48 protein-coding genes and 1 pseudogene (1 of these 49 running past the window's edge) are annotated in these 57,671 nt (G+C 44.1%); 25 read left to right on the top strand and 24 right to left on the bottom strand.

The genetic code is table 11. The features are described from left to right. Positions 1–93: 93 nt before the first annotated feature. The 5 genes from GTW09_RS13620 to GTW09_RS17625 form a co-directional block, all read right to left on the bottom strand. On the bottom strand, positions 94–1,044 hold the full coding sequence (locus tag GTW09_RS13620) for an ROK family transcriptional regulator (protein ID WP_239059398.1): 951 nt from the start codon (positions 1,042–1,044) through the stop codon (positions 94–96). Positions 1,045–1,154: 110 nt separating this feature from the next. Next, on the bottom strand, positions 1,155–2,384 hold the full coding sequence (locus GTW09_RS13625) for a glycerate kinase type-2 family protein (RefSeq protein WP_163112337.1): 1,230 nt from the start codon (positions 2,382–2,384) through the stop codon (positions 1,155–1,157). A 32-nt stretch (positions 2,385–2,416) separates the two neighbouring features. Beyond that, positions 2,417–3,988 (bottom strand): sodium:solute symporter family protein, encoded by a 1,572-nt coding sequence (locus GTW09_RS13630; RefSeq protein ID WP_163112338.1) that lies wholly within the window; start codon positions 3,986–3,988, stop codon positions 2,417–2,419. Between the two features lie 82 nt (positions 3,989–4,070). After that, the gene (locus tag GTW09_RS13635) at positions 4,071–5,897 is read right to left on the bottom strand and encodes a TonB-dependent receptor domain-containing protein (RefSeq protein WP_239059399.1); all 1,827 of its coding nucleotides are present in this window, start codon (positions 5,895–5,897) and stop codon (positions 4,071–4,073) included. Between the two features lie 18 nt (positions 5,898–5,915). After that, the gene (locus tag GTW09_RS17625) at positions 5,916–6,521 is read right to left on the bottom strand and encodes a TonB-dependent receptor plug domain-containing protein (RefSeq protein ID WP_338024963.1); all 606 of its coding nucleotides are present in this window, start codon (positions 6,519–6,521) and stop codon (positions 5,916–5,918) included. Between the two features lie 190 nt (positions 6,522–6,711). Here GTW09_RS17625 and GTW09_RS13640 point away from each other — a divergent pair, with 190 nt between their 5' ends. Both GTW09_RS13640 and GTW09_RS13645 read left to right on the top strand, forming a co-directional pair. Next, on the top strand, positions 6,712–8,013 hold the full coding sequence (locus tag GTW09_RS13640; protein WP_163112339.1) for an MGH1-like glycoside hydrolase domain-containing protein: 1,302 nt from the start codon (positions 6,712–6,714) through the stop codon (positions 8,011–8,013). 12 nt (positions 8,014–8,025) lie between these two features. Beyond that, on the top strand, positions 8,026–9,234 hold the full coding sequence (locus tag GTW09_RS13645) for an AGE family epimerase/isomerase (protein ID WP_163112432.1): 1,209 nt from the start codon (positions 8,026–8,028) through the stop codon (positions 9,232–9,234). Between the two features lie 84 nt (positions 9,235–9,318). On the opposite strand, the gene GTW09_RS13650 is transcribed toward GTW09_RS13645, so the two are convergent. The 4 genes from GTW09_RS13650 to GTW09_RS13665 all read right to left on the bottom strand — a co-directional run bounded on the left by GTW09_RS13650 (position 9,319) and on the right by GTW09_RS13665 (position 14,707). Next, entirely contained in the window at positions 9,319–10,947 is a 1,629-nt protein-coding gene (locus GTW09_RS13650) for a PH domain-containing protein (RefSeq protein WP_163112340.1), read from the bottom strand. Continuing rightward, complete coding sequence (locus GTW09_RS13655; RefSeq protein WP_163112341.1) at positions 10,947–11,498, bottom strand: PH domain-containing protein; 552 nt, start codon at positions 11,496–11,498, stop codon at positions 10,947–10,949. Before GTW09_RS13655 ends, GTW09_RS13650 begins: the two co-directional genes overlap by 1 nt. A gap of 46 nt (positions 11,499–11,544) precedes the next feature. Then, the gene (gene arcB, locus GTW09_RS13660; RefSeq protein ID WP_163112342.1) at positions 11,545–13,899 is read right to left on the bottom strand and encodes an aerobic respiration two-component sensor histidine kinase ArcB; all 2,355 of its coding nucleotides are present in this window, start codon (positions 13,897–13,899) and stop codon (positions 11,545–11,547) included. Between the two features lie 127 nt (positions 13,900–14,026). Next, positions 14,027–14,707 carry an N-acetylmuramoyl-L-alanine amidase gene (locus GTW09_RS13665; protein ID WP_163112343.1) on the bottom strand — a complete coding sequence of 227 codons (681 nt, stop codon included), beginning with the start codon at positions 14,705–14,707 and terminating at the stop codon, positions 14,027–14,029. Positions 14,708–15,329: 622 nt separating this feature from the next. Between GTW09_RS13665 and gltB the strand changes: the two genes are divergently transcribed. The 11 genes from gltB (at position 15,330) to GTW09_RS13720 (ending at position 28,735) form a co-directional block, all read left to right on the top strand. Next, on the top strand, positions 15,330–19,796 hold the full coding sequence (gene gltB, locus GTW09_RS13670; protein ID WP_163112344.1) for a glutamate synthase large subunit: 4,467 nt from the start codon (positions 15,330–15,332) through the stop codon (positions 19,794–19,796). 13 nt (positions 19,797–19,809) lie between these two features. Next, positions 19,810–21,225 (top strand): FAD-dependent oxidoreductase, encoded by a 1,416-nt coding sequence (locus tag GTW09_RS13675; RefSeq protein ID WP_100972837.1) that lies wholly within the window; start codon positions 19,810–19,812, stop codon positions 21,223–21,225. A gap of 299 nt (positions 21,226–21,524) precedes the next feature. Continuing rightward, on the top strand, positions 21,525–21,962 hold the full coding sequence (locus GTW09_RS13680; protein ID WP_163112345.1) for a hypothetical protein: 438 nt from the start codon (positions 21,525–21,527) through the stop codon (positions 21,960–21,962). A gap of 26 nt (positions 21,963–21,988) precedes the next feature. Continuing rightward, positions 21,989–23,386 (top strand): amidase, encoded by a 1,398-nt coding sequence (locus GTW09_RS13685; RefSeq protein WP_163112346.1) that lies wholly within the window; start codon positions 21,989–21,991, stop codon positions 23,384–23,386. A 198-nt stretch (positions 23,387–23,584) separates the two neighbouring features. Then, positions 23,585–24,172, top strand: coding sequence for a DUF2726 domain-containing protein (locus GTW09_RS13690; RefSeq protein ID WP_071980469.1), 588 nt, complete (start codon positions 23,585–23,587; stop codon positions 24,170–24,172). A gap of 206 nt (positions 24,173–24,378) precedes the next feature. Then, positions 24,379–25,077, top strand: a complete 699-nt coding sequence (locus tag GTW09_RS13695) for a 5'-methylthioadenosine/adenosylhomocysteine nucleosidase (protein WP_100972840.1) — start codon at positions 24,379–24,381, stop codon at positions 25,075–25,077. A 135-nt stretch (positions 25,078–25,212) separates the two neighbouring features. After that, entirely contained in the window at positions 25,213–26,154 is a 942-nt protein-coding gene (locus tag GTW09_RS13700) for a cobalamin biosynthesis protein CobD/CbiB (protein WP_163112347.1), read from the top strand. Between the two features lie 118 nt (positions 26,155–26,272). After that, entirely contained in the window at positions 26,273–27,079 is an 807-nt protein-coding gene (locus tag GTW09_RS13705; RefSeq protein WP_239059400.1) for a cobalamin-binding protein, read from the top strand. Positions 27,080–27,180: 101 nt separating this feature from the next. Continuing rightward, entirely contained in the window at positions 27,181–27,585 is a 405-nt protein-coding gene (locus GTW09_RS13710; protein WP_163112348.1) for a rhodanese-like domain-containing protein, read from the top strand. Between the two features lie 130 nt (positions 27,586–27,715). After that, positions 27,716–28,102 (top strand): DUF2721 domain-containing protein, encoded by a 387-nt coding sequence (locus GTW09_RS13715; RefSeq protein WP_071981339.1) that lies wholly within the window; start codon positions 27,716–27,718, stop codon positions 28,100–28,102. A 3-nt stretch (positions 28,103–28,105) separates the two neighbouring features. Beyond that, a complete protein-coding gene (locus tag GTW09_RS13720) occupies positions 28,106–28,735 on the top strand; it encodes a GNAT family N-acetyltransferase (RefSeq protein WP_163112349.1) in 630 nt (209 codons plus the stop codon). A gap of 67 nt (positions 28,736–28,802) precedes the next feature. Here the strand turns inward: GTW09_RS13720 and tyrS are convergent, their stop codons facing one another. Beyond that, entirely contained in the window at positions 28,803–30,002 is a 1,200-nt protein-coding gene (gene tyrS, locus GTW09_RS13725; protein WP_163112350.1) for a tyrosine--tRNA ligase, read from the bottom strand. 328 nt (positions 30,003–30,330) lie between these two features. Between tyrS and GTW09_RS13730 the strand changes: the two genes are divergently transcribed. From GTW09_RS13730 to GTW09_RS13755, 6 genes and pseudogenes are all read left to right on the top strand, one after another. After that, a complete protein-coding gene (locus tag GTW09_RS13730; RefSeq protein WP_163112351.1) occupies positions 30,331–31,659 on the top strand; it encodes a peptidoglycan DD-metalloendopeptidase family protein in 1,329 nt (442 codons plus the stop codon). A 40-nt stretch (positions 31,660–31,699) separates the two neighbouring features. Continuing rightward, positions 31,700–32,935, top strand: a complete 1,236-nt coding sequence (locus GTW09_RS13735) for an anhydro-N-acetylmuramic acid kinase (protein WP_163112352.1) — start codon at positions 31,700–31,702, stop codon at positions 32,933–32,935. 133 nt (positions 32,936–33,068) lie between these two features. Continuing rightward, complete coding sequence (locus GTW09_RS13740) at positions 33,069–34,190, top strand: alkene reductase (RefSeq protein ID WP_163112353.1); 1,122 nt, start codon at positions 33,069–33,071, stop codon at positions 34,188–34,190. A 202-nt stretch (positions 34,191–34,392) separates the two neighbouring features. Continuing rightward, positions 34,393–34,620, top strand: coding sequence for a ChaB family protein (locus tag GTW09_RS13745; protein ID WP_163112354.1), 228 nt, complete (start codon positions 34,393–34,395; stop codon positions 34,618–34,620). A gap of 146 nt (positions 34,621–34,766) precedes the next feature. Next, positions 34,767–35,667, top strand: a pseudogene (locus GTW09_RS13750) (ABC transporter ATP-binding protein). An 11-nt stretch (positions 35,668–35,678) separates the two neighbouring features. Next, entirely contained in the window at positions 35,679–39,233 is a 3,555-nt protein-coding gene (locus GTW09_RS13755; protein WP_163112355.1) for an ABC transporter permease/M1 family aminopeptidase, read from the top strand. A gap of 101 nt (positions 39,234–39,334) precedes the next feature. Here GTW09_RS13755 and GTW09_RS13760 read toward each other — a convergent pair whose 3' ends face one another. Both GTW09_RS13760 and GTW09_RS13765 read right to left on the bottom strand, forming a co-directional pair. Next, complete coding sequence (locus GTW09_RS13760; RefSeq protein ID WP_163112356.1) at positions 39,335–39,781, bottom strand: SRPBCC family protein; 447 nt, start codon at positions 39,779–39,781, stop codon at positions 39,335–39,337. Between the two features lie 176 nt (positions 39,782–39,957). Continuing rightward, positions 39,958–41,769, bottom strand: a complete 1,812-nt coding sequence (locus tag GTW09_RS13765; RefSeq protein ID WP_163112357.1) for a trans-sulfuration enzyme family protein — start codon at positions 41,767–41,769, stop codon at positions 39,958–39,960. A gap of 133 nt (positions 41,770–41,902) precedes the next feature. On the opposite strand from GTW09_RS13765, the gene GTW09_RS13770 reads away from it, so the two are divergent. After that, a complete protein-coding gene (locus GTW09_RS13770) occupies positions 41,903–42,892 on the top strand; it encodes a D-2-hydroxyacid dehydrogenase (protein ID WP_163112358.1) in 990 nt (329 codons plus the stop codon). A gap of 3 nt (positions 42,893–42,895) precedes the next feature. Here the strand turns inward: GTW09_RS13770 and GTW09_RS13775 are convergent, their stop codons facing one another. The 7 genes from GTW09_RS13775 to GTW09_RS13805 form a co-directional block, all read right to left on the bottom strand. After that, complete coding sequence (locus GTW09_RS13775; protein WP_163112359.1) at positions 42,896–43,474, bottom strand: glutathione S-transferase family protein; 579 nt, start codon at positions 43,472–43,474, stop codon at positions 42,896–42,898. 143 nt (positions 43,475–43,617) lie between these two features. Next, positions 43,618–43,962, bottom strand: a complete 345-nt coding sequence (gene erpA, locus GTW09_RS13780) for an iron-sulfur cluster insertion protein ErpA (protein WP_071980485.1) — start codon at positions 43,960–43,962, stop codon at positions 43,618–43,620. 82 nt (positions 43,963–44,044) lie between these two features. Then, the gene (locus GTW09_RS13785) at positions 44,045–44,419 is read right to left on the bottom strand and encodes a sensor histidine kinase (RefSeq protein WP_163112360.1); all 375 of its coding nucleotides are present in this window, start codon (positions 44,417–44,419) and stop codon (positions 44,045–44,047) included. A 46-nt stretch (positions 44,420–44,465) separates the two neighbouring features. Further along, positions 44,466–44,720, bottom strand: coding sequence for a cell division topological specificity factor MinE (gene minE, locus GTW09_RS13790; protein ID WP_071980488.1), 255 nt, complete (start codon positions 44,718–44,720; stop codon positions 44,466–44,468). After that, positions 44,720–45,529 carry a septum site-determining protein MinD gene (minD, locus tag GTW09_RS13795; RefSeq protein WP_071980489.1) on the bottom strand — a complete coding sequence of 270 codons (810 nt, stop codon included), beginning with the start codon at positions 45,527–45,529 and terminating at the stop codon, positions 44,720–44,722. The genes minE and minD overlap by 1 nt, the downstream gene beginning before the upstream one ends. A 31-nt stretch (positions 45,530–45,560) precedes the next feature. Beyond that, positions 45,561–46,376 carry a septum site-determining protein MinC gene (minC, locus tag GTW09_RS13800; RefSeq protein ID WP_163112361.1) on the bottom strand — a complete coding sequence of 272 codons (816 nt, stop codon included), beginning with the start codon at positions 46,374–46,376 and terminating at the stop codon, positions 45,561–45,563. Positions 46,377–46,662: 286 nt separating this feature from the next. Then, positions 46,663–48,042: a class II fumarate hydratase gene (locus GTW09_RS13805; RefSeq protein WP_163112362.1), complete on the bottom strand. Its 1,380-nt coding sequence runs from the start codon at positions 48,040–48,042 to the stop codon at positions 46,663–46,665. A 391-nt stretch (positions 48,043–48,433) separates the two neighbouring features. Here GTW09_RS13805 and azu point away from each other — a divergent pair, with 391 nt between their 5' ends. Further along, complete coding sequence (gene azu, locus GTW09_RS13810) at positions 48,434–48,898, top strand: azurin (RefSeq protein ID WP_071980492.1); 465 nt, start codon at positions 48,434–48,436, stop codon at positions 48,896–48,898. Positions 48,899–49,053: 155 nt separating this feature from the next. Here the strand turns inward: azu and GTW09_RS13815 are convergent, their stop codons facing one another. Further along, positions 49,054–49,779, bottom strand: coding sequence for a DUF6776 family protein (locus GTW09_RS13815; protein WP_163112363.1), 726 nt, complete (start codon positions 49,777–49,779; stop codon positions 49,054–49,056). A gap of 119 nt (positions 49,780–49,898) precedes the next feature. On the opposite strand from GTW09_RS13815, the gene GTW09_RS13820 reads away from it, so the two are divergent. The 3 genes from GTW09_RS13820 (at position 49,899) to GTW09_RS13830 (ending at position 52,412) form a co-directional block, all read left to right on the top strand. Then, positions 49,899–51,575, top strand: a complete 1,677-nt coding sequence (locus GTW09_RS13820) for a chloride channel protein (protein ID WP_163112364.1) — start codon at positions 49,899–49,901, stop codon at positions 51,573–51,575. Between the two features lies 1 nt (position 51,576). Further along, a complete protein-coding gene (locus tag GTW09_RS13825) occupies positions 51,577–52,005 on the top strand; it encodes a CopD family protein (RefSeq protein WP_071980495.1) in 429 nt (142 codons plus the stop codon). Positions 52,006–52,220: 215 nt separating this feature from the next. Next, positions 52,221–52,412: a hypothetical protein gene (locus GTW09_RS13830; protein ID WP_071980496.1), complete on the top strand. Its 192-nt coding sequence runs from the start codon at positions 52,221–52,223 to the stop codon at positions 52,410–52,412. 34 nt (positions 52,413–52,446) lie between these two features. On the opposite strand, the gene GTW09_RS13835 is transcribed toward GTW09_RS13830, so the two are convergent. After that, on the bottom strand, positions 52,447–53,109 hold the full coding sequence (locus GTW09_RS13835; protein WP_338024964.1) for a UPF0149 family protein: 663 nt from the start codon (positions 53,107–53,109) through the stop codon (positions 52,447–52,449). Between the two features lie 186 nt (positions 53,110–53,295). Here GTW09_RS13835 and GTW09_RS13840 point away from each other — a divergent pair, with 186 nt between their 5' ends. Beyond that, the gene (locus GTW09_RS13840; RefSeq protein ID WP_163112366.1) at positions 53,296–54,492 is read left to right on the top strand and encodes an Nramp family divalent metal transporter; all 1,197 of its coding nucleotides are present in this window, start codon (positions 53,296–53,298) and stop codon (positions 54,490–54,492) included. A 114-nt stretch (positions 54,493–54,606) separates the two neighbouring features. Here GTW09_RS13840 and GTW09_RS13845 read toward each other — a convergent pair whose 3' ends face one another. The 3 genes from GTW09_RS13845 to typA all read right to left on the bottom strand — a co-directional run. Then, complete coding sequence (locus tag GTW09_RS13845; protein WP_163112367.1) at positions 54,607–55,758, bottom strand: PatB family C-S lyase; 1,152 nt, start codon at positions 55,756–55,758, stop codon at positions 54,607–54,609. A gap of 236 nt (positions 55,759–55,994) precedes the next feature. After that, positions 55,995–56,378, bottom strand: coding sequence for a response regulator (locus GTW09_RS13850; RefSeq protein WP_163112368.1), 384 nt, complete (start codon positions 56,376–56,378; stop codon positions 55,995–55,997). A 250-nt stretch (positions 56,379–56,628) separates the two neighbouring features. Further along, on the bottom strand, positions 56,629–57,671 hold the 3' portion of the coding sequence (gene typA, locus GTW09_RS13855; RefSeq protein WP_163112369.1) for a translational GTPase TypA. It continues 787 nt past the right edge of the window; only the last 1,043 of its 1,830 coding nucleotides appear in the window; its start codon lies beyond the right edge, outside the window; it ends in the stop codon at positions 56,629–56,631.

Consider the following 57,671-nt stretch of genomic DNA (forward strand, 5'->3'; position numbering starts at 1 on the left):
TTGCTGGGTCAGTAAAACGGCTTCGCGTTTAAATTCCGGGGAATATTTTCTTCGTTTGGTCATAGACACTCCTTCTAGGCATAGTATGCCTCTTTATGGCTGTGTCCGTAAAATATGGGTAGAACCCAAGGAATCTTGGACTTTATAAATCCATTCGTCTACGCCTGGCCAATCAGGGTCAAAAGTTTCATTTAATTGGTACATTGAAGGAACATCTACACCGTGTTTTAGCAGTATGCGCTCGAGTAACTTAAGGTTAGGGTGGCTGTAGAGCTTAGCCGGTAACATATCGCCGAGCTCGCCAGCGTTACCATGGGTACCGCGAATCATATCGCCATTATTAATAAGGCCTCCACCAAAAGCCGTAGAAACAAAAAAGTACACAAAGTTTTTATACCGTCTTCCCGCGCCAGCGATTCCTTCACCAGCTGCGGCTCCTGTACCATCGTTTACAACCCAGGAGGGCAATTGAAAAGCTTCAGCCACTGTTTCCGCAATGTTTATGTCTGCCCATTCTTCAATAGCATGATGCGTGTTCATTTTGCCGTCTGTCGAACTAAAAAAGCCCGAAATACCAACGCCTATACCAAGTACACGTGCGCTGTCGATGTTATTTACCGATGACATTTCTTCCACTTCCTGCACGGCCCTAGAAAGGACGGCTGAAATACCCATATCATCGAGCGCGATAAACTTAGTTGCAACAACTTCGCCTTTAAAGTTCATAAGCGCTATAGAGATCGCGTCAAGAAGAATAGATAGCCCGTAACAATAGGCATAATTAGGGTTCGGTTCTAAACCTGAAGATGGCTTGCCAGAGTCACAAGCGCCGCGAATGATGCCATCTTCTAGCAAACTATTGACTAACCGAGACACACTTTGTTGAGGAATTTTAGTAGCGGCAGAAATTTCTCTTTGAGTTATACCAGGCTTCCAAAACACCTGTTTTACAATGGCTTTGGGATTGTCTTGCAGCAGTTTATCGCCTTTACCCAAAGTAAAGGCGCCGCGCAAAAACTGATTATTTTTCAACGATGTAAGCATCTCATTCACTCTTAATAGTAGAGTTAGGCTACATGTATTATACGTAAGTCAATCACAGATCTCACGGTGAAAGGCGTATTGGTGATATATCAGTGTATCTATCTCACTTTTCATGACACATAGATTACCCTGAAATCATTTACATTAGTTCGTGTTGGGCCTACTTTAATGTGACTCTCTAAACTTTCAAAGAATCCAAAGCTGTTGTGTTCAGCCAACATCGCGTTTACATCAATCTTTTTTCTTTTCGCGTTTCTGAGCGTTGATTCATCAATAAATCCACCAGCAACGTCCTTACTTCCATCCACGCCATCTGTGTCTGCAGCAAGCGCACATATGCCCGGCTCTCCATCTAAATACTTCGTAAGCGCCAAAAGATATTCTTGGTTTGGTCCACCCTCGCCTTTCGAATCGCCTAACGTTACCGTCAACTCGCCTCCAGAAAACAATAGAATTGGCTTACCTTGTTGCTTACATTCTAATGCTATTTGAGCATGACGTTTTGCTACCTCTTGAGCCTCGCCCTTCTCGGTATAACTAATTACACGGGTCGAAAATCCGGACGCTTTTGCCATTTCAACGGCGGCATCTATAGCACTTTGTGCGTTAGCCACAAGCTTATAGTCTCCTTTCACTTTTGGAAGCAAAGGGGCATTAGCCAGGTAGCCTCTCAGTGGAGAAGCATTATCAAAGCCATATTTATCCAAAATCGCAATCGCATCTTGGGGGGTCGTTGTATCTTGCACAGTAAGGCCGGAAGCAATAAACGCAGGATCATCGCCTACCACGTCGGAAATTACCAAACTAGTATTTTGTCCTTTGGAAGCCGCAGCTAGTCGACCTCCTTTTATAACAGAAACGTGCTTTCTAACCGTATTCATCTCCTCAATGCTCGCACCACTTCGCAACAGAAACTTATGCAACGACAGCTTTTGCTCTAGTGAAACTGTTGATGGTGGTGCGCAGGCAAGTGAAGAGCCGCCGCCAGATATGAGAAAAATAACGCTTTCTGAGGGTTCAACGCTTGAGGCCGCAGCTAATAGCGCATTCGCACCTGTCACGCTATTTTCATCTGGCACCGGATGTGCTGCAAGACGTACTTCAATATTCCCTGTGGATTCAGTGTTTTCGTAACCATAGCGAGTTACCACTAAACCATAGGCATTGCTACCAAAATAGTTATGCGCCTCTACAGCCATATCAGCCGCCGCTTTACCAACCCCTAACACGCAAACTCTGTCGTTTTTTGAGAAAGCGTTAAAATATTGAGGTAAACAGTGTTTTGGCTTACTTACCCTTACCGCTTCCTCATACAAGGATAAAAGAAATACTTTGTTCATGAAAAACCTTTACAGCCACTAATTTTGTGGCTTTAAGAAAAAAGAGAAGGCAGTAATAAACACACCGTTAGCATGAAAATGAAAAAGCCGACAAGAATACTGACATCTTTTACTGTGAGTATTGAATGAAAATTCAGCTTTTCTAGCTCTGGTACGCGTGAATTATTTGGCCAAGTAATACGCGCTATTAACGCCACGCAACAAGTTACTGCAAAGCCGATCACGTTCCACCAGAACCAGAAAACATCGGGAATAAAAAGCCAAACAACGATGTTGGTACCTACGCCGGCAATTAAACCAATATTGACGTGTTTTCCGCTTAACGCCTTGCTTGCGACTGCGAGTAAAAACAACGCGAGAATTGGTCCGTAAAATACAGAACCGACCTTATTGATTGCTTCAATGATAGTAGGTGCAATATTTCCAGCAAAAAGAGAGAGTATTAATGTAATACCGCCCCATACCAAGCCAATCACCTTCGCCATTTTTAAATAGCTTTTGTGCTCCAACTCTTTATTGGTAACGCGACAGTAGTCTTCTATTGTTACCGCAGATAAGGAGTTAATCGCTGAACTTAGCGATGACATTGCCGCCGAGAGAATTGCCACGATTAACAGGCCAATTAAACCATGAGGCAAGTAATTAAGAATAAAGGTTGGCATTAACCAGTCTGGGTTGTCCGCTGGGATTTTGTTAAAGAATTCAGCGTTGGTGAGGGCTAGCGTGCCAACAATAAGCCCCGAAAAACAATAAAGCAGCGTAATTGGAAAACGAATAATACCGTTTGCCACAATCATTTTCCGCAAGTCGCCTTCATTTTGCGCAGACAAAGCTCTCTGAGCTTGGGTCTGATCACATCCATAGTACGACGCATACAGCACAATTCCACCAAATAGCATGGGCAAAAAGCCAAAACCATCACCGCTAAACCCGAATGAAGAAAAATCGACTGCGGTTAGTCGCTCTTTAGGGGCTTGCTCAACAAGCACATCTAGACCGCCTAATGCATGCAGCCCAATGGCAATACAAGCAATAGTACCTAATATAATGATGACCATTTGTATCGCGTCCGCGTAGACAACCGCCTTCATACCGCCTTGTAGCGAATAAAGCACGGTAATAATGCCGGTGAGCACTACTGCTTGCCATGCCTCTATTCCCATAGTGCCTTGCAAAATAATCGACACAGCATAAATCATAATACCGGTGGCGAAGGCGCGACTAAACTGAAAAACGATACTGATTAGAAGGCGTGTAGAGCGTCCAAATCGCTGCTCTAGAAAGTCATAAATGCTCACTACGCCAGATTTGTATAGGGTAGGAAGGATTGTTCCTAATAATAAAATCATCGCGATGGGAATACCCAGCTCGTAAGATAACCAAATCATCCCGCCACCGTCGCGAAGACCAACAAAAGCAGGGGCAGATATAAAACTGATTGCAGAGAGCTGGGTGGCCATGACAGATAATGCAAGGGGCTTCCAACCTAATGACCTTCCGCCAAGAAAATAGTCACCTTTATTCTCTTGAACGCGCATGGCGAAACCCATGTAAAGCAGAATACCTAGGTAACCGATGACCACAAAATAATCTAAAAAATTCATATGCTGTTCTTTTTATTCACGTTGCGAAATAAAAAGCTGGTAGCCCAATGAGACTACCAGCAAAGGGGAGTGTCAATCTCGATTAAAAATCATAACGCAAACGCAACATCACTCGGCGTGGCAGTATAGGGCGCCCCACAAAATAAGACTCGCCCGCCGTTTGATTGTTACCTAAACGAGGTGACCCCTCAGTAATACCATCTGAATCAAATAGATTCCACACGGCAACACTGGCGCGAAGACGATCGCTTTGACCTAGGTCCCAGGTATAGCCGGTGTCTAGGCGGAAAACGTGAAAATCGTCAAGCTCTACTGAATTGGCGTCATTAGTAAAGTTCTTACCATGGTAATTATGATAAAAAGAGATATCCCAATTATCCAAGGTATAGCGCAATGAAGAATTGAACATTACCTTAGGTTTTCTTCTTAATTCATTACCAATGACTGAAGGGTCTGAATCATATTCCGTAAATTCATGATCGGTATAGGTGAAGTTGGCATCGAAAATAAGGTCGTCAGTAATGTTGTAACTACCTACAACTTCAACACCATAAGCTTCTGTTGATTGGAAAATCGGAACCTCTACAGCAACACCATTTTCATCATTGATAAAATCTACAGAGCGTCTGTCTTCGAGGTCAGTTTTAAATAGCGCAACTGTGCCAACAAAATCGTCTAGAAAGAACTTGGCTCCTAATTCGGCCTGTTTAACGATTTCACTTTCATAACTGCCAGGCTGACCATTGTTGTTGAACGCAACACCTCGCAATTCTGGAAAAAAGAAACCGCGAGAATAGTTAGCATAAACATTAAAGTTATCTGCCATTTTGTAAAGCGCAGCTATGGAATAGGCCAATTCAGAGTTGTCAACTTTGCCATGAGTTAATACGCCATTGCCTGAGACATTAACCTGAAGCGCCTCTACCAGAGAAGGATCATCATTAACCAAGACCGACTGATTTCCCTCTCGAGTGATCGTACCGTCAATTTGTTCCCAGCGTAACCCGACATCGATTATCCAGTCATCGTTTTGCATCTGGTCTGCAATATAAAACGCCGTTCTCCTTGCTGAAATTGTAGTGTCTGAGAAACTTATTCCTGGACCAGTAATACCATTCTGACTCGCTATCACTTCATTATCTGCAGAATCGGTAAGCGTTAAATCAACTAAACGGGCCTGATTATTGAACTCACCCAAATAGCGGGTAATGACGTTGTTATCGTCAGCCTTAGCACTTGAAAAAAATGTTCCCATGGTCACGCTATGCGAGAAATTACCAATATCAAGATACTTAATTATATTGAGCTCTGACGAAAAGTCTGTTGCCGGTCTATCCCGGTCTAAAACTCGGTTAGCGAACAGCAAATCGCCTTCGGGAAGCACTACATCAGTCCCTGCATAAGTAAACTCAGCACTGCCTAAATCATCAAGGCCTCTATTCGCTAGGTATTCGCTTTGCGTTTCAGGTACATTAATAATCCCGTCACCATCTAAAAACAGATTAAATTGATGGTCGTAACTTGCGTATTTTGCTCGCGCCAATATGCTGTAATCATTGCCGAGGTCCTTTGAAAACTCCATTGAAATAGAGCCGCCTCGGGTTGCAACGCCTTCCTCTATAGGTGAACGATAACGTCCATCTGCCGTGTCATATGAAAGTCCTGATGCGTAAAAAGTTTGTGTAGACTCCACATCACGTCCATCGTTACCCGGTACCCTCTCTCTAGAGTCAGCATCTAACGGTAAAGGAAGGAAAAACTGTACCTCATCATTAATAGCTTGACCGTAAATAGTGAAGTAGCCGCTGCCGTCGTCAAATTCTTTGTGAATGTTACCGCGCAGTTGGTAACCCTCTGTGGGTAACCCCGTATCAATTGGACCTTCATCATAACGATAAAAACCAGACAAAGCGTAAAACATGCCTTTTTAATTAAGAGGGCCACTCGTGGCGAAGTCTAAACGCTTACGGTTATGGTCGGAAAGCTCCAATTGCACCGTACTTTCTGACAACTCCGTGCCTTTTTTCGATAAATAGTTAATAACTCCAGCGACTGATCCCTGACCAAAGAGGTTAGATACCCCACCTCTAACAAACTCTACTCGTTCAATACCTAAATCGTTTCGGTAATACACATCGTAGGCTGATGAATTGAGTCCAAATGCACTCAATGTGGGTGAGCCATCGTAAAGTAACGGTGTAAATTGGAACTGACCTGATGATGGTAAACCTCGCACTTGAAGGTTTGTGGCAACTTCGCCACCGCCACCTTCAACCTTAATACCCGGAACGTAGCGGAGAACGTCTGCTTGGCTGCTCATTGATAGCTTTGCTACTTCTTGCGCCCCCATTGACGTAGTCGATTGCGGCGTTTCAGCAATAAGACGCGCACGACTTGTACCCGTAACTACAATCTGCTCATAGTTTTTTTTGGTCTCAGGCTTTTTTTCAGTTGTTGCCTGAGCATTGTCCTGAGCCAGGGTATTACCAGCTAGTAGCGACGAGATAGTCGTTGCAAGAAGTAGTTTTTTCACTGTGTATCTCCAACCATTTCAATTGTGTTTGATGCTGTAGTTAGGCTTCACACAATGCCCAACGCCACACCTTTTGATTAACTTCCCATTTACAATAAAACACAAATTTATCACTTTCAACCCGAAATGGGTTTTATTTTTCAATTATTATGCAATAATCTGAAAATCTAAAACTCAAAGTGGGTAAACAATGAAAGTATCAGATCATAAAAACGCGCAACTCATCGAAGAAGCAAAAGCCACTCTCATTAATAACGACCTAGGTGGGTACACTGTTCCAACTCACGGGCTCTATCCCTTTCAATGGAATTGGGACTCGGCCATTGTCGCCCTAGGATGGCTGCCATTCGACGAGCCAAGAGCTTGGGAAGAGACAACATCTTTGCTAAGCGCACAGTGGCAAACAGGAATGGTTCCCCATGTTGTTTTTCATCAACAGTCTGATACTTATTTCCCTGGTCCTGATATTTGGGGTGTGAAAAATGAGTTAGACAGCACTTCTATTACCCAGCCCCCTGTTTTGGCCTCGGTCATAAAGATTCTTTACGAGGAAACAAAAGACCGAGCACTTGCCGACTCGCAGATTAAAACCATCATTCCTCAACTTATTCATTCTCATCTATGGTGGTACAAACACCGAGATCCTGAAAATACGGGTTTGGTGGTAAGTTATCACCCTTGGGAGTCAGGCATGGACAATAGCCCGGCATGGGACGATGCACTTGAGGCAGTGCCTTGTATTGATTGGGAATATACGCGAAGAGACACTAGTCATATTGATGCCTCAGAACGCCCCCACAAAAAAGAATACGACCGATTTTTATATCTCGTCGACTTCTTTCGGAAAATGAATTTTGACGATACATTGATTTATCAAGATTGCCCTTATCGCGTTAACGATGTAAGCATTATTTCTATATTGCATCGTGCAACGAAAGACCTATTGTGGCTATGTGAGAAGACCGGGGTAGATAACGAGCAGACGGAATACCTAAAAGAGCGTTTGAATCTTACCGCAAGCGCCATGAATAAATTGTGGTGTGCAAAAACAAACATGTTCCACAGCTTCGATACGCGTAGCAATAGCCTTTGCCAAGCGCGCACGTCTGCCGGATTGCTGCCGTTTTTCGCAGGTCTTGTGAACGAACAGCAAGCAACCCCACTAATTTCTGTATTAGATAATTGGCTTGAGCATAGCCAATTTGCTATTTCATCCACTCACCCTGAGGACCCTAACTACGAACCGCAGCGTTATTGGAGAGGACCTATCTGGCTTCATGTGAACTGGATGATTATGCTGGGATTGAAAGATTACGGCTTTAGCACCCAAGCAGAACGCATTACCGACGGTAGTAGAGCGTGTATTTATGCCAGTGGCTTTAACGAATCTTTTCACGCTGAAACGGGTGCCCGTAGTGGTGGAGCTGATTTCTCTTGGACAGCTGCCATGGGCCTTTACTGGTTACTCCCCAACCAAACTGAAAAGGAGTAATTAATGATGGAAATGCGTTTCCCCCCCAAGTTTGCATCGACGGATTTTTTGCACCGCCATATCAAAAGCATATTGGCGTTCTATGAACCTCATGTAGATGCTATATCAGGCGGTTTTCATCAAAATTTTTTGGATGACGGCAGTGTATTTGATGAAAAAACCCGACACCTTGTTAGTTCTACTCGTTTCGTCTTTAACTATGCAAGAGCTTACCTCGCCTATGGGGATAGCCGCTATAAAGAACGAGTTGAATCTGGCCTGAAGTTTTTAAGAGACTATCATCTTCGGCCTAAAACCGGTGGCTATGCTTGGCTTATTTCTGTTGACGGTACTGAAAATACGCCACTTGATGAAACAAATCATTGTTATGGATTAGCATTTGTTATGTTGGCATACAGCTGGGCATTTCGCGCCGGTGTAAAAGAGGCTGAAGTGTATATCCACGAGACATTCTCATTAATGGAAAAGTATTTTTGGGATGCAGGATACGGATTATACAAAGATGAATTTAATGCAGACTTTTCACAATCCAGCACCTACCGGGGTCAAAATGCAAATATGCATAGCTGCGAGGCGCTCATTGCAGCGTATGAAGCTACCTCACATCGCCCGTTTTTAGACCGTGCACTACTTCTTGGAAACAATATAACTCTGCGTCAAGCCGCCAAGGCTAAGGGACGAATTTGGGAACATTACACCTGTGATTGGGAAGTTGACTGGGACTATAATAAAGATGATCCTAAAAACTTATTTCGCCCATGGGGGTTCCAACCAGGGCATCACACAGAGTGGGCCAAGCTATTACTTCAAATCTATCAATACCAGCCAGATGAATGGTTAGTTGAACGTGCTCGTTCATTATTCGACTCAGTCATTGATATCAGTTGGGATGATAATAACGGTGGATTATTCTATGGCTTTGCTCCAGACAATGATATTTGTGACAGCGACAAATATTTTTGGGTTCAAGCCGAGTCTTTTGCTTGTGCTGCGAGGTTAGCGATGGAAACCGGAGAAGAGAAATATTGGCACTGGTATCATAAAATTTGGGAGTATTCTTGGCAGCACTTGGTAGACCATAAACATGGCGCTTGGTTTAGAATATTGTCGGAGAAAAATGACAAACTCGAAACTACAAAAAGCCCCATTGGTAAAACTGATTATCACACCATGGGCGCATGTTATGACGTGCTAGATGCCAAAGCCTATTACGCGAAATAAAGTAGCGTTACTGCTTGGGTATTCAACAAAGTGCCCGCTATCATTTGATAGCTGGGCACTTATGTTTTGTTATTGCAGGCACCATTACATCCAAGACTTCCGCGTAGACTCAACCTCCAATAGCACATTATTGGCGAGTGTTTTTACATAACCCTCTGGTAAAAAAGGCACTGTAACCGAGCCTGAAGCCAAAACGAACTTGATTGAAGCCAGTTTTCGTCTTCGCATAAACACGCTCTGCTTAACAATAACCTGCTGTATTTTGTAAGGCTCGAAGCACAGGTAATCAACACCAATTCGACCACGTCTTATGTAAACATATTGGCTATCAGAAGCGATCCCCCAACGCCACCATCGCAGCGTTAGAAGCAAGCTTGCCAATATCAACAGTCCTAAAGACGCGAGCAAAATATCGAGCTCCGCAGATACAGTCCCAATGAGCAATAATATTGAGACTGGGATACTCCACGCCGTAAGTAACCAATGAAGAATAAATCGCTTACTGATACCAAGGTAGTCGCTTCGATGTAGCTGGCAGTTCGGCATCACTTCTTGACTCAGTGCAACCGCTTCTTGCTCTGTAACCGATGGCACAATAAGCTTATTTGGCGACATGAGCTCTTGAACTTGTTGACCTGCCGTGGAGTTTTGTTCAAAGTACAAGTTGACTCGTTTGAGTACTTTATCCAGCCAGTCTTGCTTAGCGGTGATCATTTGAATACGGGAGGCTCGCATGCTGACTTCTTGTTTATTAAGCAACCCGCTGCGGCGAATATACCGGTCGTCACTGCGAGATAAGGTATAGCCATAAAAAGTAAATAGTGCTCCACCCACACTGAGCAGTGCCATAGCGGCCATAAGCATCATCAGAATTACAAAGGCGTAAAGCCCGAACTGCCACCATGCCACAGTCTGCTCACCCACCAACTGATTGAGTTGAAGTCCTTTGTCGGCCAGCCATTCCGAGACTAAGCCAATAGCATCGTCGTAAAATGGTGCCGCAGCACCAAGTATTATCCACACTCGATTGTTGGTAATGCCGTGAATAACAATATCGCCAATCGAACGGGTGTTAAGCACCTCTTCGTCGTGTTCGTTAGTGTTATTTTGATAAGCCCCGGCATTATCTGCTTCATTAATTTCGCTATCGCTTACAGGAGCTTGGTGATGATTACCGCCATCGTCTTTTGTTTTTTCTGCCAATACCTGCTTACGTAATGCATTTGCATACGCTAAAGGTACAGCGACAATATTGGCTTCTTCTTTGCCACTTCCTGCTGTATCTAGCACCACCAGTGCATAACCAAAGGGACGATAATAAAAAGGATGTTCTATTTTTACGTTTTGTATACGCCAGAAGGGTAAATTGGTGTAGCGACGCTGAAACACGCCAGTATGAATTTCTACATGCTGGTTGTGTATTCGAAACGTATACATAAAGAAGCTGATTAAACCACTTATCACCGCTGTGCTAACCAATACACCTATGGTTATGTACGCCTCCGGTGAATTTAAATTACTGAGAATGTTAGAACCAATGGCCAAAGCGGGGATGATGTAAATAAGGCCTTGAGCAGAATTTTTTATATTTCGCACTGAAAAATACAGTATGGCAATTAAAGCGAGCCTCTGCCAAGCATCACCGGTCTCTACTTCAACGCCAGCTTTTACCTCTGCATCAGCTTTTACTTCTTCAACAGATTTGGTGTCCACTAGCGCGCACTCACATCTTTATGATCGAGTATGAACTGCCTTATTCGGTTTGCGTCATCCACTTCCAAACCAGGTATTTCAAACGTATGCATCTCGCCACCAGCTGAAAACACCTGAAGCGATGCAAGCCCGGCCCAGCGCGCAAGAGGGCCTCGTTTTAGCTCAACGTGTTGCACACGAAGTATGGGCTGACAGGATAACTGACGAAAGACCAGTCCCGATTGCTTGCTGATATCCTGCTCTCTTACCGCAAACTTGATTTTTTTATCGGCAAAGAAATGATAGGTAAACCACAACACCCCTAAAATTGCTACAACAGCAAAGGCGTAGGGAAATATTCGCCTCAACTCATCGGGTATGCTGAAGAATGTTTGGTATCGCCCTGTAGTAATAGCGCTAAGTATAAGTAGCGTAATAGTGGCGCTTACACCTAAATTTATAAGGCGATATTTTTTTGAAACGGGAGTTAGTGGTAAAGCCTCTAACGCCGGAAGGTCATCCTGAGATAAGGGTTCGTTAGAAAACCCTCCTGTGTTTGAGGCTGAAAACATTTACCTATTCCTTGTAGAGTGAATTTTGCAATGCAGGCTCAAAGCGCTAGTCGTCAAACTGCTGCTCGTTTAGCCAGCTATTCAACCCTTTCATATCGTGCTGTACCGCCATTTGCAACTCTTCAACCCAGTCGTGAACGTTTTCCCACCACGTAGGGTGATCGCCCTGTTGAATTTGATTAGCAATACGCTGCACTCTAGCTAAGCCTACCGAGCCCGCAGCCCCTTTAATTTTATGGGCTTGAGAACATACTTCTGACTTTTCGTCAGCGGTTAAACTCAACTGCAGTATTTCCATGTATTCAGGCATTTTCTCTTGGAAAACTTTTACACTCGCCCGAACCATGTCATCCCCTATGGTATCTACTAACATCTCCAACAAGTCCATATCTAAAATGTTACTTAATGTTTTGTTGGGCTCTGCGCGCTCAACCTGCCCCTCTATTTCTAACGGCGCTGGCGGAGCGTGGAATAGATCATTAAATACCTCAATCACTCGAGACTTTTTAATAGGCTTGGCAATAACGTCGTCCATACCGTTTTCTAAATACTCATCACGCTTTTTAATTACGTTAGCGGTTAGTGCAACTATGGGCGTTTGCATCACCAGGTCTTCTTCAATCAGCGTGCTGGCTACATCGAACCCTGTCATATCGGGTAGCTGAATATCGAGCAAGATTAGGTCGTACTGTGTTTCTCTGGCTTTATCTAAGGCTTCTTGCCCGGTCATGGCCACGTCAACCCGCTGGCCGAGCTTTTCAAGCAGCGCTTTAGCTACCATCACATTCAGCTCAATATCTTCTACCAGTAATATGTTTAAGCCTGTTACTTCAAGCTCTGCCACTTTCATCGGGCTATTAGAAATTTGAACCGGAAGAATAATTTCAAAGCGCGTTCCCTTACCTACGGTACTGGTAACGTTAATTTCACCGCTCATCAAATCGACCATCTGCTTACAGATTGCCAACCCTATTCCCGTACCGGTAGCCGATTGGTGATCTGGGTGATCAACCTGATAATACATGGCAAAAATTTTGTCTATTTCACTTTCAGGAATACCCACGCCGGTATCTTCAATAATAAAGGTAACAAAGGCTTTGTCATTTTCAGGCTTGGTGGCAGAAACCGACAGGCTTACATGGCCTTTTTGAGTAAACTTCACCGCATTGAAAAGGATATTCCACAATATTTGGCGCAGTCGCGTGCCGTCTATTTCAACTAAACGAGGCAATGGCTCTTTTATAGTCGTTTTCAACTCGAGCTGTTTATCTCCAGCAAGTAATCGAATAATACTGCTGAGCTCTTCGGTGAAGTCTTTCAGCGATATGGTTTTCAAACTCAGCTCTAGTTTGTCTCTACCAAGTTTGTCTAAGTCGATAATATCGTTGAAAATGTTACCCAATGTTATAGCGCTAGCATAAATAGTACTTACCCAGCTAAATTGTTCTTCAGAGAGTTCGGTATCGCGAAGCATGCGGCTTAAGCCCACAATGCCGTTAAGCGGCGTTCGCAGCTCATGACTGATGGTGGCAATAAAGCGAGTTTTATCTGTGTTGGCTTTTGCTGCTGCATTTTCCGCTTGTTTGCGCTCGGTCATATCTCGACCAAACGATAGCAAACCCAGTCTGTTGTCTTCTTTATCAAAGAAAGGAACGCGCTTCATTTCGAAGTAACGGCGTCTGCCATCGGCAAATTTAAGCCACAACTCTTCGGTGATACTGGCATTTGTCTCAAGTACTTCGTGATCACTAGCAACAATTTGTCGAGCTAATTCTTCTTCGTAGACATCTTCAGGGGTTAGTCCAAGCAGCTCTTGCTCAGTCTTGCCTGTCATTAGCTCGGCAATACGGTTACAGCCTGCAAACTGCCCTTCTTCATTGCGATAGTATATTAGGTCTGGCGATGCATCGATAATAGAACGCAGTAAAGTCGATAACCTGCGCGCCTGAGCTTCTTGTTCAGATTTATTTTTTATCTCTTGTTCCAAGTCTTTAAAGAGACCTTCGCGCTCTTCTTGGGCAATTTTGCGCTGCTCAATTTCGTGATTTAACTGGCGTATGTTGCTCTGAAGCTCACGATTTAAAAACACATCTTCCTCACGAAGACTTTCAAGTTGGCTAACCACTTCTTTCAAATTTGTGCGTGAGTTTTCAAGCTGCTTTATAAGCTCACTAAAAAAGTACAATACCCAAGGTGCCGAGAGCATAGTAAGCACCACTGCACTGATGAAATCATCGGGCTGTACCTGACTGCCCAGGCTTACACGAATGACATATGAGCCACCCAAGGTAAATACCAGGGAAAATACAACAAATAAAATACTGAGTTTTAAGGTGCCGAAGCGCTGCACAAATTGGGCAAATCGAATAGCCCAAGAGTCATTAGGGGAGTCTGAATGCATGTACGTCTAGTCTGTAACCATTTTCTCTATCCTATCAGGCTTTATCGTTTTCTGGAATGCATCAAAAAGTGCCATAAACTAGTGTAGTCATATTTGGCGATGATAATTTAGACAAAGGCCTCTTCTTTTAGGTTTCAGACTCGTCTATGGCTACATCAAGAGCTTGAGCACTTATCGCTTGGTTAACCAAATAACTGCGAAGCTTATTTAAGGGAAACGCGGGGCCCGGATCTACCTTTCTTTTTGGTGCTATTTCCTGATGACCTACAACATACCTAATATGATAGTGATCACACAGTACCCTGCATAATTCAAACGTGCGTTGCAGCTGTCGTTCGCTGTATCTATGCCAAAAGGTTTGAAGTGGCGCTGATGAGTTGGCGTTTGTGTGAACGAATACCTCGCCGGGCTGGTACTTTTTACCAAACCAACTTGAATATTCACCGTGGCCGCTGGCTTTAAGCTGACCCGCATTGTCTAACTCAATGCCAATGGAGTAATTATTTAACTGCTGGCGCCCGTCGAAGCTACTTTTACCTGCATGCCATGCTATGGCATTAAACGGCAAGAGCTGCACGACGTCACCATTTTGCCCCACTACAATATGGGCTGACACCTTACTGTCTTTGTTCTGCATATGCTTAACAGAAGAAGCCAAGCTCCCACCGCCGGTGAAGTGAATAACAAGAGTATCGGGCAACTCTTTAAATTCACCCGACGTATTCAAAGTGGTGACGTGAGAAATGTTATCACCTGATAACCGATGATTATGTAGTTTTATTGTCTCTGATATCGTCGAATATAGCATGGTCACAACATTGATTATTCTGATTGCTAGCGAGTTCGACTACAGTGAATTCTAACTACTCTATATTCACAAGATCACGCCCAAGTGATTAAACTTTGTTCAATATAGCAAATTACTTATTTAAGTGGAACGGTTTATTTACAAGTAAATAAAAATACAAAAAACAGGCTCTTGACTAGATAAAACAAAGAATTTACTGAATAATTATTCAAATAAAATTAATGAATGAGAAGTATTATCATTTGTTTGAAATTTTCATTTACCCAAAATCACTTTATAACATTATTGTTACAAACCTAAATTAATGCATGTATCACATTGATAAGGCTATTATTTTTTATCATTATACTAATTCACTAGTTCCATAGCTTTTTTTAGGTTTGATTTTAGTTTTCAATGTGGGTATTTTGTACGGCCCGCATCGCATCAATGCATAAAAATGCGGAACGGCTGGAACCCTCTAATAATAATTAACGACAAGAAAGACGCATGTGCCGGCGTTATTCATCAGAATAATTGCTTGAGCACGAAAAGATGTCTAATTATGTTTCGATACGCAAACCTAGGCGCATCTGCACGCAACGCATACCTTGCCCAGTCTAAAGGTTGAAGGAGTTAATAGATGAGTTTATACAATCCCAACGATTCCCGGGATAACTGTGGGTTCGGCCTAATAGCCCACACTCACGGGGAAGCCAGTCATGAATTGGTGACCACTGCAATTCACGGTTTAGACCGAATGCAACACAGAGGCGGTATCGCTGCCGACGGTAAAACCGGTGACGGCTGTGGTTTATTGCTACAAAAGCCAGACGCCTTCTTCCATTCCATCGCCTCTGAGAACGGCTGGAAGCTGAGTAAGAAGTATGGCGTTGGTATGGTTTTTTTGAATCAGGACCCTGTACTTGCGCAAGCCGCGCGTGAAGTACTCAATGAAGAATTAGAAAAAGAAACCCTGTCTGTGGTGGGTTGGCGAGAAGTGCCAGTTGACAAATCTGTGCTCGGCGAACTTGCCCTTACCGGTGTACCACAAATAGAACAGGTTTTCGTTAACGCCCCTGCGGGGTGGAGAAAACGCGATCTAGAACGTCGTCTTTATATGATTAGACGTCGTGCTGAAAAGCGCCTTGAAAACGATCCAGACTTTTATGTTGCCTGTTTATCTGGACTTGTAACTATTTATAAAGGCTTGGTAATGCCGAAAGACTTACCAACCTTCTATCTTGATCTAGCTGACGAACGCATGAAAAGCGCCATTTGTGTTTTTCACCAGCGTTTCTCTACAAATACCTTGCCTCGTTGGCCACTTGCTCAACCATTCCGTTTCCTTGCGCACAATGGTGAAATTAACACCATTAAAGGGAACCGCGATTGGGCTATGGCTCGAGCGGCGAAGTTTTCAACGCCACTTATTCCAGATCTAAAAGACGCAGCACCTTTTGTTAACACTGAAGGCTCAGATTCGTCGTCTTTAGACAATATGCTTGAGCTATTCCTCGCAGGCGGTATGGATTTATTCCGCGCCATGCGTTTATTAGTGCCGCCAGCGTATCAAAACAACAAAACAATGGACGACGACCTACGTGCATTTTACGAGTTTAACTCTATGCACATGGAACCGTGGGATGGCCCTGCGGGAATCGTGTTAACCAACGGCCGTCACGTTGCATGTAACTTGGATAGAAACGGCCTTCGTCCAGCGCGCTACGTTATTACCAAAAATGGTTTTATTACCCTTGCTTCAGAAGTAGGTATTTGGGATTACGAGCAGTCAGATGTAATTGAAAAAGGCCGAGTTGGGCCAGGTGAAATGCTTGCGGTAGATACTTATACCGGCAAAATCTGGCGCTCAACTGAAATAGATGAAGAGCTTAAGGCAAGACATCCTTATAAAGAATGGTTAGAAAAGCACATTCGTCGTCTAACGCCAATTGAAAAGCTAGATGCATCTCTTATTGGTAAGCGTGTCTTCGATGACGACGCGATGGCCGTATATCACAAACTTCACGCATACAGTTATGAAGAAATCCAGCAGGTTGTGAAGGTACTTGCAAAAGACGGTCAAGAAGCCGTTGGCTCTATGGGTGACGATACTCCGATGGCGGTTATGTCGTCTCGTCAACGCACCATCTACGATTACTTCCGTCAGCAATTTGCACAGGTAACAAATCCGCCTATCGATCCGCTGCGTGAAAATCACGTGATGTCGCTGGCAACTTGTATAGGCCGCGAGCAAAACGTATTTAGCGAAACCTCGGGTTACGCCGATCGCGTGTTGTTCGACTCGCCGATATTGATGTATACCGATCTTAAACAGCTTCGAGAGTTTAACCCAGAATACTATTATTCTGAGGTCATTGAACTTCAATACGCTCCTCAAGAAGGCTTGAAAAAGGCTGTTGAGAGAATTTGTAACGAAGTGGAAATGCTGGTTAAGAACAAGCGCGCGGCGTTTGTCATACTTTCAGATCGCAATATCAAGAAAAACCGTTTGGTAATTCCTGCAGCTATGGCCGTAGGTGCGGTTCAAAAGCGTCTTGTAGAAAAATCTCTACGCTGCGATGCAAACGTAGTAGTTGAAACGGCGAGTGCTCGCGATCCTCATCACTTTGCGGTACTCATCGGCTTAGGCGCAACAGCGGTTTACCCATTCCTTGCATACGAGACCATTGAACAGCTATGTGAAAAAGGCGAGCTAGATATTTCGCCTATGCAGGCCACGTTGAACTACCGTAAAGGTATCAACAAAGGCTTGTACAAAATCATGTCGAAAATGGGCATAAGCACAGTAGCTAGCTACCGCAGCTCCAAACTGTTTGAAGCAATTGGTATCAACAACGAAGTGATGCAGCTTTGCTTTAAAGGTGTAACGTCGCGTATTGAAGGCGCAAGTTTTGATGATTTCCACCAAGATCACATTAACTTGAACCGTATTGCTTGGCTAAAACGCAAGCCTATTTCACATGGCGGTCTACTAAAATACGTACACGACGGCGAGTACCATGCGTACAACCCTGACGTTGTAAAAACGTTGCAAAAAGCGGTAGTTTCTGGTGAATACACCGACTATCAAGAGTATGCCAAGCTAGTGAATGAGCGTGCGCCGTCGCATATCCGCGACCTGCTCGCACTAAATCCAGAATGCGATCCTATTGATATAAGCGATGTAGAAGGTCCGGAGAATCTTTTCCCGCGCTTTGATACTGCAGCGATGTCAATTGGCGCACTGAGCCCAGAGGCTCACGAAGCCTTAGCCATTGCAATGAACCGCTTAGGTGGGCAATCGAACTCTGGAGAGGGTGGCGAACATCCATCTCGCTTCGGTACCGAGAAGAACTCAAAAATTAAGCAAGTGGCTTCAGGCCGTTTTGGTGTAACACCGCATTATCTGGTAAATGCTAACGTCATTCAGATTAAAGTGGCCCAGGGCGCGAAACCCGGAGAAGGTGGTCAGCTACCTGGTGACAAGGTGAATAAGTACATTGCACAGCTTCGTTTCTCTGTGCCAGGTGTAACGCTTATTTCACCACCACCGCACCACGACATTTATTCTATTGAAGATTTAGCCCAGCTTATCTTTGATTTGAAGCAGGTTAACCCAACTGCACTTATCTCTGTGAAATTGGTATCGGAGCCTGGCGTAGGCACAATTGCAACTGGTGTTGCAAAAGCATATGCCGATCTTATTACCATTTCAGGATATGACGGCGGAACTGGGGCCAGCCCACTAACCTCGGTTAAATACGCAGGTAGCCCATTCGAACTTGGTCTTTCTGAAACTCAGCAAGCGCTTATCGAAAACGGATTGCGTCATAAAGTTCGCGTTCAAACCGATGGTGGTTTGAAGACAGGTTTAGACGTAGTTAAAGCCGGTATACTAGGAGCTGAAAGCTTTGGTTTCGGTACTGGACCTATGGTGGCATTAGGCTGTAAATACCTAAGAATTTGTCACCTAAACAACTGTGCGACCGGTGTTGCAACTCAAGATCAGAAGCTTCGTGACGACCACTTTATCGGTCTTCCAGAAATGGTAATGAACTACTTCAAGTTTATTGCCCAAGAAGTACGCGAAATTATGGCGTCTATTGGTGTGAGCAAATTCGATGATTTGGTTGGTCGAACTGAGCTACTGAAAGTGCTTGATGGTATTACCGCGAAACAAAATCGTTTAGATTTATCTCCGCTACTTGCGCAGCCTGTAGCCGGTGAGCATACGCGTTTGTTCTGTTCGCAGACGACCAACGCGCCAATGGACAAAGGTGAGCTAAATGCACAAATGCTCAATGATGGACATCGTGCAGTAGCAAATAGCGAGTCGATTACGCTTAAGTACCCCATTCGCAACACAGACCGCTCGGTAGGTGCATTGCTTTCAGGTGAAATTGCAAAACATCACGGTAATCACGACTTCGAAGATACACCGATTAAGGTTGAACTAACCGGTACAGCCGGGCAAAGCTTCGGTGTGTGGAATGCAGGTGGCTTACACATGCATTTAGAAGGTGATGCTAACGATTATGTGGGTAAAGGCATGACTGGCGGTAAGCTGGTTATCCACCCGCCAAGAAACATCGAATTCGACGCACACGACAGCGCAATTATGGGTAACACCTGCCTATATGGTGCAACTGGCGGTAAGTTATTTGCTGCCGGCCGTGCAGGTGAACGTTTCGGCGTTCGTAACTCTGGCGCTATTGCGGTTGTTGAAGGCATTGGTGACAACGGTTGTGAATACATGACCGGCGGTATTGTTGCAGTGCTTGGCCCCGTGGGCGTTAACTTCGGTGCCGGTATGACAGGTGGTTTTGCTTACTTAATGGATGATGGCGACGACCTTGAAAACCGCGTTAATGCTGATCTCGTTGATATTATGTCAATTGACGACAAGGCAATTCTTGCCGAGCATTTACGTGGCCTGATTAATCAGCATTATGAAGAAACAGGCAGCGAACACTCGTTGTCATTGCTTACTGACTTCAATGCAACGCTATCACGCTTCAAGCTTATTAAGCCTAAAACCAGTGATGTGAAAAACTTACTTGGTCACATCAGTCGTTCAAGCGCAGAACTGCGCATTCAGGCTCAATAGGAGGATTTAGTTAATGGCAAAGAACGTATATCAATTTGTCGACGTTGAACGTATCGATCCGCCTAAAAAGCCGATCATGGTGCGTAAAGAAGAGTTCGCTGAAATTTATCAGCCGCTGAGTCAGTCGCAAACCGAAGGCCAGGCAGATCGCTGCCTGGACTGCGGTAACCCATACTGTGAATGGAAATGCCCAGTGCACAACTACATTCCGCAATGGCTCGACTTAGCGAACGAAGGCAGAATTATAGAAGCCGCAGAGCTTTCACATAAAACAAATAGCTTGCCGGAAGTGTGCGGTCGCGTATGTCCTCAAGACAGACTCTGTGAGGGTGCATGTACCCTCAACGACGACTTTGGTGCGGTTACTATTGGTAGTATAGAGAAGTATATTACTGACAAAGCCTTCGAGATGGGCTGGCGCCCAGATATGTCAGATGTTGTTTGGACAGACAAGAAAGTCGCTATTGTGGGCGCGGGACCAGCAGGATTGGCTTGCGCAGATATTTTAGTAAGAAACGGCGTTAAGCCGGTTGTTTACGACAAATATGAAGAAATTGGCGGGTTACTGACCTTTGGTATTCCATCGTTCAAGCTCGAAAAAGACGTGATTAAACTGCGTCGCCAAATCTTTACTGACATGGGTGTTGAGTTCGTACTTAATACTGAAATTGGTAAAGACATAGAGTTCCAAGAAGTTCTAGACAAATACGATGCAGTATTTTTAGGCATGGGAACCTACAAGTCGATGCAGGGTGGTTTTGACAATGAACACGTGCACGGTGTTCACGAAGCGCTGCCGTTTTTGATTGCCAACACCAACCGTGTAATGGGCCTAGAAAAAGACCCCGCTGACTTTATCGATATGAAAGGCAAACGCGTAGTGGTACTTGGCGGTGGTGATACCACCATGGACTGCTTGCGCACGTCTATTCGCCAAGGCGCCAAAAGCGTGACTTGTGCTTACCGTCGTGATGAAGAAAGCATGCCTGGTTCGCGTCGCGAAGTAGTAAATGCGAAAGAAGAAGGTGTCGAATTTAAGTTTAACCTTCAACCACTAGATATTGCTGTTGATGACAACGGCAATGCCGTAGGCGTTAAGTTGGTTAAAACTGAAATGGGTCCACCAGATTCAAACGGTCGTCGCCGCCCTATTGAGGTGGAAGGCTCAGAGCATATTCTTGAAGCTGACGTTGTTATAATCGCTTTTGGCTTCCAACCAAGTCCTGCACCATGGTTTGGTGATTTTGGAATCATGCTTGACGAAAAAGGTCGCGTTCGCGCGCCTCGTGCCGGCAAGTTTGCTTACCAAACTTCTAATCCTAAAATCTTTGCTGGTGGCGACATGGTAAGAGGAAGTGATTTGGTAGTAACTGCCATCGATGAAGGCCGTAAAGCCGCTGAAGGTATTATGGACTTTATGGGCGTTTAGTCTGCTTAGCTCATGAAACCATAAAAAGGGCTTAAACGCATATCGCGCTTAAGCCTTTTTTGTTTTTTATAGGCGCGTTTTACAGGCTACAATTTCTGTTCTAATACCAGTGTGGATAAATATACGGTATACCCTTTTCGCTTTTGATATACCTGAAAGAACAAAGGTTCAGTTGAAGTTCTTCGCTATTCTTTTTACTATCAAATAAGTGTTAATCCAAATATTCTATCTATACGGGATATGAATCCGTGTATAAGGTTAGCGCAACAATATATAAATATAATGAGAATGTGTTCACCATGAATAACAAGTTAAGCTTTTTGCCCAGTACACAACTGTTGCTGAAAACCGTTGCTGTTACCCTTACATTATTGGGGAGTGGGGTTACGCATGCTGATAAACTATCGGTGGCGCAGCAGGAAAAATTACAAAGCGGTGCTGCTATGGGTACGCCAAGCACAGTATCATGCCCTAGTGAGTTCCATTCAATTGTATTGTCTTCAGATGCCACGCAGTGCCAGCAATTTGAAAGCGAAATTCCGGCGGCTATGGTTTACCACACCGCTATGTCTCCATCTCAGGTAATTAGATTTTACAAAGAGCAATTGCCGATGTTCAAAACCCATCCAGCCGTTAATCAGCGCACGCTCATTACATCAAAAGAACGTCATACCAAAATTGTAATTTCACCAGATAACACGGGTGCCCAAGTCGATATTTTGGTGGCTGCGAAATAGCTAGCCTTTAGGGAGAGCGTTGTAAAATGACAGACTTAACTCTCCACAACCAGCCCGATGCCACCGCAATGCTTGAACAAATGCGCACGGGTGAGTGCACCAGCAAGCAACTTGTGAAAGCAAGTCTGGAAAGGCTGCGTTTTGTAAATCCAATATTAAACGCGGCAACTCAAGTGTTTGCCGAACAGGCATTAGCCGCCGCTGAAAACCCCATTGCCGGGCCGTTATCAGGCTTACCAATAACCCTCAAAGAAACGTATGCCCTGGCAGGTGAGCAGATTACTATTGGTAGCCGGCGCATGCAGCCTATTCAATGTTCAAAGGATGCTCCAGTCGTTGAGCGACTAAAGGCGGCAGGAGCCATTGTTATTGCGCGAAGCAATGTTCCTGAATTTGTGATGACGGCCGAAACGGATAATTTGCGCTTTGGCCGCACCAATCATCCAAAAGATCAACGTCTTGTTCCTGGAGGCTCTACCGGTGGCGAAGGTGCACTTGTCGCCAGTGGCGTATCACCTATGGGCTTTGGTACTGACATTTTAGGCTCTATACGCATCCCTGCTGCGTTTTGCGGTTTAGTTGGCTTTAGACCGCACTCTGGAGCAATAAACAAAACTTCGGTATATCCTCAATCAGGGCCTTATTTTGAAACATTCAATGGAATAGGCCCACTCACCAGAAGTGTGCGCGATGCTCGCCTTGCGTATTCCGTAATAGCCGACACGCCTCCACAACCGCCAGCAAGCATAAGTGGATTACAACTAATTGCTCCGCGCAATTACCCATTTGAGGCGAAAGACCAGTGTATTAACTCGGCCTATGAAGCTGCACTAAAAGAGTTGCAAGTAGCCGGTATGAGCAAGCATGAACCGGTTTTTAACGATATTAAAACGCTGTTTATGAATGTTCCAAAACTGGTTACTGGTGAAATGATTTCCACATGGAAAAAGTGGCTATCTAGCGAAGGTAAGCCCTTTTCGACCATAAGCGAAGCGCTGCGTCAAATAACAGGGCGCCCTACCGTACAGCCTGGCTTTTTCCTATGGCTTTCGCTTATTCATTGTCTATACCGGCCTCGAGGACAGGCTGAGTTAGCTAGTGTTATAGAAACCTATGAACAGGCGCGAAAGCACTACCGACAGTTAATGGGGCCTGACGGAATACTGTGCTTACCCACGCTGGGCATGCTTGCCCCTGAACACGGCGCGATGAATAAAGCGACATTAATGAAACCAGGCCTGAACAAACAGATTACTGCTCACACACTGGTTAACATACTCGACTTATCTAGCATTACCGTACCTGCTCGCGGATTTGCTGACAAAAAAACCGGCTTACTGCCCGGTATTATGCTTGCAGCTGTTCCAGGTAACGAAGACGCGCTGCTAGATGTAGCTGCGGTACTTGAAAAAGCATTGCGATAGCGACTCTTAGTTACCCCTCTATTTATTTTTCATAACCTCTTATTTCACTATCACCTCTCATTCCCCCCTCATCACAGACTTTCACACTTAGTAATCATTATTGGCATCTGCATTGCAAAGTCACGAGTACCAAAGGTCTAGCTTGATTAAGCGTCACCTTTTTGACGCTGATATTGATTGAAACATGTGAGGATAAAGATGGAATTGGCAATTATTTTAATGATGTTACTTATTGTCGTTGCTCTAGGCGCCATAAAATTGTCTGACGGAGGAATGGCATTTCCATTTCGTCGTAAGCCGCAGCTTTTTACCCAAGTGGAATGCTCATTTTTAACGTTAATTGAACAAGCCGTTGGCCGTGAATTCAGAGTTATGTGCCGAGTTCGCCTCAACGACATGGTGACAGTTCGTCAATCGACAAAAAAGAAAACTGCCACGCAAGCGGTATCTCGAGCATCAAGTCGTCAGCTAGATTTTGTGCTTGTTGAGAAAGACACCATGAGCCCGGTTTTAGCCATTGATTTAGTACATAACCAAGGCAAAGACGGTTATAAAACACAAAAAGACTGGTTTGTTACCGGCGCACTAGACGCTGCAGGCGTGCCTCATGTGCGCATTAAAGTGAAATCTGGTTACAGCGTGGAAGATATTCGCGAGTGTCTTGAAAATAAACTTGTACCCTATCGCCGTCTTCAGCAAAAAATGGCGCAACAGCCTACACTTAACCCAGAGCCAACAAAACGCCCTACTCGACCAATAAGATCTAGCCGCCCTGCCGCAGCTTAATTAGATTACCTCCTCTTCCCCCTGCCTTTGTTGTATCGCTATCTAACGATTAGCCACTACAACAAAGGCATTTTTCTATCAGTTTTCTCTCATTACTTATACAATTACGAATATATATCTATACAGTTGCTAGTTTTAGCACTGCTATAATCTTTAATGAAGCCGTGCAATAGCACTCATTAACACGTTCACATGTCGGTAAAACTATGAAACGAATTGGTATTTTAGGTGCAATGGATGAAGAAGTTGCGCTACTAAAAGCGTCGCTTGACGATTTGAAAGAAACTAAGTGGAAGCATTTAACGTTTTACGAAGGCACACTAAGTGGTATCGAAGTTATTTTGGTAAAATGCGGCATTGGTAAAGTTGCAGCCGCCATAGCAACAACTGTTCTTATTGAGCAGTACGCCCCCGATGCAGTAGTGAACACTGGCTCTGCTGGTGGCTTTGATAAGAACCTTAACATTGGCGATGTCGTTGTAGCTACCCACGTTATTCATCACGATGCCAACCTTACGCACTTTGGGTACAAATTAGGCCAATGCGCAGGTATGCCTGAAGATTTTCGCTGTGATGACGCCCTTATCGACACCGCCAAAAAAGCGACAGCACACATTTCTGAAATACAGTCGACAAGCGGACTCATTTGCACTGGCGACGCTTTTATCGGTAGCGACGAAGCCGTAGCAAAGCTAAGAGAGGACTTCCCCGAAATGAAAGCGGTTGAAATGGAGGGCGCAGCCATTGGGCAAGTTTGCTATATGCTGAACACGCCCTTCCTTGTTATTCGCTCTTTATCCGATATTGCTGGTAAAACCTCCTCGGTTAGCTTTAAAGAGTATTTGGACACCGCCGCTAAACATTCTGCAGAGCTTGTAATGGCTATGATCAAAGACTTTGCTTAGCTCGCTTTTGCCTTGCTTTATTGCTTAATCATGTTTAATGGTCATGCTGCCTGGTCATGTCGCTTGAGCATGTCACTTGATCATATAGCCTGATATGCTGCCTAAACTTTTCCCTAGCTAAGGCTTGATTTAATAATGGACTTTTTAGTTAGCGGAATTGACTTTAAGCCGCTATTAATACTTTGGTTGGCCATCGCCGTAGATGCATCTTGGCGATGGCCTCAACAAACCCACCCGCTTACGCTTATGCGCTATTTGGTCAATCAAATGGGGCGCAAAGTACTTCCTTCTCAAAAGTTTGCGGCAAGCCAGCATTATATTTCGGGTGCTTTGGCGGCTGTTGTAGTGCTCAGCCCTCTTGTTGTCTGTCTTGGCATATTGGTATCAATCGCTCAATACCCTGTGTTTTTTGAAGCCATAATTATGGTGGTGTTACTCGACTACGGCTATCAACGCCAGCAGTATAAAAGAGTGCTCTTTACCGTAGGGAAAAACAAAAAGTCCTTAGCCCGTGAAATGGTGTCCAGCATCACCGCAAGGCAGTGTGATACGTTAACCGATATGGGCATGGCAAAGGCATCTATCGAGTCGCTGTGGCTTAAGTTTTTGTATCTATTTTGCGGTGTAATTTTTTATTATGTCGCTTTTGGGGCTATGGGTGCGTTAATTTATCGACTGCTGCTTTTAACATCCTGGCAATGGCATTACCGCGACCCAAAAATGGCGTTATTTGCATTACCAGTGAGGCGTATTGTTTCTATTTTAGTAGTCCCCCCAGCAATAATTGGCGCGTTAGCGACCTTAATAAGTAGCAAACCTATGATGGGTGTTAAGGCTATGAAGCGCTGCTCATCAAAGGACAAAACCTCCTTGCTGTTAGCGGCACTTGGTGGCATTCATAATATAAAGCTAGGCGGGCCTGCTATTTATGCCAACCAAAAGATACGCTACCCGCGAGTAGGGGGAAATAGAGATGTTACCTTTTCAAGCATGGTGTATGTGAAGAGAACGGTGACAAATGCAATGATCGTCGTCACAGCCCTTGCAACTCTTGTTATTATGATAATAAATGCTTAGCAGAAGGACTTTTCTCATTCGTACAGCTCGCTGTTTAACAATACCTCTCGTTAATAAGCAACGTGTTTTAGCGCTTTTTTTACTCAGTATGTGCGCTGTTGCACAAGCATGGGCTCATATGGCAAGTGAGCGAGATTTAAGTGACTCGGATATAAGTGGGAGCCCTGAAACTGATACTCGTATTGAAATTCGTATTGTCAGCTTAGCTCCTCACCTCACCGAATGGGTATACAGCTTGGGGTTAGGCACAAACCTTGTGGCGGTTAGCGATTACAGTGATTATCCTGAAGCTGCAAAGGCGCTGCCACGGGTGGCTGATTATCAAGGCGTTGATATGACAGCGATTCTCTCATTACAGCCAGATCTTGTTTTGGCCTGGAAAGGAGGAAATAAGCCTCAAGACATACAGAAGCTATCGTCATTAGGACTGAAGGTGTTTTATAGTGCAATAACCGACGTTGATGACATTCCCTCCGAATTAATTCGACTAGGTGCAATGACGAATACTGCACCTCAAGCAAAAGCACTAGCATCTGCATTTGCTCAGCAAATAGCTACACTTCGAAACAGCTTTTCGAGTAAACCATTTAAACCAGTATTTTACTATTCTTGGGCTGCCCCTCTAATGACAGTGGGTCCGAATGCATGGCCTAACAAATTACTCAATATATGCGGCGCGAAAACTGCATTTTATGACAGCCCTGTTGATTACCCGCAGGTGTCGGTGACCGAGGTATTGAAGCGTCAGCCCGAGGCGTTAGTTGCAGCAAGTAAAGAGAGCCCACAAACGTTATCCTCTTTTTGGGCACCACATCGCGAATTCTTGAAAGCCGAGTTAATCACCGTTGACCCAGATATAACAAGTCGCTTCTCGCTGCGACTTGCCGATGAACTAAAACAACTTTGCATTGGTATCAATTCTTAATTGATAAAAGTACTAAACATCTAAAACAAATGCTTGGGTTTGTAGTATCTTAATAAGTGCATTGTCTTATTAATAGCATAGCCGCGAAGGAAAAGGTCAACATGCGATTGGTCGTTACTGGTTTTTTAGTTGCTGTAGGTATTGCGCTATTTCTATCTCTAAAGTTTACAGCTAAAGCAACTACTCAAAAAGAAGTTGAGGCCTCTCCATACTTGCTTGAACGAGTAGCAAGTAATGACTGGCTGCTTATCGATGTTAGGTCTCCTGAGGAATATGCCGACGGTCACATACCTGGTGCTATTAACATGCCCCACGAGAATATAAACAGTTACTTAAGCGAACTTGAACAACACAAAAACAAACCTATCATCATTTACTGCCGTTCGGGTAGACGAGCCAAGCTTGCTATGAAGGTATTACAAGAGCACGACTTTACTGATGTTATGCATCTTGAGGGCGACATTCTAGGGTGGAACGAAGCGGGTCTCGCTTTAGAACAGATGTAACCACTGGTTAAAACGTTCTAACATGTTCCTGTTATTGAAGAATTCACTCTCTTTATGAACGAAAGCAACGCTGTGTTCCCTTCTCGTCTATGTGATACACTTTTTTCATGACATTTTTTTCGTGAATCCCATGAAGATAGATATTGCTACTCCCGCTATGCTATTCCCTGCTATTTCGTTACTGCTTTTAGCATATACGAACAGGTTTCTTACTTTGGCAACCATTATTCGGAATTTCTCAAAAGAGGAACGTAACGATAATACGGTAGCCCAAATAACCAATTTACGGCAACGAATTCAACTGATAAAGCGTATGCAAATTGCCGGCGTTGGCAGCTTCTTTCTTTGCGTAGTATCAATGCTTGCCATCTATCTCACCTATCAAAAAGTAGGTAATTGGATCTTTGCAGCTAGCTTAGTGTCGTTGCTTTATTCTTTGTGGATGTCTGTAAGAGAAATACTGATTTCTGTTGAAGCGCTTGATGTCCACCTAGATGGAATGAAGGACGATAGTTAAAAAATGGGTTCGAATATAACGAAGCGCGATGAAGCTGCTTTGAGTACAACAGGTTCTGCTGAAACAGCCACAGACACCATTACTTTTATTCAACTGAGTCCAGAACATTTTGAAGGTGTAATTGAGCTGGGTAATTCGGTTCACGGTGATAATTATTTAACGCCTGAGTTACTGGCTAATTATTACAACCGCAGCTTTCATAACAATATTAATGCGAGCTGGCTTGCCCTGCAAAACAATACAGTTGTAGGTTTTAGACTTACCTTTGCTCATACCCAATGGACACAAGATGAATGGTGTTCTCCACACTTGTGGAACGTGGATAAAGAAAAGGTATGCTACTTTAAGTGCAATACGGTTAGCCCCTTAAAGCAAGCTTTAGGTATTGGCAGCGCGCTATTAGCAAAATCCATAGAGAGTGCTAAAGCACAAGGCGCCGTTGCTGGGCTTGCACATATTTGGCTAGCAAGTCCTGGAAATAGTGCATTTAAGTATTTTTCGAAAAATGGTGGAGTGCTTGTGAGAAAGCACGCGAATAAATGGCAGCACGCTTCTATCCACGAAGGCTACGACTGCCCAGTTTGTTCTGGGTATTGTGAGTGTGAAGGCGCAGAGATGCTCCTTTCGTTTTAAACGCACTTTTGTCAAAAAAAAAGCCCGCTCAAATTTGCGGGCTTTCAAATAGAATTTTAGTGAAGCATTAAGCTAGCGTGATACGAGCGAACTTGCGTTTACCTACCTGATACACGTTTTCACCTTTTTCGGTAATCACTAAACGGGTGTCTTCTACTTTGTCGCCGTTTATTTTAACTGCGCCTTGCTTAATCATGCGCATGGCATCTGACGTTGAACCAACAAGCTTCGCTTCTTTTAACAAATTGCCAATAGCGATGCCTTCGTCGCTTAATACGATTTCAAGCTCTGGCATGTCATCAGGGATAGCATTTTTCTGGAAGCGTTGGATAAAGTCTTGGTGTGCGCCTTCTGCTGCTGCATCGTCGTGGAAACGAGCAATGATTTCTTTTGCCAGCATGATTTTAATATCGCGAGGGTTCTCTCCGCTTTCAACGCGAGCTTTAAGCTCGGCAATTTCCTCAAGAGGACGGAAGCTAACTAGGTCATAGTAGCGCCACATCAAATCATCAGAAATAGACATTACCTTACCGAACATCTCATTAGGCGTGTCTGTAATACCAATGTAATTGTTCAACGACTTTGACATTTTCTGAACGCCGTCTAGGCCTTCAAGTAGCGGAACCATCACAATCGACTGCTGCTTTTGCCCCTGCTCTTTTTGAAGCTCACGCCCCATAAGTAGGTTAAAGCGCTGATCGGTACCGCCTAACTCAACATCTGATTCAAGAGCCACAGAGTCCCAACCTTGCACCAGCGGATACAAGAACTCGTGAATAGCGATAGGCTGGCCGTTGTTGTAACGCTTTTTAAAGTCATCACGCTCTAGCATACGGGCAACGGTTTGGCTTGCTGCAAGTTTGATCATGCCCGCCGCACCAAGTCCGTCCATCCATTCAGAGTTAAAACGAATTTCTGTTTTCTCTTTGTCTAAAATTTTGAAGACTTGCTCTTGATATGTTTTAGCGTTTTCTAGTACTTGCTCTTTGCTCAACGGCTTGCGGGTAACGTTCTTGCCCGTTGGATCGCCAATAAGGCCGGTAAAGTCGCCAATGAGAAAAACGACTTTATGCCCAAGCTGTTGGAAAGTGCGCAACTTGTTAATTAGCACAGTGTGACCAAGATGAAGATCAGGCGCAGTAGGATCGAACCCAGCTTTAATTGTTAGGGTTTTTCCAGATTTTAATTTTTCAATCAAATCCTCTTCAGGGAGAATTTCATCAACGCCCCGTTTAATCTCAGCGAGAGCCGTTTGCCAGTCAGTCATTTGTTAATCACACTCTTTGATAACAGTCATTTATTAATGAGCGGCATTTTACGCATACAAGGGAACCATTAAAAGGTTTAGTCGTCAAAAATCGGAATACCAAACGTCATATTACCGATAAGGGCATTACAGTGGCTAAAAATGGCAGGTCAAAAGCGTCAAAGTAAATTAGCAACACAGGTGAACATCACCATACATGCTTATATTTTATGCTAATTTGTGACGAGAAAAGTTGCATTTGTATGCAACCTATGTGAAATAGTATTATCGAGATAAATAATGTGAAAAATGGTACCCTGCAGACAAGGTTTCTCTGGTGGTCAGTAGTATGAGAAAGACATTAGACGCTTCTAAAGCAGTCAATTTAATTAAAAAGTTACCAAAGCAGCACCGGACAGGCTTGGCCATTGCCAGCATGTTTTTAGGCGCGCTAATCCTTTTACCGTCAGAGCCGGTGGAAGCGAGTCGTCACACCGAAGCAATGGCACTTGATGCGGGTGTTCGCTATCCTATTGCTATTGATCTAACGCCTTCCTCTGATGTTTTTGTGGGCGAAGACGAGTCGTCTTGGCATACCTATAAGGTGCGAAGCGGCGACACCCTAGCTAAAATTTTCAAACGAGCCGGGTTCACATCACGGGATGTTTACAATGTCACTAACGCTGGCGAGTTAACTAAAACCCTCGTAACTCTGCTTCCCGGAGATGAGCTTTCATTTAAAGCAGATAATGAAGGCCGTTTTAGTGAACTCAAATACGCGCTTTCGCCCACAGAAACTCTATTGGTGCGCCAAGATAAAAGCGAAAGCAATGCAAAAAAACTGACCGCAGAGCTGGAAAAGCGCAATGTAGATATTCGCTACAATTTTGCGCAAGGTGAAATTAAATCAAGCTTCTGGAACGCAGCCCGCGATGCAGGCATGAGTAGCAATCAAATAATGAACCTTGCGGGTATTTTTGGCTGGGATATTGATTTCGCAATGGAAATACGCGCTGGAGACACCTTCAACGTGGTGTTTGAAGAACAATATATTGACGGCGAGTTTGTTGGTTATGGCGATATTGTAGCCGCCGAATTTACTAACCAAGGCGAACAGTTCAGCGCCATATTGCATGAAGACGGCCGTTACTACACACCCGACGGCCGCAGCATGCGTAAAAGCTTCTTGCGCGCACCGGTTAACTTTAGATACGTAAGCTCCAACTTTACTAAAGCCCGATTCCACCCGGTACAAAAGCGTTGGAAAGCCCACAGAGGTACGGACTATGTTGCCAAAGTAGGCACACCCGTCATGGCTGCTGGTGATGGTAAAGTAGTGAAGTCGTCTTATGACAAATACAATGGTCACCACGTATTTATAAAGCACGGTGAGAAATACACCACTAAATACCTGCACTTTAGAAAGCGCGCAGTAAAAGTGGGTGATACGGTAAAACAAGGGCAAACCATTGGTTATCTCGGCAGCACTGGGCTTGCTTCTGGCCCTCACGTTCACTACGAATTTTTAGTGGATGGCGTGCACCGTAACCCCAGAACGGTTCAATTACCAAAGGCATTACCTATTGCAAAAGAAGAACGTGCAAGGTTTATGGAAATTGCATCAGTAAGACAAGAGCAGCTGGATAACAACAAGCGTATTATGCTTGCTATGCGATAACACCTTGACTAAACAAACAGCAAAACTAAAGGCCCGGTAAATGGCCAAGTACATCGGTTTGATGTCTGGAACAAGCATGGACGGCGTAGATGCCGTCCTTTGCGATATAACCAGAGATTCTTGCAATACGCTAGCTGCTTACTCTCTACCCTACCCCAAGGAACTTCTTGTTGCGCTTAACGCATTGTGCGTAGAAGGCGCAAACGAACTTAATACGCTAGCCGTGGCCGATAGGCTTGTGGCAGAGGTGTTTGCCGACGCTGTTAACTCGCTGCTAAAGCAAGAGAACCTATCTCCTTTTGATATAACAGCCATTGGATCTCATGGGCAAACAGTCAGACACCATCCTAATTGCGACGTGCTTTCGGTAAGCTTTGGCAAAGACAATATACGCGGTTTCACGTGTCAAATTGGCGATGCAAATACGTTAGCAGTATTAACGGATATTGACGTAGTCGCCGACTTCAGGAAAAAAGACATTGCACTGGGTGGGCAAGGCGCTCCTCTTGTTCCCGCTTATCACAATGCGGTTTTTTCACACCCATCAAAATATCGAGTTTTGGTAAATATTGGCGGTATTGCAAACATTACGGTTCTCTCGCCGAGTAAACTTCAGCATTCACCTATGGGTTTTGACACCGGTCCAGGTAATACCTTGATGGACAACTGGATTCGACTGCATCTCAACAAAACATACGACAGCAACGGTGAGTGGGCGTCCACAGGCACTGTAAATGAAGAGCTGCTCACTCACATGCTTAAGGATAAGTACTTCGCGCTGCCATTTCCTAAAAGCACAGGGCGTGAGTATTTTAATATAGATTGGTTGAGCAATTACCTTTCCTCTTCATTTGCGGCCCACCCGGGCAAAGAGGACGCCAGTTCAGAAAATGAAAATAGTAAAGAAAACGGGCTTCAGCCATGTGATATACAGGCAACTCTTTTAGCATTAACTGCGCACACAATATCTGACGGTATTCAGCACGCGATTAAAGAGACTTTGAGCAAAAACGGTAATGCTGTAGCTGAGGGCATTGAAGTTATAGCCTGTGGCGGTGGAGCTTTTAACCGCGAACTCATGGACCACCTCACCATAGCCTTACCAAATTATAAGGTTTTGACTTCGCACACGTTAGGTATACACCCGCAACATGTTGAAGGAGCCGCGTTTGCATGGCTAGCTTTTGCGAATTTAAATAATATTAAAGGAAATGTGCCTCAGGTTACTGGAGCCAGCAGAGCCGCGGTTCTAGGGGCGCTTTATAAAAAAGAGTAACACGCCCTAGCTTTTACAGACTCAAAACATCTTTATTATAAAGTTTCGCACTAATATCACCTATTGAATCAATCCAAGTTACACCCACCTAAGTATTCACTACGACTAAAGTAGAAACCATAAAGGATACTTAATGACAGATTCAGCATTATTCCAACCCATTGAATGGGCTGGAAAGACATTGCAAAATAGAATGGTACTGGCGCCTATGACCCGAGGCCGCGCAGGAAATGAAAACATTCCTAACAAAATTATGGGCGATCAATACGTTCAGCGTGCCGACGCAGGGCTCATTATTTCCGAGGCTACATCAATATCCCCTGAGGGCGTGGGCTGGGTTAATGCGCCGGGTATCTATACCGACGAAATGGTAGAAGGCTGGCGCTCAATAATAAACCGCGTACACAACGCTGGCGGTAAAATAGTATTACAGCTTTGGCATACTGGCCGCGCTTCGCACAGCGACTTCCACAACGGTGAACTGCCGTTTTCAGCCTCGGCCATAAAAATTGAAGGCGACGAAATCCATACGCCCAAAGGTAAAAAGCCTTACGAAGTACCTCGCGCTATGACGGCCGATGATATTCAGCGCACGGTAGAAGACTTCAAAAAAGCGGCGATAAATGCAAAAGCGGCTGGCTTCGACGGTATCGAAGTTCATGCGGCTAATGGTTATCTCATAAATCAATTTTTAGATAGCCGCAGCAATCAGCGTGATGATGCGTATGGCGGTAGCTTAGAAAACCGTTACCGCTTTCTCTCTGAGGTAATGGATGCCGTGCTTAGCGTTTGGCCAGCACAGGATGTGGGCGTTCGTCTCTCGCCAAACGGTGTATTTAACGACATGGGCGCAGACGATTACAGAGAAACGTTCACCTATGTTGCTCAGCAGCTGAATAAACTGAAAGTAGGCTACCTACATGTTATGGACGGATTGGCGTTTGGTTTTCACGAACGCGGCGAGCCAATGACCCTAGCAGAGTTCAGAGCCTTGTTCGACGGTCTAATTATCGGTAACTGTGGTTACACAAAAGAAGAAGCTGAAAAGCGAATTAGTGATGGCGATGGTGACATGATTGCGTTTGGCAGACCATGGATCACTAACCCCGACCTTCCAACGCGCTTTAAGAACGACTATCCGCTTACACCATTTGATGACCCATCCACATGGTATGGTGGCGACGAGGAAGGTTATACCGACTACGAAACCTATGAGGAATCTAGCGGTAAAGAGGCGATGTCCTCGCTAACCTAACCCTCACTACCATAAAGTCATGCTCAAAAGCGCCTAATCGTTTTACTGCGATTAGGCGTTTTTATTTGAGGTACCCGCCCTAGCCGCCACATCATTTGTAATCCTTTTTATCACAGAGCTGTAAAAATTGAATAGTACGCACGGCGATACTGATAAGCACTGTGGCTTTTAACGCTACCGTAATCACTGAATGGAGAACGTTATGCCCTACGATAAAAAAAGCGACTTACCTGAACAGGTTCAAGATAACCTACCCTCTCATGCCGAAGAAATTTTCAAAGAGGCATATAACAATGCCTATGAACAATATAAAGACCCGGACGATAGAGATGGTGATGACTCACGAGAAGAGGTTGCCTTTAAAGTAGCTTGGTCGGCAGTAAAGCAAAAGTATGAGAAGAATGAAAACGGTGATTGGGTGAAGAAATGATAAGACCTACTGTCTTTTAATGCGCCGCTTGGCAAATTAACGCAGAAAATTTTTGTCATTCAATAAATTGTTACAAGTTGCCAGTAGCTATTAAGTAGGAGTACTGTAGTGTAAGTGTACACAATTTAATCAAGGGATTGATCCTCATGCTTTCCATTAACCAACTTACAAAAACCTACTCTAACGGCGTGCGTGCCCTCGACGGTATTAATTTAAGTATTCCTAAAGGAATGTTCGGTCTTTTAGGGCCAAATGGCGCTGGCAAATCATCACTAATGCGCACTATTGCAACCTTGCAGGCACCAGATTCCGGCAGTATCACCTTTGACGGTACCGACGTAATTGCGAGTCCCAATGAATTGCGTCAGCGTCTTGGTTACCTGCCACAAGATTTTGGTGTTTACCCTAGAATAAGCGCAGAAAAACTATTGGACCACCTGGCCATTTTAAAGGGGCTAAGTAACAAAGCCGAACGTAAAGAAGCAGTACAAGGCCTATTGGTACATACCAACTTATGGCAGCACCGGGATAAAGCAGTAAGCGGCTATTCAGGAGGAATGCGACAGCGGTTTGGAATAGCTCAGGCATTACTAGGCGATCCAGATTTAATTATTGTAGATGAACCTACCGCTGGGCTGGACCGCTGGGCTGGACCCAGAAGAGCGTAACCGATTCCATAATTTACTGGTGAGTCTTGGTGAAGAAAAAGTGATTATTCTTTCCACACACATAGTTGATGATGTCTCGGAGTTGTGCCCGAACATGGCCGTTCTCGGGCAGGGTCAGATCCTTCTCGAAGGCAATCCTATAGAGCTGACCTACCAGCTAAAAGGACGCATTTGGTGTAAGCAAGTCAGTCTTGAAGAACTAAAAGAAATTGAACAGCAGTACAGCCTCATTTCATCGCGCCTTATAGCTGGAAAACATGTTGTTCATATCATGGCTGATGACGCACCGGAAGGGTTTGAAGCCGCACCGGCAAATCTCGAAGACGTCTACTTCTCAACGCTTTACGAATCTCGTAAAAACGCCGCGAAAGCAGCATAAGGAGAGCTGCTATGTTTTTAAAGACGCTTGGTTTTGAATGGCGATATTATCTGCGTCAGCCATCTTTTATCGTTACTTCCTTAGTATTTTTCCTATTGCCGTTTTTAGCTACCGCAACAGACGGTGTGCGCATTGGCGGTGGTGGTAATGTACTTTACAACGGCACCTATGCCATTGCGCAAACCATTCTAATTATGGGAGTTTTTGCACTCTTTTTACTTGTGAATTTTATCGCTGGCACCGCTACTCGTAATCATACTTCACAAATGAGTGAGCTAATCTACACGAGGCCAGTTAACCCTCTGCAATATCAACTGGGGCGTTTTTTAGGAGCGTTGCTGATAACGTTAACGGTGTTTGCAACTGTGCCATTGGGAATTCTAGTTGGCTCACTCATGCCATGGGTTGACCCAGAGCGCGTTGGTCCTACAAATTTTAGTTTTTACTTAACCGTGTTTTTCTATATTACGGTTCCAGGCTTTCTAGCCATGGGTATGATTTTTTATGCGTTGACGCAGCGAGTACGCTCAATGATGGCCGCATACCTGACCGCATTAGGCGTATTTATTGTGTACGTGGTAGGTGGAACGCTCACCAGCGAACCTGAATATCGCGAGATAGGCGCTTTACTTGATCCATTTGCCTTACGCACTTTTGGCGAACTCAGCCGCTATTGGACTGTGTTTGATAAAAACCAAACTGTCATAACGCTGGAAGGAGTTTTGTTGCAAAACAGGCTAATTTGGCTTGCTATCGGCGGTATAGTGCTGGTTCTATTCGGTAACTTATTCTCTTTCAAATGGCAACAAGGTAACAAAAAAATAAGGCCGACAAAGGCATCGAGAGTGCCAGCCCCAAGCGGTAACCGCATTGATTACCAAGCTTCTGCAGCACACCAGTGGCAAAAATTTATAACAACACTGGGCTTTGAAATGCGCCAGGTTTTGTTCAGCCCAGCCATGATTGTGCTGATGTTATTTAGTATTTTCCAACTCTCTTCTTTGTATGCTGTTCCTTACGGTGGGCTATATGGCACAGACAACTGGCCGCTGACACAAACTATGACGGGCGCTATCGTGGACAATTTTGGTTTAACCATGATGATTGTGCTGATTTACTACAGCGGTGAAATTGTGTGGCGTGAACGCACCAGCGGAATGGGTGATATTATTGAGTCTACCCCCGTTTTTAATGCGGTATTCTGGGTGTCGAAGCTTCTATCTATGTGGGCTGTACTATCCGTGTTATACGCGGTAGGCATGGTTTTTACTATTTTCTTCCAGCTTTCCCAAGGCTATAGCAACCTCGAACTGGGCTTGTATATCAGTCAACTCTTCTATGTTGAGTTACTGCCTTGGATGTGGATAACAGTCCTGGTGTTTTTTATTCAAGTGCTTAGTCCAAATAAGTACTTAGGCATGTTGATCGCTTCAGCCTATTTAATTTCTTCTCTCGTACTTAATCAGATAGGTATAGAGCATAACATGTGGGCAATTGGTGGGGCACCAAACGTGTTATATTCCGACCTGAACGGCTATGGATGGTTCTTAACCGGCTTTAACTGGTACATGCTCTACTGGGGCGCATTAAGTCTGGCACTATCGGTGGTAGGCTATGGCCTTTGGCAACGCGGCCCTGAATCTAAGCTTAAAGATCGCGTTAAGTTGCTTGGCTATCAATTAGGTAAAAGCGGCAAAAGCTTGTTAGCAGCCAGCCTAGTAGTATTTATAGCTAGCGGCGGCTTTATTCATTACAACACCAAAATTCTCAATGAATTTGTAGGTCGAGATGAGGGTCTTGACAGGCGCGCTGAATACGAGCAAAAGTTCGTAGAGTTTGAAAATGCCAACATTCCGGTAATCACCAAAGTAAATGCGTTGGTGGATATCTACCCTCACCAGCGCCGCATTGAAGCTTCTGCTGAAGTAGTGGTTAAGAATAAGCAAGATACTCCTATCAGTCGCGTTTTAGTGTCTTATCCGCAGCATACTCCAGAGTGGAATATCGATATACCCGGCGCAGAAATTGTGGAAATGATGCCAGAATACCGTTCAGCGTGGCTTGAATTCAAAAAGCCGTTGGCACCTGGTGCTGAAATCGCTGGTAACATTAGTGTTGTGAGGGATCACGCAGGCTTCAAAGATCGTGATTTCGATGTTGCTTTGGCCGAAAACGGCACCTTTATCGACAACTATTCACTTTTCCCCGTGATGGGGTTTCGCAGCGACTTGCTAATTAATGACCGCCATGAGCGTCGTAAACGGGGTTTACCTGAAAGGCCAAGAGCCAATAAGCTTGAAGATAGCAGTAAGTATTCACAAAGCTTTTTTGGCAAAGGCGTCGACTTTATAGACTTTGAAACCACCGTTTCAACCTCGCCAGAGCAGATCGCCATTGCCCCTGGATACTTGCAAAAAGAGTGGACAAAAAACGGCAGGCGCTATTTTCATTACAAAATGGATTCACCCATGGTGGCATTTTATTCTTTTTTATCTGCCAAACATGAAGTGAAACGCGATAAGCACAATGGCGTAAACATTGAAGTGTATTACGATGCTAAACATTCCTGGAATGTGGATGTGATGATACAGGGCGTAAAAGATTCACTGGACTACTTTGAAGCTGAATTTGGTCCTTATCAACATAAGCAAATGCGTATTATCGAATTTCCTGGCTATCGCTCTTTTGCACAAAGTTTTGCCAACACAGTGCCCTATTCTGAAAACATTGGCTTTATTGCAGATTTGCGCGATCCCGAAGCTATCGACTACGTGTATTATGTAACGGCTCATGAAGTAGCACACCAATGGTGGGGGCATCAGGTGGGCGCTGCGGATGTCCAAGGTAGCGCTATACTGTCAGAGAGTTTGTCTCAGTACAGTGCGATTATGGTGCTGAAAAAGCGCTACGGCGACAACCAGATTCGTCGCTTCCTGAAATACGAGCTAGACAGCTATCTGCGTGGAAGAAGCGGAGAAATACTCGAAGAAATGGCCTTTATGCGCAGTGAGAACCAACAATACATCCATTATCGCAAAGGCTCGGTGGTGATGATGTCAATTCTGGATCGTCTTGGTGAAGAGCGCTTGAATACGGCGCTTAAACAGCTGGTCGATAACTTTCGCTTTAATTCTAATCCATACCCCACTACGTTAAATCTACAGGCAGAACTCAATGCGGTTGCTACGCCCGATGAGCAAGCATTTATTGCTGATTTATTTGAACAAATCACCTTATATGACTTAAAACTAGATAGCGTAACTGTTGAACCGTTAGGTGATACTTATGAAGTTACGCTCTCAGTTAGTGGAGCGAAGTTCGCTGCCGACGGACAGGGCATGGAAACTGAACAACCTCTTGATGAGTCGGTTGATATTGCTATTTTTACTGTCGAGCCATCGGAGTTGCAGGATGACAGTCAAATACTCTACAAGGCGAAGCATAAGATCGTGAGTGGTGAAAATAAAATTACCGTGACCGTATCTGAAAAGCCTTACTATGCTGGGGTCGACCCATTCGTGAAACTTATTGACCGTGACAGCGGCGATAACGTCAAAAAATTATAAGCAACGAAAAAAGCCGGGCAAATTCAAAACCCGGCTTCTATACTTGCCTCTTGTCAGTGAACGAAGCTCAACGGCAGTGATATTGCAATGGCCACGAGAAATTAATTCAACGCTTTTTGTCTATCGGCTAATACCGCTAGTTTTTCCAAACATGACATCCATGCGTATTCATGCTGATCGCACTCTTCTTTATTAACGAAGCCGCTTTGCATTAACACTACGTTTATGCGATCCGGCTCCACTTCATTAAAATGGATGTTTACGGAAGTAATATGAGACTCGTCTAAGTTATCTTCCCACGCCCATGAAAAAGCCAATTGCTCATCGGTGAGTATAGTTACGTATTCGCCTGTTAGAGACATTTCTGCACCGTTTGGCTCCATCATCTTAATTCGATATCGTCCGCCTTCTTTAAAATCGTTCATCACTTGCGTAACTGAGCAGTTACCCGGCGCAAACCATTGTGACAAATATTCGACTTCATGAAATGAAGCATAAATAAACGAAAGAGGTGCAGTAAACGTAACGTCTATGGTGAATTGGTACATAAGTTGGCCTTATTGATTAAGCAAAACCCGAGCTTGTTGATAATTAGCTTACTGATAATAAACTCTTGATAATCATGAATTCAAAAAGCTCAGGAATTGCGCTTTACAGCACGCATTTGTTCTCAGTATCGGCCATACATAAGCGTTGCTTTAATAAATGTTCCCATTGCTATGTTTCAACTCTGTGTACTCATAAGCGATGCCATACTGGGTTTACTGCCAAAGTGTTGTGCGCACACTCGCTCACTTACACGTAAATACAGTTCATCAATAGCTTCATTACTCATAAATTCATCACTGAAACCTGGTGCGCCGGCATCAATAAAGTGTCGTGCAGCTAAAATAAAGTGAGCTATAAGTTGCTTAACGTTATCCGTCCCCATGGCAATACGCATGGTAGTAAGCTCTATACCTGCTTTTTTCTGTTCTTCAGCACTTAGCTCAGAATGCGACGTTAATGCAGGGCACAGCACGATAGTGTTGTTCTGCCCAATACTCACCTGATGGCTAAATGCAGGCTCTAGTGCATCGAAAAAGCGGGTAAATACATCTCTCGTTAAACCTGCAGGAGCCATATCAATAGTAAACAATGTACATGGCCATCCGTGGGCATGCTGTTTTTCGCGAAGTCCGGCATTACTGTGCTCTGGCAACGCATGGCAATTTACTCTTATGAGGGGATGAGAGCTTAAAAAGGCAGTGAATACCTCTGTATTAATCACCTTAGTCATCATACGCTGTTCAAGAGTTTTCATACCGTTAAGCACGTCAAACGCCTTTTCTGAATCAAGAAAGGCACCTTTTATGTAGTACACATCCCAAAACATGGTTTGCGACCAATCAACTCCATCTACACTGCTTCCTTTAGGTTGGAACATACGGTGACCTTGGCCAATAACAACACCTGCGGTAGTGGCGCCGCTACCACATAAATCCTTGGTATAACTATGCACCACGTAGTCAGGTCGGGCTGCTTTATTTTTATGCTGCAAAGGTTGATGTAATACTGGGGTGGCCAACGTTGAATCAAGCATCACTAACGCCCCTTCGGCGTGAGCAAGTTCACTGATGCCAGGAACATCGAGAACGTAACCGTGCGGATTACAAGGAGACTCCATGTAGACATGCATCGATGCCCCCTTGTTTAGGCGCTCAGCATACTGCTGCTTGGTTTGCGCCATAAAGTCGGCGAAACTTTCTTTGTCGTAGCCATCAAACCAAGCAATCTGAATATCCATTCGATTTGATCTGGCAAAGTAATCGTGAAGCAGTTGGTAAACCCCGCCATAAACATTCCTAGATACAATTAGCACATCACCGTGGCTTAACACATTTGATAACATGGCGTCGATAGCCGCCATGCCTGAGTTAAAGTTCCATGCAAGGTATTCAGAAGCATAGGGGCCTGCTTCCATGTCTACAATGGCGTTGGCTAGTGAAATATTGGTGGGGTTTAACAAGCGCGAGTATATTTGGTGCGTAAATTCTTTGCCTTGAAACGCGTCGTCTACCCATTCGGTGCAGGCATACACATAGGTTGCCGTTCTCACAACCACGGGAGTGGCCGAAAACAGCGCGGTTACGTTGTCAAATAACGGGTAATGCCCTTGCGATCCATTACCACTCGATAAGCTTTGATAGGTAGCACGAAATGGGTTTTGTAGGGTGTCTAAAATTTTAGCGATTTGAAAAGATAAAAATTTCTTGGCGTTGAAGTATGCCACCCTATCCTCTTTATCTAGAGATTGAAGGGTATTACTAGTAATATCCCAAAGCTGCACTACACTGGATTGCGCGCCATATAGGTGGTGCGCGGTTTGTGCTAAAGCCCTGCCGTAGTCGCTTTGTTCATCGATACCAAAGTGAGCGAGTTGTTCATTAACCAGCGCCTGTGTAGAGTCTGCTTTTGTGCTGTTGCGCTTAGGAGAAAGCACTTTGGCATGGTCTACCGAAATAGCCTGAAAGTTGTTAGTGTTATTCGACTGCATGATAATTCCGTTAAATGATGACACTTTTCATTAACGAAAATGTAAAACTATATTCACAACTTTAGAACAACCACCCATGCGATAATTGCCTCTTTGGTAGGAAAGAAAAGTTTACTTTATAAGTGAAGGTCTAATGAATTCAAGCTCTGACGGTGCACTTCAAATTACAATATTAAGCAAAGAGGCAAAGCAAATTGCTAGCGCCATTCTTGATAAGATGGGTAACGAAACAAAACATTGCCCTACCGAGTTTAAAAACCTGGACATTGTGGTTGCATCTAACAACCCTGAAGACGTAAATAAAGATAACGTTGAAGTCTTGCTAGCAGATCCAAACTTAGCCGCCAAGGTTATTCCTTATTGCCATAACCTAAAATGGTGTCAGTCTACATGGGCAGGAAATGCACCTCTTTTTCGTCTTGATAAAACCGATTATCAGCTTACTGGTTTAAAGGGCGTTTTCGGTGAATTAATGCGCGAGTATGTATTCGCTTATTTGCTGCAATTTGCCAGAAATATACCTGCATTTAGTAACAATCAAAGCAAACAACCTCCTGTTTGGCAGGCTGAATCCCGTCAGCCACTCAACGGGTTAACTTTAGGTATTATGGGCTTAGGGAATATAGGACAAGCGCTTATTCCGGTGGCCCACGCCTTTGGTATGAAAGTTATTGGCATGTCGAGAAGCGCTAGCAAGGTCGAGGGTACAGAAGCCATGTACCCCACTTCACAACTTAGTGCGTTTGCCAAGCGCGCAGACCATGTTGTCAATCTAATGCCAGACACTGAACAAACGAAAAATCTGTTGTCAGATAACTTTTTTCAACATCTTAAACCTCACTCCATTTTCATTAACGCAGGGAGAGGAAGCGCAGTAGATGATCGTGCGTTACTTGATGCGTTGAATAACAATAAGCTGCACCATGCGGTGTTGGATGTGTTTAGACAAGAGCCACTGCCCCCAGAGCATGCTTTTTGGCATCATCCGAAGGTTTCAATCACCGCCCACACAGCGGCAGAATCGCAGCCAGAAGATGTAGCTCAGGTGTTTTTAAATAACGCACAGCGCTTTAACAACGGACTGCCCCTATTGTATAAGCTCGACTTTGCAAAGGGCTATTAGTAATTAATACTCTATGCGTGGGTCTGTTGCAGTCACTTCAATCCTGTCTTGATGTTTTTCATGAAATATCAGTAACTCAGGGTAATCTCGCATGTCGTGTAGCTCTCGGAACAGTACCCAATCGACTAATGAGTAAAGGCATATTTCGGGGTAATTCCACCCGCTAAAAAGGCCCTTATTTATCTGGTTTGATAACGACGTTAACACTCCCTCTATACGCTCGCTCTGCAAATTAAAGTAAAATTTCTCCTGCGCTATATCGAAATCAGATCGCTTCAGCAAAAGCAGTTGTACAAATGAGTCGTTCGCAGCGTCAATAAGGGTTAATTGATTTTCAGCCTCCCATGTTAAAGGCTCGTATTGATATTTATCCGCGAGATAGTTGTAGATAATTCGGGAATCAAAAATTATTTCGCTGCCGTCTTCAAGGCAAGGTACTTTCAACGTGGGGTTACGAGAAGCTAATAGCTCCCTATCTGCACCAGAGAAAATCTGTAAGTTTAAAAACTCGTGATCTATTGAGGCAAGTACGATACGAATACGTCTAACGAAAGGTGACGTGGTAGAGCCATACAGTTTCATAAAAACGTCCTACAGCAAATCCATTGTATGGGTAAGTGTAGACACAAAAGGTACGGGTTGAAAATAGAATTTGATGAAAGGACTCTTAGAGCAGATACCATAAAGAGAGTAACGTGTACCTGCCCTATTTTGAACTACGCGCGTTATACGCTAAAGCTTGCTCCGCATCCACAAGTTGTTGTGGCGTTTGGGTTTTGTACTAAAAATCGAGAGCCTTCTAAGCCGTCTACGTAGTCAACAACACCACCAACAAGATATTGTAAACTCATGGGGTCGACCACTAAAGTGACGCTGTCTTTTTCAATCGTCATGTCACCTTCATTCACCTTTTCATCGAAGGTAAATCCGTATTGAAACCCAGAGCAACCTCCGCCCGTTACGTAAACGCGTAATTTAAGGTCTGCATTCTCTTCTTCTGTCACCAGCGCCTTTACTTTGCTTGCCGCTGCATCAGAAAACTCAATTGGCAACGCCGTTTCGACTGACATATTTACCCCTAACGTTAATGACCTATCACGATATTTTACTACGTCTCATTATCTAATACTTGATTATTTCAAGCAAATAAAGCTAGTTTAATTCGCTATTATCGTCGTTCGCCTGTTGCTCTATAGGTAGGGTCAACGTAAATACAGTCTCACCCGCTTTAAAATTCACCTTAATTTTTCCACCCAACACGTTAGTTACCCATTGATGCACAAGATGTAGTCCCAAACCGGAATTACCCGCAGCTCTCGCGGTTGTCACGAATGGGTCAAAAAGTTTGTGTTTAACATTATCAGAGACACCTTTACCGTTGTCTTTGTGTTCTATAATCACTTTATCGGTAACACGTCGAATTGAAATTACTATTTCATTATTTGAGTGAACATCAAAGGCATGCTCAACGCTATTTACGATAAGGTTTTGCAATGTCTGTGATAACACTCCCGGATAAGTTTTCATTGTTATATCACAGGGCAAATCAATGGCTAATGCTACCTTTTTCTTTTTAAGACTCTGGCAAAGTCACATTAAGCTCTAGCACGCTGCAGTCATCGTTGTTATCAAGCTGCACAGACACTTGGTCATCTGCTATGGCCACGTATTTGCGAATAACTTGGATAATCTCTTGCTGCATCATAGGCAAATAATCGGGTTCCGTACGCTTTCTGCGCTCATGTGCCACTATTATCTGCAAGCGCTCTTTGGCCACTGCAGCTGTGCTTGGCTTTTGCTTCTTTTTTAGCAGGTCGAAAATACCCATTACTTTCCTCCTAGTAGACGCTTGAAGAATCCTTTTTTCTCTGCATCAAGGAAACGATGTTCAACAGTTTCACCAAGCAGGCGCTTAACTGCATCTGTATACGCCTGCCCTGCATTTGCTTCTTCATCCAGTATGACAGGTTGGCCTTGGTTAGACGCTTTTAATACCGATTCAGATTCTGGAATAACACCGAGTAACGGAATGGCAAGAATTTCCTCAACATCAGCTACGCTCAACATTTCTGCTGTTTCAACACGTGCTGGGTTATAGCGGGTAAGCAGAAGATGCTCTTTTACCGCTTTACCCTGCTCTGCCCGCATAGATTTACTTTGTAATATACCAAGAATACGGTCTGAATCTCGCACTGACGAAACTTCTGGGTTGGTCACTACAATAGCTTCATCAGCAAAGTATAGTGCCATTTGCGCCCCTTGCTCGATACCTGCCGGAGAATCACAGATAATAAAGTCGAAGCTCTCTTTAAGCTCGTCTAGCACTGCCTGAACACCTTCAATTGTCAGAGCATCTTTGTCTCTAGTTTGCGATGCTGGCAAAATAAAGAGATTGCTAGTGCGCTTGTCTTTGATTAGCGCCTGCTTTAACGACGCCTCTTTATTAATCACATTAACGAAGTCGTAAACTACTCGACGTTCACAACCCATAATAAGGTCGAGATTTCTCAGGCCAACATCGAAGTCGATGACCACGGTTTTATGCCCAGCTAGCGCGAGTCCTGTGCTAATAGCCGCACTTGAAGTGGTTTTGCCCACGCCGCCTTTACCCGACGTTACTACAATAATCTTAGCCATTTACTTATTTCCTTTGTACGCGCACAAACCGTTAAACCAACGCTTCTATGCGTAGCGTATCTTCTTCTAAATATATTTGAGCAGGTTTCTTCCAACACTCGCCTTTAACGGTGTCGTGCATAATAAATTGCCCTGCAATTGACACGAGTTCTGCATCTAATGACTGACAGAAAACTCGAGCATTATTGTTTCCTTTCACACCAGCTAGTGCTCTACCTCGCAAAGTGCCATAAACATGAATATTGCCATCTGCGAGTAATTCAGCCCCTTCGCTTACCGATGCGGTTACCACTAAGTCACTTCCTTCGGCATAAACCTGCTGACCTGAACGCACCGGGCGCATAATTACTTTTGCGGGCTTTAATACAGGCACCACAGGAGTAGCCTCTACTTCAGGTGCACTGTAATTAACCTGACTGGCAGAAGGCGTTTTATTGTGATTGCCGGTGTTTTTACCTACCTCTGCTTGCTTAGCCCCTGTTTGCCTAGCCTCAGCCTGATTAGCAGCGTCGGCAGTTGAGGTATTGATGTCACTATCTGAGGTTTTGCTTTGACTAATATCGGCAAGACCAAGATCGTTTATCACCGGTCTTAACTCAGCCACGTCTCCTTTTACTGCCATAGGTTGAAGCTGCAGGCGTCTGCACAATGCAATAAGCAGCTCGAATTCTGTTGCCGAAAGCGTTTTTTGCAAATGTATAATAAGCGAGGAGCGCGTAAAAAACTGCGGAGCACTCGCTACTTTTGCCTCTAATTGAGATTCAAATACATCAGGATCAAAGTCGATTATTTCCAGTACAATGCTGGTAAGCGTTGTACCCTTCATGCGAAAGCACGTTTCTGTCATTTATTCTTCCCAAAAAGGCCCTAAAGACGCTGGTTTGACGGGCCCACAGTGTCCACAGCATGTTGTTGTGTCAACTGTAACAAAAATCCCCCACACAGCAACTATAAAGCGAAACTTACAGAAATAAACGTCTACTTATTGCACAATAAATAACAATAAGTTGCTTCCCCCTATTAAGTGAACAATAAGTAGGCAAACGAAAAAAGACGCCATGCTTGTCAGCAACAGCGCCTTTTAATATCCATAAATTTTGAAAACGTTAGTATCGGAAAACTTCAGTGAGGTATCACTTGTTTGACGTAAGCTTTTTAGGGTCTAGCAATGAAGCCAGTTCTTCTCTTGATAAGCTCGTCATCGACTCTGCAACATCGAGTATTGGTTTATTTTCTTTGTAAGCCACTTTAGCTATTTCTGCGGCTTTAGCATAACCAATAACGGGGTTTAAAGCGGTGACTAAAACTGGATTTCGATAGAGCGCATCTTCAATAGATTCGGAATTTACACTAAAGGTTTTAATAGCTTTTTCGCCTAAAAGCGATGCACTATTTGTCATTAATGAAATGCTAGACAGCAAGTTACTTGCAATCATTGGCAGCATTACATTTAACTCAAAGTTCCCGGACTGACCGCCTACCGTTATTGCAGTGTCGTTACCCATTACTTGAGCACTTGCCATCGCAACGGCCTCGGGTATAACCGGATTCACTTTTCCTGGCATAATTGAAGAACCAGGTTGAAGCGCCTCCAACTCTATTTCTCCTAGCCCAGCAAGTGGCCCAGAATTCATCCAGCGTAAGTCGTTCGATATTTTCATCAACGTTACCGCCAGCGATTTAACAGCACCCGACAGCGTAACCGCTGTATCTTGCGAGCCTATTAATGCAAAAAAATTATCTGCTGGACTAAATGATAAATCGGTTAAATCGCTCATGGTATTCGCAAACGTTGCTGCGAAGTTTGGGTGCGCATTAATGCCTGTGCCTACTGCCGTACCACCCTGTGCTAACGTTTGAATACCCGATTGCATTGCGCGTAGCGTGTTGAGTTGCTGTTTAAGTTGCGATGCCCATGAAAGTAAGCTTTGCGCCATGGTAACTGGCATAGCATCCATTAGGTGCGTACGGCCTGTTTTACAATATTGTGAAACCGACTCGGCTTTCACCTCAATCTGTTCCATTAAAGTTTCTACAGAGGGGATTAAGCGAAATGCGAGTTCTAATGCGGCGCTTACATGAATAGTGGTTGGAATGACGTCGTTAGAACTTTGTCCATAGTTCACATGGTCATTTGGATGGATTACTTCGTCTGCAAATTTACTGGCAACATTAGCAATAACTTCGTTAGCGTTCATGTTTGAACTTGTTCCAGAGCCGGTCTGGAAAACATCAACGGGAAAATGCTGCATCACATCGTCACTGTTTAACAGTTCATCACAGGCACGAACAATGGCGTTTCCTCTTGAATCACTAATAGCGTCAAGCTGCATATTGGCCAAAGCTGCTGCTTTTTTAACGGTAATAAGTGCGCGAATAAATGGCTCTGGCAATCGCTGGCCACTAACGGGGAAGTTATTGATAGCACGCTGAGTCTGCGCGCCGAATAGCGCATCATGCGGCACCTCTAATTCACCCATACTGTCCTTTTCAATTCGTGTATTGTTCGCCATGCCAACATCTCCTTCTTCAGTTAAAGCGTCTATTATTTGCAGCGGACTTTCTAACAATTTTGTAATCATATTAGGCGGTTTTGATCACTTTCGTTAAAAAGACTTTTCAAGAGTCTGTGTAATCACATCAAGACGAGCCAATAAAAAACAGCACATAAAAACGAGCTTTTTTTAACTACTCAATGGCACGTTTCACCCCGCCAAGGATATGAACCAACGAAGTGACGGCTATAGGGGTAAAGGCGAACAATTCGCTAACAAAACCAAAAATATTTTAATGATAACTATTATCAATAAGATGATCTTACACCATATCATCACGTAAAAAGTGTAGGTAAATTAATAGGCTGGGTAGTATTGCAGCCAAAACATTTTGAAAAGAGGTTCTTTTATGATTAAGAAAATTTTTGTTGGTACTGCACTGTCAATGGCAGCAATGTTGGCATCAACTAACGCCGCTTATGCAAATGAATGTGAGGTTACTGTTGAAAGTAACGATGCGATGAAATTTAACACATCGAACGTTGTAATTCCGGCAACCTGTGACGACTTCACAGTTACATTAAAGCATACTGGACAGTTACCGAAACAAGCCATGGGTCATAACTGGGTAATGACAACAAAAGCAAACGGCCAAGCTGTCGCGACTGAAGGCATGAGTGCAGGACTTGATAACAATTACCTTAAGCCCAACGATGCAAGAGTAATTGGTGCAACTGATGTTATTGGCGGTGGTGAAGAGACCACCACAACCTTTTCAGTCAAAGACTTAGATGCCAATGAAGAATATATGTTCTTCTGCTCGTTCCCGGGTCACATTGGCATAATGCAGGGTACAGTAACGGTTGAAGCATAACTTCCCTGCTAGTTAAGAGTTGTAAAACTGAGCCTTAAAAAACAAATAAATAAAAGTGCAGTGGCGATATCGCTACTGCACTTTTTTATTCGGTACTTTTTTATTCGGAACTCGTTTTTTATTCGGCAATTGCTTTTTTGAGAAGATTTTAAACGCTATAGCGTACTCACCGCGCCAGACGTTCCATCTACTTTTACATCATCCCAGCGCATAGAACGTTCGTAGCCGCCTTTACTTGTTTTGTAGCGATAAACTTCAGTTGTCAACATAATAGTCTCAGGATTGAAGTTCTCGGGCAGGGTAAACGTCACATTTACAGCCTGGAAAAATCGAAACCGATATTTAATGTTTTCTCCCACAAAACTGCCATCCCCGGAACTAAAAGTAACAGACTCACCCTCTTGTGTGCCTGCAATGCTCAATTTTAGAGAACCATTAATTACCGACTTTTGCTGACTGGGCTGAAGCAAAACCATTCTAAGCTGATACTGATTATCCCCTGCTGCATATAATTCAACATCCTCAGCTACAAATATTTTTTCTGACTTTTCTGGTGCAACTACCCTTTCGTAAAAGGTTAATAACTGCTGCTGCTCGTTAAGCTGTTGCTTTATATCCACCAAGGTTTTCGTTAGCGATTCATTTTCGAGTTGCGTAAGCTCAAGCTCTACATCTAACTGATTAACACGGGTAGTGAGCGTATTGTTTTCTGTCGATAGTATATCGATAGTCTCTTTCTGCGCGGTTACGGTCAGTCTGTCGCCTTCGTCCATATAGCGTGCTAGCTGATAACCAAAGGCAACCATTACCAGCATTAAAAACGCCATGAGCAGCGAAAACTTGTGGTTGCCTAAAAAGTGTTTGAGTTGGTCTGCTGTCATCGTTTACTTCATTAAAAAGTTTGTCATTGCTTTTAAATGCTAAGAGCCTATTCTTAACATTATGAAATTTAAGTGGTTGTGGTAAGCTTTAAATTACATTTACTTTACTGTATCACATCATGCGCTTTCAGGCTTTACGACAGGAAGTGGCTCACCCACGCACATCGGTTCAGCTATGCCTATTAGGTATTGTTGGCGGAACGTTTGCTGCGCTTATCATCATTTTATTTCGCCTTTGCGTTGATTGGCTTCGCGAAACCGGCGTGTCTACCTTGCAATCCTGGTTAGTTGAAGAGTGGCTAGTTTGGTTATTTATGCCCCTTATCAGCGTGTGTATTATTCTTTTCATCGCCTTTTTAACCGGCTTTAAACACTATAGATTGGGGATCCCATTCGTTATTCATAGAGTGAAATACTTCTACGGTCATATTCCTTTTCGAACTACTATTAACCAATTTTTTGGAGGCATGCTTGCACTAGCTGGCGGATTTGTTGTTGGCCGAGAGGGTCCCTCAGTCCATATGGGCGCATCAAGTAGTAGCTTGTTGGGGCAATGGCTTCGCTTGCCCTATAACAGCGTTCGTATTCTCGCCGGTTGTGGTATTGCCGCCGGAATTTCGGCTTCGTTTAACACGCCTTTCGCCGCGGTCATTTTTGTAATGGAAGTGGTACTGCGAGAATATAAAATACATATCTTCGTGCCTATCATGCTTGCCGCAGCCTGTGGCTCGGTGCTGGCCCGTATTGTTTTTGGCGAGGTTAACGAGCTTTCTTTTCTATCGTTCACCGCCTTTAGCCAGTGGATGTATTTGTATTTAGTTGTGCTAGGAATTTTGCTTGGCATGCTAGCGACTCTTTTCAATCGGCAATTAATGCGTGTAATGACATGGTTTCGTCCAGTTTCAATGGTATGGCGCTTAATCCTAGCCGCGTGTATTACAGGCTCTATTGGTGCTTTGCTGCCAGAAGCGCTAGGAGCCAACTTTATCGATGTTGAGCATTTATTCGCTAGCAACCCAGAAACCTTACTTTTAATAGCTGTTCTGGTTTTTAAAGTGGTACTTGCTGTTTTTGCTATCGGCTTAGGGATCCCAGGTGGCATTATCGGCCCGGTGATGGTAATTGGTATGTTAGCAGGCGCAGTACTCTTGCTTCCCTTGTCTTACTTTATTGATGTACCTGAATTCACGAACAGCTTTGCATTATTGGGTATCGCAGGAATGCTAACAGCAGTACTACACGCTCCGCTGGCTGCGCTTTCGGCAGTAATGGAGCTTTCCTACAGCCCGCAAATTATTCTTCCAGCCATGCTGGTAATTGTGCCTGCGTACGTAACATCAACGCAGTTTTTCAAAAATCGTTCGTTGTTTATTCTCCAATTAGACTATCAAAATCTTCCCTACGCCATTTCGTCAATTCGGGAAGCGTTAGAAAAAACAGGCGTTCTGGCAGCCATGGATACCAACTACAAGCTATTTAACGATGCACCAGAAAAAGCGCTTACCGATCATTTGGAGAAAGAGCCAACCAAAATTGTGATTCAGCAGTCTAAATTCGAAATTGATGTGCAATACAAGTTGGTGCAATACAATGTGAGCTTAGAGCACGATGCGGCGGCCTTAAGCTATTATCAAATGGAGGGGCTAAGTGCTCAAACTACTCTCCATGAAGTGTACGAACATCTTAAAAAATCGCGCTCTGGCGCAGTTTATATTTACGACCAAGACTTTAACGATATCATTGGCGTAATTACTTGGAATATCCTACAAAGCTTTTTGCAAAAGGCGAATTACTGACATGTACATTTTATGGTTCAAAGCACTTCACATCTTTTTTATGCTTGCGTGGATGGCAGGCCTTTTCTATTTACCTCGACTTTTTGTTTATCACGCCACTACCTCTTCTCAAGTCGTTAAAGAAGAATTTAAAGTGATGGAACGACGCCTTTGGTATTTTGTCACTCCCTTTGCCTTGCTCACTTTAGTGTTTGGCATTGCGCTTATTGTAAGTTACGGCGGCACATGGTTTAAAATGTCTGGATGGCTACATATAAAAATTCTACTTTTAGTTGCAATTTACGGTTATCACTTCTATTTGTTTACACTGATGAAACAGTTTGCTCGTGATGAAAATACCCACACGCCTCGCTTTTATCGAATACTTAACGAAGCGCCGGTACTCATCATTCTCGCTATTGTGTGTTTAGCTATTGTAAAACCATTCTAGCGCAAGCACTGAATTGCCTAGTTGCTCTACTTGTACTTGTATAAACACGCTAAAGACACGTTTTATCGTTTTTGCGTTCAGTTGCAGTGCTAAGTTAAACGGTTGGGCTTATCATAAAAATGCGGTTGGGCTTATCATAAAAATGCGGTTAGGCAAAAAATGGACAGGCGCAAAAATGTAGCGCTTCAGGTAACGAAAAAAGACAAGGACAGAACATGGACGAAAATAATCAGCACCTTAAAGAGTTACTAAAACAAACGGATATCGCATTTAAAGCGCTTATGCGTGAACCAAGCTCACTTACGCTTAACGAAGAATATGAACAGGCTAAGCTTGCCCTTGATGCTTATACGGCATCATTAAAGCAAACCATAAGTGAAAAACGTTTGCAGCAGCGTCAGCGTTAGTGAATGTTAAACCGAGGGCATGCTCTTACAACACTTACTCTTTCTCTTTTTTAGTAAACATTTCGAATTGATTGGGCAAAGCGCCCGCTAAATCGCCGGCAAGCGTCGTATAATCTTTTAGTAATGCAGGCAGCTGTTTTACAAGAATGGGTAGGTTTTTACTTAGCTGCTCAGCATGTTGGGGCTGTCGTTGCTGGTAAGCTAAATCTATATTTGCCAAGGTGGTGAAAAGCTTTAGACATCGAGAAAGCTGAACTTCTGGCGCTTCCCCCTCATTATTAGCTGCTTTTTCTTCTGCCTCTTCATGATTCAGCCTGTCTATGTTTGCCTGCTTTTGTTCAGCTAGCTGCCACGCGTTTTGCCACACAGGCTCTACGTTTTTGTGAACAATCAGCAGGCCATTTAACCACTGTGACAACGCAGTACTAGGTTTAATCATCTCCTCTTTACCTGTGTCTGTGGTAACAATAGTTTCGATACAGTGTGGCGGTAACGCGATACGCCCCTGTCGCATAAAGTCTAAATGCGCACGTAACCCATTCATAAGCGTATCGGCAAGAATATCTACATCACTGTCAACCAATTGGCTAGAAGCACTTTGAATAAGCCATGGCATCCACTGTTCTGGCATAGGTATTTCTGGGCAGGCGGCCACAGCGAATATCATACCATCGACTTTTTCTGCACTTGGGAGCACGTTGCAAAAGCTCTTTTTTTCCACTATTGGCCTAACAATATTTATGGGTAACTGATCATTCACTGCAGATTCTCATTTTGGGTTGCGTTATATATTTTGAAACGATAGGCTGCGCGCCTTTTTTTCCAATTGATATCATACTAAGGTCTGTTGACCCTAATAGAACATAACTAAGAGTTGTTGCAAATGGCAAAAGATAAATCAGGATATATTATCGCGGCCGCCTTTATTGGCCCAGGAACCGTTACTACCGCAAGTTTAGCCGGAGCTAACTTCGGTTTTCATTTGGTATGGGCACTTATCTTCTCTGTTTTCGCAACAATAGTCCTGCAGGATATGGCAGCCCGCCTTGGCGTTGCCACTGGACAGGGACTTGCTGGCGCCATGAAAGATATGGCCTACAAGCCCTGGCTCAAAAACCTTTTCGTTGTGCTCATCGTCAGTGCTATCGGCATTGGCAACGCTGCCTATGAGTCGGGCAACTTAACCGGTGCCGCAATTGGACTCGATGCGTTTATCGATATTGGAATAGGGCCATGGGCCGCAATTCTTGGCGCTATTGCGATAGTGCTATTGTGGTCTGGAAGCTACCAATGGATTGAAACTGTTTTAGTTTATTTAGTCTTTATAATGGCAGGGGTATTTCTGATCACACTGCTCGTGGCTAAACCCGACTTATCAGCCATGTTCAATCAGCTTATATCACCTAAATTAGACACCGATGCTATTACCACCGTATTGGCGTTAATTGGCACCACCATAGTGCCCTACAATTTATTTTTACACGCGAGTTTGGTAGCAAAATCATCGAAAGGCTTAGATAAGCAGCAGGCTGTCCTTGCCTGTCGAAGTCAGTCAGCCAGAGCCATAAGTATGGGCGGACTTATAACGTTGATTGTAATGGCAACCGCAATGATGGCGTTTTTCAATCAAGCAGCCACCATAGACGCCAGCAATATGGGAGAGCAACTCAAGCCTGTGCTTGGCGATAAAGCGCAATGGTTTTTTGCCCTTGGACTGTTTTCAGCAGGCTTGACGAGTGCCATAACCGCGCCGCTAGCAGCCGCTTATGCGGTGACAGGGGCTCTTGGTTTAAGTGACGATATGAAGAGCCGAAGCTTTAAAGCTGTATGGATGGTCATTATTCTGGTAGGCGTAAGTGTTGCAGCATTAGGTTTTAAACCCTTACCCGCCATATTGTTTGCGCAGGCTACAAACGCGCTATTACTGCCGGTAATTGCTATTTTCTTATTGGTAGTTATGAACAAAAGCCAGGCTTTAGGGCAGTTTAAAAACTCTTGGAAAAGTAATATTGCAGGAGTAGTTGTGGTAGGCACAGTGGTGGGGTTAGGTTGCTATAAATTGGTCAATGTATTCCTGTAATTGCACGCTTTATCCAGCTTTATTATCGCTAGTAAAAGCGCCTTGTTTTCACAAGGCGCTTTCTACTATTTAAGCTTCTACTACTAGTAGTTTCTGCTATTTTTTGGGCTTCATCTATTTAGCTAGGCGCGCTAGAATGTCATCAAGCATAGAACGACTACAGCCAAAGTTTATTCTGAAATGGTCTGGCTGGTGAAAGTCTTTACCGGGCGATGGCCCGACGCCTTTTTGCTCAGCCCAGGCCTGTACATCATCGACACCTAAGCCACTTGCATCTACCCAAGCTAAGAAGGTGGCATCTGCTTTCAGCATGCTTAGCCCTTCTATGTTATTGATTGCTTGGTAAACTCTTTCTCGATTTTCGCGAAGATAGCTAAGTTCTTGTTTGTGCCAATCGTCGCACTGCGTAAACGCGGCCTCGGTAGCCGCTAACCCCATTATATTTACCCATGGAACAATGCCCGCTGCGGCATTTACAAATGCCTGCCTAACGCTTCTATTCGGTATGATGGCGAACGAAGTGCCAAGACCTGCAATATTAAAGGTTTTGCTTGCGGCCATTAAAGTAACGCTGTTGTCAGCTAACTGCGCCTCTCTACCGGCAGGAATATGGGCTTTGCCCTCTTCTAAAATAAGATCGCAATGTATTTCGTCAGAGCACAGTTTAACGCCATTCTTATTACAAATGTCGGCAATCCTGTCTATCTCCGATTGCGTTAACACTGTGCCTACCGGATTCATAGGATTACATAATATGAACAGGGTGCATTTAGGGTCGGCGGCTTCTCGTTCAAGTGCATCAAAGTCGAGGGTATACCTAGGATTCTCTGCATCACTCGTTGAGTCGATGACAGTGCCAATATCGACTCTTTCTAACTGATTGAGTTTAGGCGCGGCCAACAAAGGCGGATAGTTTGGCGTTTGAATTAGCACCTTATCACCTGGGTTGCAGTAGGCTTTGCACGCCACGTTAAATGCAGGCACCACACCCGGCGTCCACACTAGCCACTCAGGCTCAATGTGCCAATCGTGTTTATCTTTTAGCCAACGCACTACTGCGTTAATAGCTCCCGTGTGATGCGAGGGCAGAATGTACCCCATGTTTCCGTGGTCTACCTGAGCAGAAATAGCGTCTAAAATAGGCTGAGCACAAGAAAACTCAGTATCTGCAACCCAGGCAGGAATGATGTCTTTGCCTTTGTACTTCTGCCATTTAAATGAATGAGTCTCTTTTCTTGATGGGGTATTGTCGAATAATGCGCTCACACTACATCCTTTTGCCGAGAAATTTATGCCTCAAGTGTATGGTTTTGCAAAGGTATAAACTAGGGTGGGAAGTACATTTCTCTATAACAATTTGCACTTAATTATTGTGATGCAGGTACTCAGTTGCTACTAATCGCCTACTGGCCCAAGGATGTGCTACTTGAAGGAATGCTTGCAGTGAGTGCTGAGAATAAATATCTCAGAGTGTTTTTGGTAACAAAGCACTTAGAGGTATTTCAGTTGCCGTGGTTTTGAGATGTCACCTTATCAGAGGTAGCCACTAACTCTTTCATGCTAATTGGCTTTGCTAGGAAGCCAGAAACATTGAGTTTAGCCGCATCCAATACAAGACTTTTATGAGGGTCTGCAGTAATGAGCAAAAACGGAATTTCTAGACCTTTTGAACGACATAGCTTTAACAAGCTCAGCCCATCATAGTCGGGCATAAGTTGGTCGCTAATCACCAAATTCAATGAATCTGGCGTTTGCTGAAGCAAAAAATCTCGAGCGTATTTGCTCCGGCTAAACGGATAAACGGTTGCATCCAACTGGGTTTCTAATGCATCGGTTATTAAATCGAGGGTAATTTGATCATCTTCAATGACGGCAATTGAAAGCATGGAAGTACCTCTAAAAAAATTCCACCGTTTACACAAGTTACCTGTAAAAGCGATATAGCCTACAGGTGCTTAATAACTCAAAGTGTAGGGACAAAATATAGAAATGACCACTCGCCTTTGGTAGCAACTATTTAGCGAGTTATGGCATGAATAAGCGCTAGTAGAATAAAAAATGCCAACGCGAGGTTGGCATTTTTATCTTTTTTCAGCGCAAACATTAACGCGCTAAAACTTTAACGTATATTGCTGTCTATTTTGGCGCTCGCGATGCACGCTTACGCTCGTTCTCAGTAAGAAGCTTCTTACGAATACGGATAGATACAGGTGTCACTTCAACTAATTCGTCATCATCGATAAACTCTAGCGCTTGCTCTAAAGACATTTTAATTGGCGGCACAAGTGTTTGCGCTTCGTCAGTACCAGAGGCACGAACGTTAGTCAGCTGTTTACCTTTCAACGCGTTTACCGTTAGGTCGTTGTCACGGCTGTGAATACCGATAACCATACCTTCGTAAACTTCAACACCATGACCGATGAACAAACGACCGCGCTCTTGGAGGTTAAACAATGCGTTAGTTAGTGCTTTACCGTTAGCGTTGGCAATGAGAACACCGTTTTTACGCTTACCAATAATGCCGCCTTTGTAAGGGCCGTAGTGATCGAATGAATGGTATAGCAAACCAGAACCCGACGTCATTGTCATAAATTCTGTTTGGAAACCGATAAGACCACGACTTGGAATAACGAAGTCGATACGAACACGGCCTTTACCATCTGGAGACATATCTGTCATTTCTGCTTTACGAAGACCAAGCTGCTCCATGATAGAGCCCTGATGCTGTTCTTCACAGTCAATCGTCAAGGTTTCAAATGGCTCTGTTGTTTCGCCATTTTCTTCTTTTAGAATTACTTCTGGGCGAGAAACGGCAAGCTCGTAGCCTTCACGACGCATATTTTCAATCAGTATGCCTAAGTGAAGTTCACCACGACCTGATACGCGGAATTTATCCGGATCAGCCGTTTCTTCAACACGTAGTGCAACGTTGTGAACAAGCTCGTCGTTCAAACGTTCAAGAATGTTACGCGACGTTACATACTTACCTTCTTTTCCAGCAAAAGGTGATGTATTTACTTGGAACGTCATGGTTACTGTTGGCTCATCTACCGATAGTGGTGGAAGTGCTTCAACGGCATTAACGTCACAAATTGTGTCAGAGATTTTCAGTTCACCAAGACCAGAGATCGCGATGATATCGCCCGCATTCGCGCTGTCTACTTCGTGACGGTCTAGAC

The organism is Alteromonas hispanica, assembly GCF_010500915.1.
Lineage (GTDB): Bacteria > Pseudomonadota > Gammaproteobacteria > Enterobacterales > Alteromonadaceae > Alteromonas > Alteromonas hispanica.

Excerpts from the sequence above, each read along its gene's own strand:
- GTW09_RS13620 (WP_239059398.1), bottom strand. The coding sequence starts at position 1,044 with ATGCTTACATCGTTGAAAAATAATCAGTTTTTGCGCGGCGCCTTTACT.
- GTW09_RS13625 (WP_163112337.1), bottom strand. The coding sequence starts at position 2,384 with ATGAACAAAGTATTTCTTTTATCCTTGTATGAGGAAGCGGTAAGGGTA.
- GTW09_RS13630 (WP_163112338.1), bottom strand. The coding sequence starts at position 3,988 with ATGAATTTTTTAGATTATTTTGTGGTCATCGGTTACCTAGGTATTCTG.
- GTW09_RS13640 (WP_163112339.1), top strand. The coding sequence starts at position 6,712 with ATGAAAGTATCAGATCATAAAAACGCGCAACTCATCGAAGAAGCAAAA.
- GTW09_RS13645 (WP_163112432.1), top strand. The coding sequence starts at position 8,026 with ATGCGTTTCCCCCCCAAGTTTGCATCGACGGATTTTTTGCACCGCCAT.
- GTW09_RS13655 (WP_163112341.1), bottom strand. The coding sequence starts at position 11,498 with ATGTTTTCAGCCTCAAACACAGGAGGGTTTTCTAACGAACCCTTATCT.
- arcB (WP_163112342.1), bottom strand. The coding sequence starts at position 13,899 with ATGCATTCAGACTCCCCTAATGACTCTTGGGCTATTCGATTTGCCCAA.
- GTW09_RS13665 (WP_163112343.1), bottom strand. The coding sequence starts at position 14,707 with ATGCTATATTCGACGATATCAGAGACAATAAAACTACATAATCATCGG.
- gltB (WP_163112344.1), top strand. The coding sequence starts at position 15,330 with ATGAGTTTATACAATCCCAACGATTCCCGGGATAACTGTGGGTTCGGC.
- GTW09_RS13675 (WP_100972837.1), top strand. The coding sequence starts at position 19,810 with ATGGCAAAGAACGTATATCAATTTGTCGACGTTGAACGTATCGATCCG.
- GTW09_RS13680 (WP_163112345.1), top strand. The coding sequence starts at position 21,525 with ATGAATAACAAGTTAAGCTTTTTGCCCAGTACACAACTGTTGCTGAAA.
- GTW09_RS13685 (WP_163112346.1), top strand. The coding sequence starts at position 21,989 with ATGACAGACTTAACTCTCCACAACCAGCCCGATGCCACCGCAATGCTT.
- GTW09_RS13690 (WP_071980469.1), top strand. The coding sequence starts at position 23,585 with ATGGAATTGGCAATTATTTTAATGATGTTACTTATTGTCGTTGCTCTA.
- GTW09_RS13695 (WP_100972840.1), top strand. The coding sequence starts at position 24,379 with ATGAAACGAATTGGTATTTTAGGTGCAATGGATGAAGAAGTTGCGCTA.
- GTW09_RS13700 (WP_163112347.1), top strand. The coding sequence starts at position 25,213 with ATGGACTTTTTAGTTAGCGGAATTGACTTTAAGCCGCTATTAATACTT.
- GTW09_RS13705 (WP_239059400.1), top strand. The coding sequence starts at position 26,273 with ATGGCAAGTGAGCGAGATTTAAGTGACTCGGATATAAGTGGGAGCCCT.
- GTW09_RS13710 (WP_163112348.1), top strand. The coding sequence starts at position 27,181 with ATGCGATTGGTCGTTACTGGTTTTTTAGTTGCTGTAGGTATTGCGCTA.
- GTW09_RS13715 (WP_071981339.1), top strand. The coding sequence starts at position 27,716 with ATGAAGATAGATATTGCTACTCCCGCTATGCTATTCCCTGCTATTTCG.
- GTW09_RS13720 (WP_163112349.1), top strand. The coding sequence starts at position 28,106 with ATGGGTTCGAATATAACGAAGCGCGATGAAGCTGCTTTGAGTACAACA.
- tyrS (WP_163112350.1), bottom strand. The coding sequence starts at position 30,002 with ATGACTGACTGGCAAACGGCTCTCGCTGAGATTAAACGGGGCGTTGAT.
- GTW09_RS13730 (WP_163112351.1), top strand. The coding sequence starts at position 30,331 with ATGAGAAAGACATTAGACGCTTCTAAAGCAGTCAATTTAATTAAAAAG.
- GTW09_RS13735 (WP_163112352.1), top strand. The coding sequence starts at position 31,700 with ATGGCCAAGTACATCGGTTTGATGTCTGGAACAAGCATGGACGGCGTA.
- GTW09_RS13740 (WP_163112353.1), top strand. The coding sequence starts at position 33,069 with ATGACAGATTCAGCATTATTCCAACCCATTGAATGGGCTGGAAAGACA.
- GTW09_RS13745 (WP_163112354.1), top strand. The coding sequence starts at position 34,393 with ATGCCCTACGATAAAAAAAGCGACTTACCTGAACAGGTTCAAGATAAC.
- GTW09_RS13755 (WP_163112355.1), top strand. The coding sequence starts at position 35,679 with ATGTTTTTAAAGACGCTTGGTTTTGAATGGCGATATTATCTGCGTCAG.
- GTW09_RS13760 (WP_163112356.1), bottom strand. The coding sequence starts at position 39,781 with ATGTACCAATTCACCATAGACGTTACGTTTACTGCACCTCTTTCGTTT.
- GTW09_RS13765 (WP_163112357.1), bottom strand. The coding sequence starts at position 41,769 with ATGCAGTCGAATAACACTAACAACTTTCAGGCTATTTCGGTAGACCAT.
- GTW09_RS13770 (WP_163112358.1), top strand. The coding sequence starts at position 41,903 with ATGAATTCAAGCTCTGACGGTGCACTTCAAATTACAATATTAAGCAAA.
- GTW09_RS13775 (WP_163112359.1), bottom strand. The coding sequence starts at position 43,474 with ATGAAACTGTATGGCTCTACCACGTCACCTTTCGTTAGACGTATTCGT.
- erpA (WP_071980485.1), bottom strand. The coding sequence starts at position 43,962 with ATGTCAGTCGAAACGGCGTTGCCAATTGAGTTTTCTGATGCAGCGGCA.
- GTW09_RS13785 (WP_163112360.1), bottom strand. The coding sequence starts at position 44,419 with ATGAAAACTTATCCGGGAGTGTTATCACAGACATTGCAAAACCTTATC.
- minE (WP_071980488.1), bottom strand. The coding sequence starts at position 44,720 with ATGGGTATTTTCGACCTGCTAAAAAAGAAGCAAAAGCCAAGCACAGCT.
- minD (WP_071980489.1), bottom strand. The coding sequence starts at position 45,529 with ATGGCTAAGATTATTGTAGTAACGTCGGGTAAAGGCGGCGTGGGCAAA.
- minC (WP_163112361.1), bottom strand. The coding sequence starts at position 46,376 with ATGACAGAAACGTGCTTTCGCATGAAGGGTACAACGCTTACCAGCATT.
- GTW09_RS13805 (WP_163112362.1), bottom strand. The coding sequence starts at position 48,042 with ATGGCGAACAATACACGAATTGAAAAGGACAGTATGGGTGAATTAGAG.
- azu (WP_071980492.1), top strand. The coding sequence starts at position 48,434 with ATGATTAAGAAAATTTTTGTTGGTACTGCACTGTCAATGGCAGCAATG.
- GTW09_RS13815 (WP_163112363.1), bottom strand. The coding sequence starts at position 49,779 with ATGACAGCAGACCAACTCAAACACTTTTTAGGCAACCACAAGTTTTCG.
- GTW09_RS13820 (WP_163112364.1), top strand. The coding sequence starts at position 49,899 with ATGCGCTTTCAGGCTTTACGACAGGAAGTGGCTCACCCACGCACATCG.
- GTW09_RS13825 (WP_071980495.1), top strand. The coding sequence starts at position 51,577 with ATGTACATTTTATGGTTCAAAGCACTTCACATCTTTTTTATGCTTGCG.
- GTW09_RS13830 (WP_071980496.1), top strand. The coding sequence starts at position 52,221 with ATGGACGAAAATAATCAGCACCTTAAAGAGTTACTAAAACAAACGGAT.
- GTW09_RS13840 (WP_163112366.1), top strand. The coding sequence starts at position 53,296 with ATGGCAAAAGATAAATCAGGATATATTATCGCGGCCGCCTTTATTGGC.
- GTW09_RS13850 (WP_163112368.1), bottom strand. The coding sequence starts at position 56,378 with ATGCTTTCAATTGCCGTCATTGAAGATGATCAAATTACCCTCGATTTA.